Genomic DNA, 56363 nt, shown 5'->3' on the forward strand with positions numbered 1-56363 from the left:
GCTCGTGGTGGCGCCGCAGTGGCGGGAGAAGATCCAGCCGCTCGTCGTCTCGTGGGAGCAGGACAGCGGCTTCCCGGTCCGGGTCGAGTGGCAGGCGACGCTCGACTACACCGGTTGGCTGGCCGCGCCGGTGGGCCTGTTCACGTTGCGCAGCCTCGGCGTCGACCGGGTACGCGCGCACAACGCGGCGCTGGCCGCGTACGGCCAACGGGTCGTCGGGGACGCGCTCGGTGTGGCGCCGGAGCGGCTGCCGGAGCCCGGCGGACCGGCGGTCGCCATGCGGCTCGTGCCGCTGCCGCCCGGTGTCGCGACGACGCTGGACGCGGCCCGGGAGCTGCGGACCCGGATCGCCGACCGGCTCTCCGCCGAGGTGTCGATCGCCGGTTGGAACGGCCGCGGCTACCTGCGGTTGTGCGGCCAGGTCTACAACACCCCCGACGAGTACGACCGGCTGGCCGTCCGGCTGCCCACGCTGCTCGCCCAGCGCTGAGCCCGCGCGCCGCCGACCGGCGCAGCGGCCGATCAGCCGGCGACAACCGCGGAACCGTCGGGGACGGGGTGCAGCGGCAGCAACCGAACCCGACCGAGCCCGAGCAGGGCCAGCGGGTCGAGGTACTCCGCGTCGCGGCGCAGTCCCCAGTGCAGGCACGCCGCCTCCACACACCCGGGATGCCCGGCGAGCAGGTCACCGACGGGCGTGCCGGCCTCCACCGGGGCGCCGGCGGTGACCCGGGAGCGGACCGGCTCGTAGGTGGTGCGCAACCCGTCGGGATGGCCGACGGTGAGCACCGGCCGACCGGCGACCGTACCGGCGAACAGGACGATCCCGGCGCCGGCCGCCAGCACCGGCGCACCGGGCGCGGCCGCGAGGTCGACGCCCCGGTGCCCGGACAGCCAGGGCTGCGGCGGCGGGTCGAACCGCCGCACCACCCGGGGCGCACCCGGCAGCGGCCACCGGAACCGCTCACCGGGCGCAGCCCGACGTCCCGCCCCCGAGACACCCGCCATCGGGTCACCGGCTGCCGAGGCATCCCCCGAGGAACCGGGGAACGGCCCTGCCACGGACGAGTAGGCACCTGCCGCAGAACCGGCGAACGGCCCGGCCACGAACGAATGGGCACCGGTCCAGGACGACAGCGGCCCGGCCGAGGACGACAGCACCACCCGGGACGGCGCGGAGGCACCCGGCAGGCAAGCCGCGAAGAACAGCACCGACAGCACGGCCCGGCCGGCCGGAGAGATCGAGATACGCACGCCGGCCACCCTGCCGGCCCCGGGCACCGTCCCGCGAACCCCGCACGAGCGGCCTGTGGACGAGGCACCGACTGTGGACGGGCGCCGAAATCGGGGCCGATCTGCTACGGCCGGGACGCCTATGCTGGCCGGGTGACGAAGGACTGGTACGCCTGGCACAACGACTACGACCAGCCCGAGTCCGCGCTGGCCCGGCGACTCGCCGAGGTGCGGCAGCGTGTCTCCGACGCGCTCGACGCCGCACCCCCCGGCCCGCTGCGCGCGCTGAGTCTCTGCGCGGGTCAGGGCCGCGACCTGATTCCGGTGCTGGCCACCCACCCCCGGGGCGGCGACGTGACCGCCCGCCTGGTCGAGCTGGACGCCCGTAACACCGACCTGGCCCGCCGTGCCGCCGCCGACGCGGGGCTCACCGGCGTGGAGGTGGTGACCGGGGACGCCTCGCTGACCGACCGCTACGCCGATCTGGCCCCGGCGGATCTGGTGCTGGTCTGCGGCATCTTCGGCAACATCACCGACGACGACATCCGGGCCACGGTGCGGCACTGCGCCTCGCTCTGCGCCACCGGCGGCACGGTGCTGTGGACGCGGCACCGCCGCGAGCCGGACCTCGTGCCGGTCATCTGCGACTGGTTCGCCGAGGAGGGCTTCGAGCCGGTGGCGGTGAACAGCCCCGCCGACGGTGTGGGCGTCGGCGCTCACCGCTTCACCGGCACGCCCCGCCCGTTGGCGCCGGGGGTGCGGATGTTCACGTTCGTGGGCTACGACATGCTGGAGCGGACGGAGCAGTCATGACCACAGTGGACGACGTCAGCCGGCCCTCCCGGGTGGCCGGGCCGGACGAGGCGATCAGCACCGAGGAGCTCCAGCTCGCCGCGCGCAACCACGGCATCCCGCTGGAGGCGCTGCGGTACGACGTGACCCCGGCGGGCCTGCACTACCTGCTCATCCACTACGACATCCCGGACGTCGACCCGGCCGCGTACGCCCTGAGCGTGTCCGGCGCGGTCGAGCGTCCACTGCGGCTGGACCTGGCGGCGCTGCGCGACCGGCCCCGGGTGACCCAGCGCGTGACGTTGGAGTGCGCCGGCAACGGCCGGGCGCTGCTCCGTCCCCGTCCGGTCAGCCAGCCCTGGCTGGTGGAGGCGGTGGGCAACGCCGAGTGGACCGGTACGCCGCTGGCACCGCTGCTGCGTGAGGCCGGCCTGTCCGGCGACGCGGTGGACGTGGTGTTCACCGGCGCGGACCACGGGGTGGAGCGCGGCGTCGAGCAGGACTACCAGCGGGCGCTGCCGGTGGCCGACGCGCTGCGCGAGGAGGTGCTGCTGGCGTACGAGATGAACGGCGCTCCCCTGCTGCCGCAGCACGGCGCGCCGCTGCGCCTGATCGTGCCCGGCTGGTACGGCATGGCGCACGTGAAGTGGCTGCGCGACATCACGGTGACGACCGAGCCGTTCGACGGCTACCAGAACGCGGTGGCCTACCGGCTGCGGCGCGACGCCGACGACCCGGGCGTGCCGGTGACCCGGATCGAGCCGCGCGCGCTGGTGCGTCCGCCCGGTTTCCCGGATTTCATGTCCCGCACCCGGGTGCTGCGGCCGGGGCCGTGCACTCTGGACGGTCGGGCCTGGTCCGGCCACGCGCCGGTGACCTCGGTCGAGGTGACGACGGACGGCGGCGAGACGTGGACGCCGGCGGTGCTGGACGAGCCGTCCGGGGGCGAGTGGGCCTGGCGCCGGTGGTCGGTGAGCTGGACGGCGACGCCGGGGCGGTACGTGCTGGGTGCCCGGGCGACCGACGCGTCGGGGCGTACCCAGCCGGTCGAGCAGCCGTGGAACCGGGGCGGGTTCGCGAACAACCTGGTGCAGCGGGTCGAGGTGGTAGTGCCGGCGCAGTGATCCGGCGCCCGGTCAGCTCCCGAATCCGGAATCTGCGGGAAGCGAGATGTCGGGCTTTTCGAGCTCTTCCACATTGACGTCCTTGAACGTCATTACTCGAACATTCTTGACGAAACGGGCAGGGCGGTACATGTCCCACACCCAGGCGTCGTGCATCTCGACCTCGAAGTAGACCTCGCCGTCGGAGTTGCGCACGTGCAGGTCGACCTGGTTCGCCAGGTAGAACCGGCGCTCGGTCTCCACCACGTAGGAGAACTGGCGGACGATGTCGCGGTACTCCCGGTAGAGCTGCAGCTCCATCTCGGTCTCGTACTTCTCGAGATCTTCCGCGCTCATCGCACTCCGCCTTCCATGACCACATCTTCCCCCACTGACGCCGGAGGTCGCGGCTGCTCGCCCAACGCCACGCCGACGGTACCCCCTGACGCGCCGCAGTGCCCCATCGGCTCGTCCGGGCGCCCGGCGAACGCGCCGGGCCCGAGACCCGGCAGCCCGGCCGCGGGCTCGGGCGGCGCCACGCCGGCGCCGTCGCCCGCCGGGCGGCGGGCGCGGGGAGGCCGGCCGTCCCGTCCGGAGACGGCGGCCACGTTCACGTACGAGAAGCGGTGTTCCCGGCAGGGCCCGAGCGCACGCAGGGCGGCGCTGTGCTCGGCGGTGATGTAGCCCTTGTGCTCGGCGAAGCCGTAGCCGGGGAACCGCCCGTCCAGTTCCACCATCATCCGGTCCCGGGTGACCTTGGCGAGCACGCTCGCCGCCGCGACACACGCGGCCACCCGGTCACCCTTCCAGACCGCCAGGCCCGGCACGTCCAGCCCGTCGACGCCGAAGCCGTCGGTCAGCACGTACTCCGGGCGGGTGGTCAGCGAGGCGAGCGCCCGGCGCATCGCGGCGAGGTTGCACACGTGCAGCCCGCGGGCGTCGACCTCCTCGGCCGGGATGACCACCACGGCGTACGCCAGGGCCCGCGCCACCACCTCGTCGTAGACGCGCTCGCGGGCGGCGGCGGTGAGCAGCTTCGAATCGGCCAGCTCGTCGATCTCGCCGCGCCGGCCCTCGGGCAGGATCGCGGCGGCGGCCACGAGCGGCCCGGCGCAGGCGCCACGACCGGCCTCGTCGGCGCCCGCCACGTGCCGGAAACCGCGCCGCTGCAGGGCCCGCTCCAGCGCGTAGAGGCCGCCGTCGCGGCGGACCACGGTGCGCGGCGGGGTCAGCATGCGCCGCCTCCCGCCAGCACCGCGCCGAGCCGGCCGGGCAGGTCCGGCGGGTAGTAGCGCTCGGCCGAGGCGGCCAGCTCCGCCACCGGCCACCAGCGGTGCCCGTGCACGCTCGCCCGTTCGACGTCGTTGAAGCCGGCCGTGTCGACCTCCCAGCCCGTCACCCGGACCAGGTAGAACTGCTGCTCCTGGCGGTACCAGACACCGTCGAACGGGAACTCGACCGTGTCCGCCCAGACCGGCGCGCCCAGCTCGGCCGGGGCCAGCCGCAGGCCGGTCTCCTCGGCCAGTTCCCGGGCGGCGCCGTCAGCCGGGGACTCCCCCGGGTCCAGCCCGCCGCCGGGGGTGAACCAGTAGCGGTGACCCGGCCGGGCCGGATCACTGCCCTGGAACAGCAGCACCCGGTCGGACGCGTCGACCAGCAGCACCCGGGCCGCGCGACGAGGGGTGTAGACGGTCACCGCACCAGCCTGCCAGACGCCTGCGACGAACGACCACGCCCTCCCGCCGCCGGCCGGAGCCCGGCGTGCCGGCGCGTGGCGCGGGCCTGCTCAGGGATTGGGGATCCCGTCGAACTGCTCCGGAACGCTGAGCCAGGTCGCGCGGCTGACCGGCCAGAAGATGGTGAAGGCCCGGCCGACGACCTCGCCCTCGGGGATGGTCGCCACGTTGATGTCCTCGCCGGACTGCTGCCAGTGCTCCAGCGAGTCGCCGGACGCCTCCCGGTGGTCACCCATGACCCACAGGCGCCCCTTCGGCACCGTGATGTCGAAGTCCTGGTCGGCGGGCTTGTTGCCGGGGAAGATGAACGGCTCGTCGATCGGCTTGCCGTTGATGACCAGCCGCTCCTGGCCGCTGGTGCGGTCGCAGCAGACCACGTGATCGCCGCCGACGCCGATGACCCGCTTGATGAAGTCCTCGCCGTCGGGGTTGCCGCTCCACTCGGTGGGCGCCTTGAAGACGATCACCTCACCCCGGTGGGGGGAGCGGAAGTCGTAGACCAGCTTGTTGACAAGCACCCGATCGTCGATCTTGAGGGTGTTCTCCATGGACGGCGACGGGATGAAGAAGGTCTGCAGCACGAAGGCACGCACCAGCACCGCGACCAGGATCGCCACGCCCAGGAGGATGGGCAGCTCCTTCCAGAAGGAGCTGCGGGGCTTCTCGGTCTGCTCGTCGATCACGGGTGGAGCCTACGTCGCCGGGTACGGCGCGGTCGCCCCGAACCCGCCAGAACGGTGAGCGTCGCTGCGACCGGGAGGATCAGGACGACGCCGCCGACCGGGTCGGGATCCACCGGCACCGGCACCGCCGGCGCGGCGTCCGAGCGGGGCACGCCGGTGAACGTCTCCGGTACGGGCAGACCGGTCCACCGCTGCGACGGCCAGACGATCATGAAGGCGCGGCCGACCACGTTCTCGATCGGCACCGGCCCCTGACATCGGGCGTCCTGCGAGACCAGCCGGTGGTCACCCATCACGAAGATCTGCCCGGGCGGCACCACCACCTCGGTGAACTGCCGGGACCGGCACTCCTTGGGATTGGGCGGCAACTCGACCGGGGAGTCCTCGAAGAGGTACGCCTGCTCGTCCAGCGGCACCCCGTTGACCACCACCCGGCCGTCGTCGCAGCACCAGATCTTGTCGCCCGGCACCCCGATGACGCGCTTGATGAAGTCCTTCTCGCCGGGGCGGCTGACGCCCACCAGGTCGCCGAGCGTGCGGCCGACCCGCCCGGCGAAGTTGGCCGGCGGCGCGGGCGCCTCCTGGGCGACCCAGCGGTCGGTGCCCCGGAACACCACCACCTCGCCGCGAACCGGGTCGCGGACGTCGTAGACGACCTTGTTGACGAGCACCCGGTCGCCGACGAGCAGCGTGTTCTCCATCGACCCGGAGGGGATGAAGAACGCCTGGAGCAGGAACGTGCGGATCAGCACCGCGAGGCAGAACGCCACGATCAGCAGCAGCGGCAGCTCCTGCCAGAGCGGCATCTGCCGGCGGCCGCGGCGGGCCCGCCGACGCCAGGGATCGACGGTGCCGTCCTCGTCAACCATCTGCACCATGCCACTCTCCGGTCCGCGGAAACGACACTACCGCCCGGGAGTCCCCTCGGAGACCCCACGGGCGGTAGTGGACCGTTTCGCACCGTCCGGCTGCGCCCGTACCGACCAGGGTAGTGCGGTCCGGTCGATACGACATCCGCGCAGCTCGGGCGGCGTGGCGTACGGAATTCAGTTCGCCGGCTGCTTCTCCCGCAGCTCCTTGATCTTGGCCTTCTTGCCGCGCAGCTCGCGCAGGTAGTAGAGCTTGGCGCGACGCACGTCACCGCGGGTCACGACCTCGATCCGGTCGATGCCCGGGCCGTTGAGCGGGTAGGTCCGCTCCACGCCGACACCGAAGCTGACCTTGCGGACCGAGAAGGTCTCGCGCAGGCCGTCACCCTGGCGGCGGATGACGACGCCCTGGAAGATCTGGACCCGGGACCGGTTGCCCTCGACGACCCGCGCGTGCACCTTGACGGTGTCACCGGCACGGAAGTCGGGCAGGTCGGTACGCTTCGACTGGGCGTCAAGGGCGTCCAGGATGTTCATCGCTGCGTCCTCGTGAGGCTCACGGCGCATCGTCAGTCGATGCGCGGATGGGTGATTCTGACCCCCGGGTGGTGACCGGCGAGGCCGGCCCCGGTCGAGGGTCCTCGCAGCCGCCCACGGCGCGGACGGATGCGGCAACCCCTCTACTTTGCCACATGCCCCGGTGGCGAGGAAAATCCGCCCCGGTCCAGCGCCGCCCGGTCCCGCTTGTCGAGCGTCTCCGGGGGCAGTGCGGCGATCATGTCGGGACGCCGGGCCGCGGTCCGCAGCAACGACTCGTCCCGCCGCCAGCGGTCGATCCTGGCGTGGTCGCCGGAGCGCAGCACCTCGGGCACGTCCAGCTCGCGCCAGCTCGCCGGCTTCGTGTAGAGCGGGGCCTCCAGCAGCCCGTGCGCGTGCGACTCCTCGTCCAGCGACCCGGCGTTGCCGAGCACACCGGGCAGCAGCCGGGTGACCGCCTCCAGGATCACCAGCACGGCCACCTCGCCGCCGAACAGCACGTAGTCACCGAGGGAGACCTCGGTCACCGGCATCCGGGTCGCGGCGTGGTCCAGCACCCGCTGGTCGATGCCCTCGTACCGGCCGCAGGCGAACAGCAGGTGCGACTCGGCGGCCAGCTCGTGCGCGAGGGCCTGGGTGAACGGGACGCCCGCGGGCGACGGTACGAGCAGCCGGGGCAGTGTGTGCCCGTCCGGGCTCAGCTCGTCGGGCGCCAGCGCGTCCAACGCCTCACCCCACGGCTCCGGCCGCATGACCATGCCGGGACCGCCGCCGTAGGGCGTGTCGTCGACGGTGCGGTGCACGTCGTGGGTCCAGGTCCGCAGATCGTGTACGGCCAGCCGCAGCGTGCCGTTCGCCCGGGCCTTGCCGATGAGCGACAGGTCCAGCGGGGCGAAGTACTCGGGGAAGATCGACACGATGTCGACGCGCATGCGACGGCTCCAGCTAGAGGTCGAGCAGGCCGCCGGGCAGGTCGACGACGACGCGACCGCCGGCCAGATCCACCTCGGGCACGATCGCCTTGACGAACGGGACCAGCGCGGTACGCCCCTCGGGGCGCCGCAGCACCAGCATGTCGGACGCGGGCGCGTGGTCGATGCGGGCCACCTCGCCCACGTGCTCGCCGTCGCGGGTGACCACGGCGAGCCCGACCAGCTGGTGGTCGTGGAACTCCTCCGGGTCCTCCGGCGGGGCGACGTCGGCGCTGTCCACGCCGAGCAGCGTGTTGCGCAGCGCCTCGGCGACGTCGCGCTCCAGCACGCCCTCGAAGGCCACCAGCAGGCGGCCCTGGTGCCAGCGGGCCGCCTCGACGGTGAGTGTCGGCGGCACCCGCCAGGCGCCGGGCTCCGACGGGGTGACCCCCGGTTCGGTGGTCAACACCGAACCGGGGGCGAACCGTGCTTCGGGCTCGTCGGTACGCACCTCCACGGTGACCTCACCGCGGATGCCGTGCGGCTTACCGATCCGGCCGACGACGAGAAGCATCAGTACGAGTCGACGATGTCGACGCGTACCCCACGCCCGCCGATGGAGCCGATCACCTGGCGCAGCGCCTTGGCGGTCCGGCCGGACCGCCCGATCACCGTGCCGAGGTCCTCGGGGTGCACGCGGACTTCGAGGCGCTTGCCCCGACGGGAGTCGACCATGCGCACCCGGACGTCGTCCGGGTGGTCGACGATGCCCTTGACCAGGTGCTCCAGAGCGGGACGCAGCGGCATGTCAGGCCTGCTCGCCGGACTCGGCACCGGTCTGCTCCTCGGCCTTGGCCTCGGCCTTCGGCTCCTCCGCCTTGGCGGCGGCCTTCTTGGCCGGCTTGGCCGGGGTGTCCGCGACGCCGGCGGCGGCCTTCGCCTCGGCCTCGTACGCCGCCTTGCGGTCGGCCCGCTCGGGGGCGACCTTGAGCGGCGGCGGCGCGGGCAGGCCCTTGAACTTCTGCCAGTCACCGGTCAGCTCCAGCAGGCGCTGCACGGCCTCGCTCGGCTGGGCGCCGACCGAGAGCCAGTACTGGACCCGCTCCGACTTGACCTCGATCACCGAAGGGTCTTCCTTCGGCTGGTACACACCGACGAACTCGATCGCGCGACCGTCACGCTTGGTGCGCGAGTCGGCGACGACGATGCGGTACTGCGGGTTGCGGATCTTGCCCATCCGCAGGAGCCGGATCTTTACGGCCACAGTTGTTTCGCTCCTGTTGCGATCTCACCGGCCCGTACGGGCGGTGTGGCGGGTGAGCGCCGACCGGCACAGTGGGGTTTGGGCCGGAGACTGCTCGGTGAACTGGCGACGCGCCCGGGTTAGAGGGCGCCGGACGCGTGCCGGATACCAGCGAACCATTCTGCCAGATCCGGACCGGAACTCTCACACCGGACCCGGACACCACGCCCGGGCCGGGCCGGGCCGTGACTGAGGACACCGCTTCAGCGCACCGGCGGGCGGTCCCACCCCGGCGGAAGTTCGTCCGGTACGTCCCATTCCGCCGGTGGAGTGAAGTCGCACCATGTGCCGTCGAACGGGAACTCCCCCGCCTCCGCGATCCGGATCACCCGCTCGCCCTCGGCGCGTACCGCCTTCTCGTCGGTCACCCAGTAGTGCTCCGGGAACGCCAGCCGCTCGGCGAACTCGTCCTCGTCCTTCCACTCCCAGCTGCGGTCCGGGTACACCACCACGTCGAGGTCCTGGTCGACCATGTCGACGCCGGCCACCGCGCCGTCGTCCCAGCGGACGCCGGGCTCCTCCAGGTTGACGTACCAGTTCTGGAAGCGGCCGGCGGCGTCGCGGAACCACCAGACCGAGTGGGCCGCGCCCGTGGGCAGGAACTTCAGCACCGGCGGCCCGTTCCACAGCCCCTGCGCGAGCCGGTAGGACGACGTCACCCACTCGGCGAACGGCACGGCCCGCATGCCCAGGCCGGCCTCCGTCACCTCGTGCGCGACGGGCGCTGTCCGCGCCACCCAGAGCAGCAGGCCGCGCTCGTCGTCGGAGACCACGCGGGCCGACCGGACCCAGCCGATCCGGCCGTGCCGCACGTTCCGGTGCAGGATCAGCCGCCCCGGCGCGAACCGGCCGGCCGGATCGCCGGGCCGCATCTCAGTACGCGCGGGCGAGGATCGCCACCAGGTCGGGCTCGTCCTCCGAGTCCGGCACCGAGCCGTCGGCGCGTACCAGGCAGCGGACCGTCACGCCCTGGCCGTTCGCCTCGGCCTCGCCCTCGACACCGACCGCCGACCACGGCACCCGCGCCCAGCCGGTGGCGGACGCCTCGATCGCCTCGGCCAGCGTCGACACCTCGACGGTGCGGGACCGGCGGAACTCCAGCGCCTGGTCGTGCAGCGCCCGCTGGTCGGCCTCCAGCGCGGCCAGGACCGCGCCGACCACGTCGGCGACGGGCGTCGGGGCCTTCGAGCCGTCCGTACGCCGGACCACGACCGCGTTGCCGGCGGCCAGGTCACGCGGGCCGACCTCGACGCGGACCGGGTAGCCGCGCAGCTCGGCGTCGACGGCGCGGCGGCCGAACGCGGTGTCGGTCCGGTCGTCCAGCGCCACCCGGACCCCGGAGTCGCGCAGCGCGTCGCACAGCTTGGCCGCCGCCTGGCTCACGCCCTCGCCGTCCTTGACGACCATCACGTACGCCTGGACCGGCGCCAGCTTCGGCGGCACCCGCAGCCCGTTGTCGTCGCCGTGGCACATGATCAGGCCGCCGAGCATCCGGGTGGAGGTGCCCCAGGACGTGGTCCACGCGTGCTCCCGGCCGCCCTCGGCCGAGGAGTAGCTGATGTCGAACGCCTTGGCGAAGTTCTGGCCCAGCTCGTGGCTGGTGCCCAGCTGCAGCGCCTTGCCGTCGCCCATCATGCCCTCGCACGTGTACGTGGCGGTGGCGCCGGCGAAGCGCTCCCGGGCGGTCTTCAGGCCGACCACCACCGGGATGCCGAGCACGTTGACCATCAGGTCCTCGTACGCCTCGTGCAGGATCCGCCGCGCGTAGGCGCGGGCGTCCTCACGGGTCGCGTGCGCGGTGTGCCCCTCCTGCCAGAGGAACTCGCTGGTGCGCAGGAAGATCCGCGGGCGCAGCTCCCACCGGACCACGTTCGCCCACTGGTTGAGCAGCAGCGGCAGGTCACGGTACGAGTCGATCCACTTGGCCATGAACTCGCCGATGACCGTCTCGCTCGTGGGGCGCACCACCACCGGCTCGGCGAGCTGCTTGCCGCCACCGTGCGTGACGACCGCCAGCTCCGGCGAGAAGCCCTCGACGTGCTCGGCCTCCCGCTTGAGGTAGCTCTCCGGGATGAACAGCGGGAAGTACGCGTTCTCCGCGCCGGCCGCCTTGATCCGGGCGTCCATCTCGGCCTGCATCCGCTCCCAGATGGCGTAGCCGGCCGGTCGGATCACCATGGTCCCCCGGACCGGGCCGTTGTCGGCCAGCTTCGCCTTGGCGATCAGGTCCTGGTACCAGCGGGGAAAGTCCTCCGCACGGGGAGTGAGCACGCGTGCCATGACCGCACATCCTATGCGTCCCGTGACGGGTCGGCGCAGCCGGGCGCGCCCGCACTACCATCTGCCGTCATGCTTCCCCCCGACCTCGACCCGGCACCGGCGCTGGCCCCGCTCGCCGCCCGGTGGGTGGCCTGGGTGGCCGCCCACCGGCAGCCGGTCAACCCGCTCAAGGACACCACCGGCCGGCACGGCGGGCGGCACCAGCCCGACGACGTGTGGTTCCTCGCGGGCACGCAGGGCGGAAGGGTCAGCCGGCGCTGCGTGGTGCCGGCGGGTCGCCCCCTGTTCTTCCCGGCGATCTGCTGCTGGACGTTCGGCCGCCGGGACGACCCGGTCCCGCCGATGCCCCACGCCGAGGGGCACGCCGAACTGGACGGGGTCGCGGTGCCGGTGCGGGCGGCGGGCTCCCCCGCCTCGTTCCCCGTCCGGGGGTTCTTCAACAACGTCGTCACCGCGTGGCCGTGGCCGGTGCACGTCTCCTGCTGGGGCCTGTGGGGTCTGGTGCCGCCGCCCGCGCCGGGAACGCACCGCCTGACCTTCGCCGGCCACGACGGCGGACGGCTCCGGGTCGAGGCGGAGTACGAACTCGAGGTGCGCTGAACCGCGACCGTAGACTTCGATCACCATGCCTAAGCCGAGAAACGCCACTCCGGTGCGCGACACGATCGTCGACGCCGCCCGTTCGCTGACCGTCACGACCGGCTGGGCCGGGGTCCGGATGGGTGCGGTCGCGAGCGCGGCGGGGGTGAGCCGGCAGACGGTCTACAACGAGTTCGGCACCAAGGCGGGCCTGGGCGAGGCGCTGGCCCGGTACGAGGTGGACCGGTTCGTCGGCCAGGTCCGGTCCGCGCTCGACGAGCACGACGCCGACGTCCGCGCGGCCGCGTACGCGGCGATCCACCGCACCCTCGCCTCGGCCGCCGAGAACCCGCTGGTGCGGGCGGTCCTGACGAGCACACCGGGCGGCTCGGAGGAGCTGTTGCCCTATCTGACCACCCGGTCCGAGTTGGTGCTCGCCGAGGCCGCGCGGGCGCTGCTGGAGTGGACCGGCGAACGCCTGCCCGGCGCCGATCCGGCAGCCCTGGCGTTCGCGGCGGACAGCGTCGTACGCCTGGTGGTGAGCCACATCGTGTTGCCCGGTGGCCCTGTCGACGAGACCGCCGACCGGCTGGCCGACCTGGCGGTGCGCCTGTTCCTGACGGCGGCGACGGCCCGCTAGACCGATGACCCGCCCGGCTGGCCGCCCGCGATGACGACGGCCGGCCGGCGAGCGACCCGGTCCGTCAGCGGACGACCCGGCCGCGCAGCACGATCCGGCTGGGCGTCCGGACCACGCGCAGGTCGCGGCGCGGGTCCTCGGGGTAGACCACCAGGTCGGCGAGGCCGCCCTCGACCAGGCCGGGGAAGCCGAGCCACTCCCGGGCCCGCCAGGAGGCGGCGGCGAGCACGTCCGGCGCGGACATCCCGGCCTGCTCGTGCAGCAGCAGCATCTCCTCGGCCGCCAGGCCGTGGTCGATACCGCCACCCGCGTCGGTGCCGACGTAGATCGGCACGCCCGCCTCGTGCGCGGCGCGCACCACCTCGGGGAAGCGGTCGCGCAGGGCGAGCATGTGGTCGGCGTACCCGGGGAACTTGGGCCGGGCCTGCTCCGCGATGTGGCCGAACGTCCGGATGTTGATCATGGTGGGGACCAACGCGGTGCCCTGCCGGGCCATCAGGTCGATCAGGTCGAGGCTCAGCCCGGTGCCGTGCTCCACCGAGTCCACCCCGGCCCGCACCATGATCTCCACCGCCGACTCGGAGAACGTGTGCACCGCCGCGCGTACCCCGGCGGCGTGCGCGGCGGCGACCGCCGCGGTCATCGTGTCGGCGTCCCAGGCCGGCGCCAGGTCGCCCACTCCCCTGTCGATCCAGTCGCCGACCAGCTTGACCCAGCCGTTGCCGGCCGCGGCCTGCGCGGCCACCGTCGCGGCGACCTCCGCCGCGCCGACCTCCACACCGATGTCGCGCAGGTAGCGCTTCGGCGGCGCGACGTGCCGGCCCGCGCGGGCCAGTCGCGGCAGGTCCGGCTCGTCCTCCAGTTCGGGGTACGGGTACGGCGAGCCGGCGTCGCGGATCGCCAGCACGCCCGCGTCCCGGTCGATCCGGGCCAGGTCCCGTGCCTGGTCGAGAGAGGTGATCGGGCTGCCGCCGCGGGCGATGCCGATGTGGCAGTGGGCGTCGGTCAGGCCGGGCAGCACGAAGCCGCCGTCGGCCACCGTCTCGGCGCCGGGCACCGGTTCGAAGGTGACCCGGTCGCCGACCAGCCAGACGTCCCGGACCTCGTCGTCGGGAAGGAACACACCGCGCACGTGCAGAGCCATGTGCACAGTCCTACCCGATCAGCCCTCCTCGCCGGCGAGCAGGTCGTTGCGGCGCGCGGTCAGCGCCGGCAGATCGATCGAGACCTTCCACGGCCGCTCGGTGACGAACACGTCGTCTGTCTGACCGACCTGCTTGTACTCGAGGTTGGCGCCGAGCGCGTACTCGGTCAGCGTGATCTTCTCCTTGATGGGGTCGAGCACCCAGTAGGAGCGGACGCCCGCGTACGCGTAGACCCTGGCCTTGTCGTACATGTCGCGGAAGGTGGAGGTCGGCGAGATGACCTCGACGGCGAGCACCGCGTCCTCGACCGGCAGCGGGCTGCGGTTGGCGTTACCCCGCACGACCGCGACGACGTCCGGCCGGGGCTCGTTCCGGTGGTCGACCCGCATCGACAGGTCGATGCCGACCTGGTACTCCTTCGGGCAGTTCACGCGAAGCGCGAGTAGTAACTCGACACACATGTCCTGGTGCAGCAGAGTGGGCGACGGCACGATCAACCTTCCGTTGATCAGTTCGTACGGAAGGTCCTTGGGCAGCTCGCCCAGGTCGTCGACCGTCCACTCGTGCCGCTCCGGCAGGATCGGGGCCGCGGTCATTGACATCTCCTTCCAGGGGGCGACATCACCCTAAGAGACAGCGATGTCGCCCACCGTCACCGACACGCTAGCGGGAGCCCTTGTCGCCACCCTTGCCCAGCTTGTTGAAGTCGATCTTCGGGAGCTTGAAGCCCGGCGGCAGGCCCTGCCCACCGGCCAGGTCGCCCGGGTCCAGGCCCGGCGGGAGCTGCGGCATGCCGCCCGGGAAGCCGCCCGGCATCCCGGCGCCGGTACGCGGCCGGCCGCCGCCCTTCGTACCCTTGCGCTTGTTCTTCGGCGACTTGGTCGCCTTGCGCCGCCCGCCGCCGGGCAGGCCCATCATGCCGCCCATCTGCTTCATCATCTTCTGCGCGTCGGCGAAGCGGTTGAGCAGCTGGTTGACGTCCATGACGGTGACGCCGGAGCCGTTCGCGATGCGGGCCCGGCGGGAGCCGTTGATGATCTTCGGGTTGGTGCGCTCGGCCGGGGTCATCGACCTGATGATCGCGGTGACCCGGTCGAAGTGCTTGTCGTCCAGCTCGGCGAGCTGGTCCTTCATCTGCCCCATGCCCGGCATCATGGCCAGCACGTTGGCGATCGGACCCATCCGCCGGACCGCGATGAGCTGATCGAGGAAGTCCTCCAGCGTGAAGGTCTCCCCGCCCATCAGCTTGGCGGTCATCTTCTCCTTCTGATCGGAGTCGAAGGCCGCCTCGGCCTGCTCGATCAGAGTGAGGACGTCGCCCATGCCGAGGATCCGGCTGGCCATCCGGTCCGGGTGGAAGACGTCGAAGTCCTCCAGCTTCTCGCCGGTGGAGGCGAACAGGATCGGCTGGCCGGTCACCTCGCGGACGGAGAGCGCGGCACCACCGCGGGCGTCACCGTCGAGCTTGGACAGCACCACGCCGGTGATGCCCACGCCGTCGCGGAACGCCTCGGCGGTGCGCACCGCGTCCTGGCCGACCATGGCGTCGATGACGAAGATGACCTCGTCGGGCTGGACCGCGTCGCGGATGTTCGCGGCCTGCTGCATCATCTCGGTGTCGATACCGAGCCGGCCGGCGGTGTCGACGATGACGATGTCCCGGGCGGCGCGGCGGGCGTGCTCGATCGAGTCGCGGGCCACCTGCACCGGGTCGCCGACGCCGTTGCCGGGCGCCGGGGCGTACACCTCGACCCCGGCCCGGCCACCGAGCACCTGGAGCTGCCCGACGGCGTTGGGACGCTGGAGGTCGGCGGCGACGAGCAGCGGCTGGTGGCCCTGGCTCTTGAGCCAGCGGGCCAGCTTGCCGGCGAGCGTCGTCTTGCCGGAACCCTGGAGACCGGCCAGCATGATCACGGTCGGCGGCTGCTTGGCGAACTGGAGCCGCCGCCCCTCGCCACCGAGGATGTTGATCAGCTCCTCGTTGACGATCTTGACGATCTGCTGCGCCGGGTTGAGCGCCTGGGAGACTTCGGCGCCGCGCGCCCGCTCCTTGACGTTCGCGATGAAGCCCTTGACCACCGGCAGGGCGACGTCGGCCTCCAGCAACGCCATCCGGATCTCGCGCGCGGTGGCGTCGATGTCGGCGTCGGTGAGCCGGCCCTTGCCGCGGAGCTTGGTGAAGATCCCGGACAGGCGGTCACTCAAGGTGTCAAACACGCGAACATCCCGTTTGTCGTTTTCGGCGGGCACATGCTGCCGGGCCGGTGGTCCAGCCCACCGTTAGGGTAGCCCGCCGCCCACCCGCCCGCTCCGGCCCGGCGGCCCGTTCCGCTACACGGCGGCGAGGACGGCGGCCTCGATCCGGGCCCGTTCCTCGTCCGAGGGCCAGCCACCGACCAGGTAGAACGCGTCCACCACGTCGCCGCCGAGCGTCGAGATCCGGGCGGCCCGCACCTGGGCGCCCGCCTCGTCCAGCGCGCAGGTGATCCGGTACAGCAGTCCGGCCGCGTCGGCGGCCCGCAGCTCCAGCAGGACCGCGTCGGTGGCCGCCTCCCGGTGCCACACCACGCGCGGCGCGGCGCCCTGGCTGCGCGCCGCCAGGGCTCGGCCGCGCAGCCGCTGGATGACCGAGACGTCACCGCCGACCGCGCGGCGCAGGTCGGCGCTGAGCGCGATCGGGTCCGGGGCCAGCCCGTAACGCGGCTGCACCCGGCACTGCACCAGGGCCCGGCCGTCGACGGTGGCGGCGTCCGCGGAGATCACCTCCAGGCGGTGCAGCGCCAGGCACCCGGCCACCGTCGCGAGCAGCCCGCGCCGGTCGGCGGCGGCCACCGCCACCCGGTCCTCCCCCAGGTGTACGACAGGCAGCGGCCCGGCCACGAGCGCCGGGTCGGGGGCCGGTGGGGCGGGCACCACGCCGGTGTCCAGCGTGGTCCGTACCCGGCTCACCAGTTCGGCGATCAGCCGGCCCTTCCAGCCGGACCAGGCGGCCGGGCCGGTGGCGGCGGCGTCGGCGCGGACCAGGGCGTGCAGGAGTTCCAGCGTGCCGGTGTCGCCGACGCGCTCGGCGACCCCGGCGACGGTCTTCGGGTCGGACAGGTCACGCCGGGTGGCCACGTCGGGCAGCAGCAGGTGCAGCCGGACCAGCGTGCCGATGAGCGCCGCCTCCTCCGGCGGCAGCCCGATCCGGGTGGCCACCGCCTCGGCCAGCGGCGCGCCGACGGCCGAGTGGTCCCCGTCCAGCCCTTTGCCGATGTCGTGCAGGAACGCGCCGAGCAGCAGCAGGTCGGGGCGTTCCACGTCGCGGGTGTGCCGGCTCGCCTCGTACGCGGTCTGCACCAGGTGCCGGTCGAGCGTGAACCGGTGCACCGGGTTGTGCTGGGGCAGGCTGCGCATCCGGGTCCACTCGGGCAGCCAGCGGTCGATCAGCCCGTACCTGTCGCAGGTCTCCCAGGCGGGCACCAGGCCGGGACCGGCGCCGAGCAGGGTGATCAGCGCGTCGCGGGCCGCCGGTGGCCAGGGCGCGGGCAGCGGCGGGCAGTACGCGGCCAGCCACTCGCAGGTGGCACGCGCGATCGGCAGCCGGGTGGTGGCGGCAGCGGCGGCCACACGCAGCGACAGGCTGGGGTCGGGGCGGGCCCCGATGGCGGTGCGGGCGAGCACGAGTTCGCCGTCCTGCTCCACCACGTCCCGGGCGACCGGGCGGCGCAGCGGACGGCCGGGCGCGGCGCGGTGCCGGCCGGAGCGGAGCCGGTCGGCGGCCCGCCAGGCGTCGTCGAGGGCGTGGCTGACGGTGCGGGCGTCGCCGGCGACCAGCCGCAGCAGCGCGTCGCCGTCCTCGGCTCCGAGCAGGCGTGCCACGCCGTCGCGTTCCTGGGCGACCAGGCGGTCGACGCGGCGGCCCACCTGCTGGTGCAGCGCGTCGCGGGTGTCCAGCAGCCGCCGGTGCGCCGCGTGTACGGCGGGGCGGAGCGCGTCGGTGACCCCGGCGGTGGCGATGGCGTGCAGGATGCCCACGTCGCGCAGCCCGCCGGCCGCCTCCTTGAGGTCGCCCTCGAGCAGGAACGCCAGTTCGCCGTGCGCCTCCCAGCGGGTCGCGGTGATCTCGCGCAGGCCGGGGAGCTGGCGGATCGCGGTCCGCCGCCAGTGGTCGGTGGCGGTACGGGCGAGCTGGTCGGTGAGCGCCGGGTCGCCCGCCACGTGCCGGGCGTCGAGCAGGCCGAGGGCGACCTTGACGTCGTCGTGGGCCACCGACAGCGCCTCGGCGACGGTGCGGACCGAGTGGTCGAGCCGCAGCCCGGCGTCCCAGATCGGATACCAGAGCGACGCGGCCAGTTCGTCGATGCCGGGTACCCCGGCGTGCAGCAGCACCAGGTCGAGGTCGCCGTAGGGGGCGCACTGGCGGCGGCCCAGCCCGCCCACCGCGACGAGCGCGACGCCGTGGCGGTCCGGGAAGGCCCGGCGCAGCCAGGCGTCGAGCGCGTCGGCCCGGGCGGACCGGGCGGCCGCGCCGACGCCCCCGGGTACGCCGGCGACCTCGTTGACCACGGGCGCGCCGTCCCCGGTGGGGGCGGCGGCCGTGGTCAACGAGGTCACGTCGGCGGGTCCGGCGATCAGAGGGCGTCGAGCCCGCGCTCGCCGGTGCGTACCCGGACGACCTCCTCGACGCCGGTCACCCAGACCTTGCCGTCGCCGATCTTGCCGGTCCGGGCGGCGCCGACGATCGCGTCCACGATCTTGTCGACGTCCATCTCGTCGGTGAGCACCTCGACCCGGATCTTGGGCAGGAACTCGACCGTGTACTCGGCACCCCGGTAGACCTCGGTGTGCCCCTTCTGCCGGCCGTAGCCCTGGACCTCGCTGACGGTCAGCCCGGCCACGCCGAGCGCGTGCAGGGCCTCCTTCACCGCGTCCAGCTGGTACGGCTTGATGACCGCGGTCACCAGCTTCATGTCCAACCCCTCCATCCCAGGAACGTTAACCGGCGACCTTCTCGCTGACCGGCGCGGACTCGTCGGGCTCGACGGCGGGCTCCGCCCCCGGCTTGCCGGCGCCGATCCCGGCCATCGCGAACGCGCCACCGCTGCTGCCCGTGGTGGGCGACAGGTCGTAGCCGCTCTCCGCGTGCTCGGTGATGTCGATGCCGTCGACCTCGGCCTCGGCGGAGACCCGGAGACCGATCGTCTTGTCGATCACGAAGCCCAGGGCGAAGGCGACCACGAAGGAGTAGACGCTGACGATCAGCGCGCTGATCGCCTGCTTGCCGAGCAGCGTGGCGTCGCCGCCGACGAACAGGCCGTCGGTCTCCACCAGCGAGCTGACCGAGGCGGTGCCGAACAGGCCGATCCAGAGGCAGCCGATCCAGCCGCCGACGAAGTGCACGCCGACCACGTCGAGGGAGTCGTCGTAGCCGAGCCGGTACTTCAGACCGACCGCGACGGCGCAGACCGCACCGGCCACCACACCCAGCAGCACCGCTGCGGCCGGGGTGATGAACGCACAGGCCGGGGTGATCGCGACCAGACCGGCGATGGCGCCGGACGAGGCGCCGACCAGGGTCGGCTTGCCGTCGCGCACCCACTCCACCACGATCCAGCCGAGCAGCGCCGCGGCGGTGGCGACCTGGGTGTTGATGAACGCCAGCGCGGTGACCCCGTCGGCGGTCAGCTCGGAGCCGGCGTTGAAGCCGAACCAGCCGAACCACAGCAGCGCGGCGCCGAGGGCGACCATCGGGACGTTGTGCGGCTTCATGCTCTCGCGCGGCCAGCCGACCCGCTTGCCGAGCACGAGCACCAGCGCGAGCGCCGCCGCACCGGCGTTGATGTGCACAGCGGTACCACCGGCGAAGTCCAGCGCGCCGATGTCGCCGCCGATCAGCCCGCCGCCCCAGACCATGTGGGCGACCGGGAAGTAGACCAGGGTGGCCCAGCCGAACGCGAACAGCAGCCAGCCGGCGAACTTCACCCGGTCGGACAGCGCGCCGCTGATCAGCGCCACGGTGATGATCGCGAACATCATCTGGAAGGCGATGAAGACGTAGATCGGGATACCCGTCTCGCCCCACAGGTCGTTCTCGCCGACGAAGGTCTTGGTGCCCAGGTACTGGCCCAGGTCACCCCAGAACTTGCCGCCCTCGCCGAAGGCGACGGTGAAGCCGTAGAAAAGCCACAGGATGCTGACGAGCCCGATGGACGAGAAGCTCATCATCATCATGTTCAGAACGCCCTTGGACCGGTTCAGCCCGCCGTAGAACAGCGCGAGACCGGGGGTCATGAGCAGCACGAGGGCAGTCGAGACAAGCAACCAGGCAGTGTTCCCGGTGTCGATCTCCACGCTGCCTCCTCTCGTTGTCGTATTCCTCCCTCCGACTGAGACCTGGCAGCATCGCCCGTCAGCCGGTTGCGCGGAAGCTTTGTCGCCGGCTGTTTCCTTCAGCGACACCGCGCGATTTCCGACGCGTGACGGGTTGTTTCCGGCGTGTGAAGAACGCCGATCTTGGTCAGCGGAGCGCAGCCTCCAGCTGGTGCCGCTCGTAGTCGAGCAGCCGCAGGTCACGCATAGGGCGACGCAGGTGGCCCTTGTGGACGATCCGGACGAACGCCGGTTCACCGGCGGCGGCCATCCGCCGGATGCCCTCGACGTGGTCGACGATGCGCTTGCGGATGGTCCGGATGAGCCGGTGCCGGTCGCGCGGGATCAGCCCGTAGGCGTCGGCGAACAGGCGCAGCCGGCGCGGCCGGTCGGGGTGCTTCCAGCCGAGCGTGATCGAGTCGCGGTCGGAGAAGATCGGCACCCAGGTCCAGGCCGCGTACGCCACGTCGTAGATGCGGGCGCCGGGCGAGGCGAGGTCGAAGTCGATCAGCCCGAGCGTGCCGTCCGGGCGCCAGATCACGTTGTGCGGCGCGGCGTCGTGGTGGCAGATGACCTCGGTGTCCGGCGGGGGCGGCCCGAAGGAGCGCCAGACCGCGCCGGGCGGCGGGGTGAAGCCGTACTGCGCGTCGTGGAACATCCGCAGCATGGTGGCCACCGTGACCAGGGCCTCGTCGGTGACCCAGTGCGGGGCCAGCGGGTACTCCCCGCACTCCCCCTCCAGGTACGACAGAACCTCCCGGTTGCGCTCGTCCATGCCGAGTGCCCGGGGCGCGCCGGTGAATCCGACGTACTCCAGGTGGCGCAGCAGCGCGTGCACGGAGGGCGTCCACGGGCCGGCGTTGCGCCGGACCGTGTCTCCCACACGGACCACGGTGCTCACGTTCCCGCCGTGCAGCGGGATCTCCTGCGAAGTCACGTACGGTCTCCCGAGGCGTGGCGACGGGTGGCTGGGGTCGCGCCACCCCGCGTAGGCGCGATCGTCAGTCGTCACGGGAGAGGCTACGCGTCCCGGGCGAGCGGCTCGGTGCCGAGCAACGCGTCGACGAACTGTGCCGGGTCGAACGGGGCCAGGTCGTCCTTGCCCTCGCCGAGGCCGACGAGCTTGACCGGGATGCCGAGCTTGCGCTGCACGGCGATCACGATGCCGCCCTTGGCCGTCCCGTCGAGCTTGGTCAGCACCACGCCGGTGACGTTCACCGCCTCGGTGAAGACCCGCGCCTGCTCCAGCCCGTTCTGGCCGGTGGTGGCGTCGAGGATCAGCAGCGTCTCGTCGATCGGGCCGTGCTTCTCCACCACCCGCTTGACCTTGCCCAGCTCGTCCATCAGGCCGATCTTGTTCTGCAGCCGGCCGGCGGTGTCGATGAGCACCGTGTCGACGCCGGTGTCGATGCCGCGCTTGACCGCGTCGAACGCGACGCTGGCCGGATCGGCGGCCTCGGGCCCGCGGACCGTCTCGGCGCCCACCCGGCCGCCCCAGGTCTCCAGCTGGTCGGCGGCGGCGGCCCGGAACGTGTCGGCCGCGCCGAGGAGCACGCTGCGGCCGTCCGCGACGAGCACCCGGGCGATCTTGCCGCAGGTGGTGGTCTTGCCGGCGCCGTTGACGCCGACCACGAGCACGACCGCCGGGACGCCCTCCTTCGGCGCGGTGCGCAGCGAGCGGTCCAGGCTCGGGTCGAGCGCGTTCACCAGCTCGGCGGCGAGCAGCGCGCGCAGCTCCTCCCCGGTCCGGGTGCCGAGCACCCGGGTCCGCTCGCGCAGCCGGTCGACGATCTCCCGGGTGGCGTCGATGCCGACGTCGGCGGTGATCAGGCTGTCCTCGATCTCCTCCCAGGTGTCCTCGTCCAGCCGGTCGCGGCTGAGCAGGCCGAGCAGGCCCTTGCCGAAGACGTTCTGCGAGCGGGACAGCCGGGAGCGCAGCCGGACCAGCCGGCCGGCGGTCGGCTCCGGGACCTCGACCTGCGGCACCTCGACCGGAGGGGCCGGCGGCGCCTCGACCACCACACCGGTGGTGAGTTCCGCCTCCGGGGCCTCGACCGGCGGACCGGCCAGGTCCTCCTCCGTCCGGGTGTCGACCTCCGTGCGCGGCAGCGGCGGCTGCGGGCGCCGGCGCAGCCGGGGCACCACGAGGCTCAGGCCGCCGATGATCAGCACGCCGAGCAGGGCGAGAGCGACGAGGAGGTATTCCGTCATGCCCGAAATCCTGTCAGATGCCGGCGACGGCGTCCCACTCACCGCCTCGGCACGCGAACAACCTGCGGGTACGCTCACACCGGAAGGCGTACCGCAACCGCCGGCCGGGTAGGGATCAGCCGTAACGATCTTGTCGGAGGTGTGTCGTGCCCGGTTCCCGCCTGCTCATCGGCCCGCTGCTGCGGCGGGTCGTCGACACGCGGGCGACCGTCTGGGTGGAGACCAGTTCACCCGCCGTGGTCACCGTCCGCACGGCCGACGGCGCCACCGGCAGCGCGCCCACCTTCTCCGCGTACGACCACCACTACGCGATCGTCGTGGTGAGCGGGCTCACCCCGGACAGCGCCACCACGTACGAGGTGCTGATCGACGACGAGGTGGCGTGGCCGCTGCCGGACTCGTCGTTCCCGCCCAGCGTGATCCGGACCCGCGCGCTCGACGACGCCGACCAGCCGGTGCGCCTGTTGTTCGGCTCGTGCCGGGAGACCACCCAGCACTCCACCGCGCGGAAGCTGCCGCCCGACGCGCTCGACGCGTACGCCCGGCGGGTGATGGCCGCGCCCGAGCAGGCCGTGCTGCCCGACCTGCTGGTGCTGCTCGGCGACCAGGTGTACGCGGACGAGACCTCGCCGACCGTGCGGCGGCTGCTGAAGCGTCGCCGCAAGCGGCCGAAGGACGCCCCGGCGACGCAGGTGGTCAGCTTCGACGAGTACACCAAGCTCTACCTGGAGTCGTGGCGCGACCCGGAGATCCGCTGGCTGCTCTCCACGGTGCCGAGCGTGATGATCTTCGACGACCACGAGGTGATCGACGACTGGAACACCTCGCAGTCGTGGCGCGCGGACATGCGCGAGCAGCCGTGGTGGGCCGAACGGATCCGCAGCGGTCTCGCCTCCTACTGGGTCTACCAGCACCTGGGCAACCTGAGCCCGGACGAGATCGCCGCCGACCCGGTGTACGCGAAGGTGGTCGCCGCCGAGGACGCCACGGGTGTGCTGCACGAGTTCGGCGAGCGGGTCGACAAGGAGGCCGACCTGGCGCACGACACCGAGCGCTGGCGGGCCGTGCAGTACCAGTGGAGCTACGCGCTGGACCTGGGCCGCACCCGCCTGGTCATGCTGGACAACCGGTCCAGCCGGGTGCTCCTGCCCGGCAGCCGGGCGATGCTGCCGCCGGGCGAGTGGTCGTGGTTCCTCGACCAGGCCCACGGCACCTACGACCACCTGGTGGTGGGCAGCTCGCTGCCGTGGCTGCTGCCGCCGGGCATCCACCACGTCGAGGCGTGGAACGAACGCCTGGCCGACTCGAGCCGCCCCTGGGTGGCCCGGCTATCCGAGCAGATCCGCCGGGCCCTGGACCTGGAGCACTGGGCGGCGTTCCGGCGCTCGTTCGAGGCGCTGGGCGAACTGTTCGCGCGGCTGGGCAGCGGCACCGCGCCGCGCACCGGGGCGCGGGTGGGCGCCGGGCCGGCGTACGCGCGACCGGCGTCGATCAGCGTGCTCTCCGGTGACGTGCACCACTCCTACGTGGCGCGGGCCCGGTTCGCCGACCGCGACGTCCGCACGCCGGTGCACCAGCTCACCTGTTCGCCGATCCACAACCAGGTACCCGCCGGCATGCGCCCGCTGATGACGCTGGGCTGGAGTCCGGGGCCGGCCGGGGCGACCCGGGCGCTGGCGCGCTCGGCCGGGGTCCGCCGCCCGGCGGTGCGGTGGCGGAAGCTGGCCGGGCCCTACTTCGGCAACGCGGTGGCCACGCTCACGCACCAGGGTCGCCGGGCCGCCGTGGTGATCGAGGGCACGACCAGCGAGGGCGAGCTGCGACCGGTGGCGCAACAGCAACTGAGCGGCGACGACTGAGTACCCTCTGGGCGTGGACGAGACGCTGCGCGCCGTGGAGCACGAGTTGACCGCGTTGCTGCGCCGCGGACGGGCGCTCTCCTGGGAGATCGCCCGGGAGGTCCACCCGAACCTGGAACCGAACGCGTACGGCCTGCTGCTCTGGCTGCGCCGCTCCGGGTCGATCCGGCTCACCGACCTGGCCGCGAAGCTGGGCATCGGCAAGGGCACGCTCAGCCGCCAGATCGGCGGGCTGGAGGCGCTGGGCCTGGTCCGCCGCGATCCGGACCCGACGGACCGGCGTGCGGCCCAGCTCAGCCTGACCGAGGAGGGCACCCGGCGGTTCGACGCCGCCCGGGCCGCCCGACTCGGACAAATCCGACGTTCGCTTGAAAGCTGGCCGACCGAGGACGTGGCGGACTTCGCCCGCCTGATGCACCGCTTCAACGAGTCGCTCTGAGCCTTCCGGCGGGGAACAATCCGTACCCGGCACCGGTTGTTGCTCAAGGCAACGACTTCTGAGGTTGCCCGAGGCAACCTTTCCCCCGTTCCGGAGGCAACCCACGATGACTCAGGCGACTGCGCCCGCACGGGCGACCGGCGTCGACATGTCCCACCGGCAGATCCTGGAGGCACTCTCCGGCCTGCTGCTGGGCATGTTCGTCGCCATCCTCTCCTCCACGGTCGTCTCCAACGCGCTGCCGCGGATCATCACGGACCTGCGCGGCGGCCAGTCGGCGTACACCTGGGTGGTCACCTCAACGCTGCTGGCGACCACCGCGACCACGCCCATCTGGGGCAAGCTGTCCGACCTGTTCAGCAAGAAGCTGCTGGTCCAGATCTCCCTGGTGGTCTTCGTGCTGGGCTCGGTGCTCGCCGGGCAGGCACAGACCACCGGTGAGCTGATCGCCTGCCGGGTGGTGCAGGGCGTCGGCGCGGGCGGCCTCACCGCCCTGGCCCAGGTGATCATGGCGACGATGATCGCCCCGCGCGAGCGCGGCCGGTACAGCGGCTACCTCGGCGCGGTCATGGCCGTCGGCACCATCGGCGGCCCGCTGATCGGCGGCGTGATCGTGGACACCTCCTGGCTCGGCTGGCGCTGGTGCTTCTACGTCGGCGTGCCGTTCGCCGTGCTCGCCCTGATCGTGCTCCAGCGGACGCTGCGCCTGCCGGTGGTCAAGCGCGAGGTGAAGATCGACTGGTGGGGTGCCACCCTCATCACCGCCGCCGTCTCGCTGCTGCTCGTCTGGATCACGCTGGCCGGTGACAGGTACGACTGGATCTCCTGGCAGAGCGGTGTGATGGTGGCCGGCGCGGCGGTGCTCGGCGTGCTCGCCACCCGGGTCGAGAAGCACGCCACGGACCCGATGATCCCGCCGCACCTGTTCCGCAACCGCACCATCACCCTCGCCGTGATCGCCAGCATCGCGGTCGGCGTCGGCATGTTCGGCGCCTCGGTCTTCCTCGGGCAGTACTTCCAGATCAGCCGCGGCGCCAGCCCGACCATGTCCGGCCTGATGACGCTGCCGATGATCGGCGGTCTGCTGGTCTCCTCGACGGTGGTCGGCCGGATCATCACCAGCACCGGCCGCTGGAAGAGCTGGCTGGTCATCGGCTCGGTGCTGCTCACCGCCGGCTTCGCGCTGATGGGCACCATGCGCGCCGACACCCCGTACTGGCACCTCGCCGTGTTCATGGCGCTGATCGGTCTCGGCGTCGGCATGAGCATGCAGAACCTGGTGCTCGCCGTGCAGAACACGGTCCGCCCGGACGAGCTCGGCGCGGCCAGCTCGGTGGTGGCGTTCTTCCGCAGCCTCGGCGGCGCGATCGGCGTCAGCGCGCTCGGCGCGGTGCTCGGGCACCGGGTCACCGGCTACATGGCCGACGGCCTGAGCCGCCTCGGCGTCCCGGCCTCCGGGTCGGGTGGGGGCGGTCTGCCGGACGTGCACACGCTGCCCGGCCCGATCCGGACCGTGGTCGAGGCCGCGTACGGGCACGCCGCCGGTGACATCTTCCTGGCCGCCGCCCCGTTCGGGCTGCTCGCCCTCGTCGCGGTGATCCTCATCCGGGAGGTGCCGCTGCGCCGCTCCAACGCCGAGCCGATCCCCGCCGGGCAGGAGACGGCCGAGGCCGTCGCGGCCGGAACGCGGCACTGACGATGGACGCCGCGGAACGTGAGCGGTACGGCCCGCGGACCCGTCCGCTGCCCTACGAACGGGGTACGGACGGGCCACGGGTGGTGCTGGTCGGCGTGGACGGCAGCCGCACCTCGATGCGCGCCGCCGCGTACGCCGCCGGACTGGCCCGGCGGCAGGGCGCGACGCTGGTGGCGGTCTTCGTCAGCTCGCCCGCGTCGTACAGCGCGATGCTCTCCGGCGTGGTGGCCGGGGCGGTCCAGCAGACCCACGACGAGCTGGCCGACGAGCTGCGCGCGGAGTGCCGGCGCGGGGCCGAGGAACTGGACCTGCCAGTGACGTTCCTGTGCCGGCGCGGCGACGCCTACACCGAGCTGTGCCGGGCCGCCGACGAGCACCGCGCCGACATGGTGGTGGTCGGTTCCTCCGAGCAGGCCGGGCACAAGCTGGTCGGCTCGGTCGCCACCCGGCTGGTCCGCACCGGTCGCTGGCCCGTCGTCGTGGTCCCCTGAGAGGTAAGGAGGGGCCCCCTGTTAACGCCTCGCGTTGTACAAGGGGCCCCTCTTAACATCTGCGCCCATGACCTGGAGAGCACCCGAGATCGACCGCCGCCACGAGCCTTTCGTCGCCGACGAGCGCACGATGCTGCAGGGCTGGCTCGACCTGCACCGCGACACCCTGGTGCACAAGTGCGCCGGGCTGACCGCCGAGCAACTGCGCACGCCCAGCGTGGAGCCGTCCGGGCTGACCCTGCTCGGCCTGGTCCGGCACATGGCCGACGTGGAGCGCTGGTGGTTCCGCATCCGCGCCGCCGGTCAGGACGTGCCCACGCTGTACGACTACAGCACCGACCCGGACGCGGACCACAACGACATCGCCGACGCCGACCCGGCCGAGGCGTTCGCCACCCTGCGGGCCGAGATCGAGGCAGCCGACCGGGCCGTCGCCGAGCTGCCGCTGGAGCACACCTTCGCGCACCGTCGGGGCGACACCGTCAACGAGATCAGCCTGCGCTGGGTGTACGTGCACATGATCGAGGAGTACGCCCGGCACAACGGCCACGCCGACCTGATCCGGGAGCGCATCGACGGCGTCACCGGCTGCTGACCGGCTCAGTACGCCAGCGCCGCCCGCAGGTACCGCAGGTCGGCCGGGCCGCTCCAACGGTGCGCGGACAGACCCGCCACCCGGGCCCCGGCCACCGCGCGGTCCTCGTCGTCGACGAACAGCACCCGCCCCGGTGGCGTCTCCAGCGCCTCGCAGGCGGCCTGGAAGTACTCCTTCGCCGGCTTGTGCACCCCGACGACCGAGGAGTTGACGATCACGTCCAGCTCGCCGGTCAGGTCCAGCGCCGCCAGGTCGGCGTCGAGCAGGTCGGTGGCGTTCGTGCCGAGCCCGACCCGGATGCCGGCGGCCCGCACCTCGCGGACGAACGCCAGCACCTCCGGGTCGACCTCGCCGCGGTAGCTCTGCCACTCCTGGACCGCCGCACGGGCCCGATCCACGCCGACCACGGGGGTCAGCGCGTCGGCCACGCTCATCATCCACTGGGCGTGGCTGACCTGGCCGGTCAGCACCGGCTGGAGCAGTCCCCAGGACATCGCGATCTCACCGAGGACACCCTCGGTCAGCCCGTACTCCCGCTCGACGCCGGCGGCCACCGCCGGGTCCCAGCGGCGCAGTACGCCGTCGAAGTCCACCAGGAGCGCCGTGGCGCGTTCCCGACTCACTCGCTCGTCACCTGTTCCTCGTCGTCGGCCCGGTTGAGCCGCTGGCTGATCACCTGGGTCACACCGGCGCGCATGGTCACTCCGTAGAGCGCGTCGGCGATCTCCATGGTCCGCTTCTGGTGCGTGATCACGATGAGCTGGCTCTTCTCCCGCAACTGCGCCAGCAGCGTGATCAGGCGGCCCAGGTTCACGTCGTCGAGCGCCGCCTCCACCTCGTCCATGATGTAGAACGGGCTGGGCCGGGCGCGGAAGATCGCCACGAGCATCGCCACCGCGGTCAGCGACCGCTCCCCGCCGGAGAGCAGCGAGAGCCGCTTGATCTTCTTGCCCGGAGGGCGGGCCTCGACCTCGACACCGGTGGTGAGCAGGTCCTCCGGGTCGGTGAGCACCAGCCGGCCCTCGCCGCCGGGGAACAGCACCGTGAAGACCTGCTCGAACTCCCGGGCGGTGTCCTCGAACGCGCTGGCGAAGACCTCCAGGATCCGGTCGTCCACGTCCTTGACCACGGTGAGCAGGTCGCGCCGGGTGGCCTTGAGGTCCTCCAGCTGCTCGGAGAGGAACTTGAACCGCTCCTCCAGCGCCGCGAACTCCTCCAGCGCGAGCGGATTCACCTTGCCCAGCAGGGCCAGTTCCCGCTCCGCCTTGGCGGCCCGCTTCTCCTGCACCGGGCGCTCGTAGCGGACCGGCTCCGGCACCGGCCGGCCGTCCTTCTCCGCGAGCGCCACGTCCGCGTCGGTGGGCGGCACCAGCCGGTCCGGGCCGTACTCGGCGACGAGCGTGGCCACGTCCAGCCCGAAGTCCTCGGCGGCCTTCGCCTCCAGCTGCTCGATGCGCATCCGCTGCTCGGCGCGGGCCACCTCGTCGCGGTGCACCTGGCTGGTGAGCCGCTCCAGCTCGGCGGCGAGGCGCTTGGCCGCGCCGCGTACCTCGGACAGCTCGGCCTCGCGGGCGGCGCGTTCGCGGGCGACGGCGTCGCGGTGCTCCTCGGCCCGGGCGATGGAGACGGTGAGCCGGGTGAGCGCCTCGCGGGCGCCGCCGACCACGGCCCGGGCGATCTGGGCGCCGCGGGTGCGGGCCGCGCGCCGGGCCGCGGCGCGCTCCCGCGCCGCACGTTCGGCGGTGGCCTGCCGGGCCAGCGAGTCGGCCCGTCCGGCGATCGAGGCCACCCGTTCCTCGGCGGTACGCACCGCGAGCCGGACCTCCATCTCGTTCTGCCGTGCCTGCGGCACCATGGCGGCGAGCTGGTCCCGCTCCTCGGTGGACGGTTCGGCGTCGATCGGGGTGGCCTCGGCCAGCCGCAGCCGTTCCTCCAGCTCGGCCAGTGCCGCCAGATCCCGTTCCCGGGCCGCCTCGGCGCGGGCGCGGGACTCGCCGAGCCGGTCGGTCTCCGCCTTGGCCGAGCGGGCGGCGGCGCCCAGTTCGGCCAGGCGCCGCGCGGCGGCGTTGCGGTGGCTCTCCGCCTCCCGCTTGGCGGCGGCCGCGTGCTGCACGGCCTCCTTGGCGGCGGCCACCTCGGCGCGCGCCTCGGCGAGCTGTTCGCGCAGCTCGGCGGCGGTGCGTTCGGCGGTGGCCCGGTTGGTCCGCGCCTCCTCGACGGCGGCCTGCACCTCGATGAAGCTGGGCGCCTTGGCCGACCCGCCCGCCGCCGCGTACGCACCGACCACGTCGCCGTCGGGGGTGACCGCGCGCAGCTCCGGGTTCGCGGCCACGAGCGCGGACGCGGCGGCCAGGTCGTCGACGAGCGCCACGTCGCGCAGCGCCCGGTGCACGGCCGGGCGGATCGCGGGCGAGCACTCCACCAGGTCCGGGGCCCAGCGGGCGCCCTCGGGCAGCTTCGGGCGCAGCGCGTCGGCGGAGCCGTCCATGCCCGGCCCGGCGGGGCTGCCGACGAGCAGCCCGGCCCGGCCGGCGTCGGAGATCTTGAGCAGCCGCATCGCCTCGACCGCTTCGTCCACGCCGCTGACCGCCACCGCGTCGGCCAGGCCGCCCAGCGCGGCGGCGAGCGCCGCCTCGTCACCGGGCGCGACGGTGAGCAGCCCGGCGAGGCTGCCGAGCAGGCCGGGCACCTGGTCGGCGCGGGCCAGCAGTTCCCCGGCGCCGTCCTTGCGGCGCAGGCCCATGGCGAGCGCCTCCTCGCGGGCCTTCCAGGTGGCGGCGTCCTTCTCGGCGGCGCGCTCCCCGTCGGCCAGGCTGCGCACCGCGGCCTGGGCCCGCTCGTGGACGGCCACCGCCTCGTCGTGCCGGGCGTCCAGGTCGGCGTTGTCCCGGTCCGCCTCGGTCGACTGTTCGGCTACCGCGTCCAGATCGGCCTGCGCCTTCTCGGCCCGGCTCATCGCGTCGGTGTGCGCGGCGGCGAGCCGTTCGATCTCCTCGCCGGCGCTCGTGGTCCGCGCCCGGGCGGAGTTGACCTGTCCGGTGAGGCGGGCCAGCCCTTCCCGCCGGTCGGCGATGGCCTTGGCCGCGGCGACCAGTTCCCGTTCGGCGGCGGCGAGCTGGCGTTCCAGTTCCTGGCGGTGCTCGACCGCCTCGGCCAGCCGGATCTGGTCGTCGGTGAGCGCGGCCCGCAGCTCCTCCTCCTGCTCGCGGATCCGCCGCGACTCCGCCTCCAACTGCTCCGGGTCGCGTCCGGGGCGCTCGTCGTCACCGGCGGCGCTGAGGTGACGCAGCCGTTCCCGGGCCAGTTGCTCGATCGAGCGGAACCGCTCCTGGAGGGCGGAGAGGCGGTACCAGGTGTCCTGCGCCGCCGCGAGCAGCGGGGCGTCCTCGGCCAGCGCCGCCTCCAACTCGCCGAGGCGGCCCTGCACCTCGCCGTGCTCGGCCTCGACCAGCTCGCGCCGCTCGCGCAGCGCGGTCTCGTCGGCGATCTCCCGGTCCAGCGTGGTCCGCAGCGTGTGCAGGTCGTCGGCGAGCAGCCGCAGCCGGGCGTCGCGCAGGTTGGCCTGGATCCCGGCGGCGCGGCGGGCCACCTCGGCCTGCCGGCCCAGCGGCTTGAGCTGGCGGCGCAGCTCCGCCGTGAGGTCGGTCAGGCGGTTGAGGTTGGTCTGCATCGCGTCGAGCTTCCGCAGCGCCTTCTCCTTGCGCTTGCGGTGCTTGAGGACGCCCGCCGCCTCCTCGATGAACGCGCGCCGGTCCTCGGGCTTGGCGTGCAGCATGCCGTCGAGCCGGCCCTGCCCGACGATGATGTGCATCTCCCGGCCGATGCCGGAGTCGGACAGCAGCTCCTGGATGTCGAGCAGGCGGCAGGAGTCGCCGTTGATCTCGTACTCGCTCTCGCCGGAGCGGAACATCCGGCGGGTGATGGAGACCTCGGTGTACTCGATCGGCAGCGCGCCGTCGGTGTTGTCGATGGTGAGGGTGACCTCGGCCCGGCCCAGCGGGGCCCGCCCGGCGGTGCCGGCGAAGATGACGTCCTCCATCTTGCCGCCGCGCAGCGCCTTGGCGCCCTGCTCGCCGAGCACCCAGGCGATGGCGTCGACGACGTTGGACTTGCCGGAGCCGTTCGGGCCCACCACGCAGGTGATCCCGGGCTCCAGCTTCAACGTCGTGGCGGAGGCGAAGGATTTGAATCCCTTCACCGTCAGGCTCTTGAGATGCACCTTCTCGATCCTCGTCCGGTGGCCGCCGTACCGTCGCCGGCTGCGCGGACCTGGTGAACCCGCAGACTAACCCGGGACCGGGACGCCGTCGCCACGCGACCCACCCGAGGGCCCGGCTGTCCGCTTTCCGCCCGGCGGTCGTGGACGGAACGGAAATGCATGATCACAATTACCGGGCGCAATTCCGGGCGGTTCCGCAAGATCGAGAATTGCGGCGCCGCCGACGAAAAGGGGTACGCACATGGCTGCGCGCCGGCACTTGAGTGTCGGCGCGCTTTTCGGTGTGGTGCGATTCAGTTTTCCGGGAACTGGAGATCAGGTCAGCGCGGGCTCGGCCAGACGGAGGAGGTCATCCGCCTCCGCCGCTGCCGCCGCAAGCCGATCGTTGTCGGCACGCAGACGCGTGATCTCGAACTCCAGTGCCTGAACCCTGGCACGCAGTCGGGTGACCTCGTCGAGCAGGCGCCGGTCGGGCGCTGCACTTACGTGGCCGTAGAGGGCCTTCGCCATGCTGACTCCTTGATGTGCGCTGCCGGAAAGGCCGGCCAACGCGCGCCCATGATGTTCGCGGCTGCCATTCCCACTGCATCGGGGCATGGCTGGGCGCGACTGGCGACACCTACATATTGAGCCGAAACCCCCTCCTTCGTCAAGTTGACCAAGGCCGTAGATCATCTCCACGTCGGCCGGTCCACTCGCCGGGGGGCTGCCAGAAGGCGCGGACACGCTCTGTCCGGACGCCTTTACTGTACGCCGGAAATGTGTGAACGACTCATCCTCGCCGCCGGCTTCGCCTTAACTCTTTCTTAGCCACGTTGCCGCAGCTCCGAGCGCACCCGTAGCGTCACCCGGGCCCGCAACCGACCCGTGGAGGGGACAGGCGTGTACCGCTGGAACGACCCGATCGAACCGGAGGGCGCCCGCCGGCGTCCCGAGCCGCCGACCGACGAGGGTCCGGCGTGGCTCAGCGACCGGCCCGAACCGCGGTCGTCGTACCTGTTCGGGGACGCCGCGCAGCAGCCGCCCGCCGGCTCCTACCCGCCGCCCCGCGACCGGTGGAACGGCGAGGAGCAGCCCACCACCGCGTGGCACGGCCAGGAGCCCGCATGGCAGGGCCAGGAGCCCGCGTGGCAGGGCCAGGAACAGTCCGGCGCGTGGCAGGGCCACGAGCAGCCCGCGGCCTGGCCGGGCCGGGAACAGCCCGCCTGGCAGGGCCACGACCAGCCGGCCGGCGGCTGGGAGCAGCCCGCCGCGACCTGGCAGCCGGCGACCGACGCCCCGGCCGACGACCGGCGGCGCCCGAAGCGGCGCCTGTCCCGGCCGTTGGTGATCGGCGGGGCCGCCGCCGCGGCGACGCTCGTGGTGAGCCTCGGCGTGGGCGCCGTCCTGCTGCCCGGCGACGACCAGGGCACGAAGCGCACCTCCGCCGACGCGCCGGTGGCCGCCGCGCCGCAGGCGCCCGACGGGACCGAGGAGGGGCCCGCCGACGCGCTCGCCCCCGAGTCGGCCAGCCCGTCCGCCGTACCGACCACCGCCGCGCCGAGCCCGACGAAGAAGACCACCCCGAAGCCGAGCCGCAGCACCGCCCCGTCGCGGCAGCAGGAGCGCAGCAGCGCACCGAGCGGCGGCGGGTCGAGCGGATCGAGCGGCGGCTCCACGAGCACCAAGGCCACCGCGACGACCGGGCTCAGTGCCGAACTCCAGAAAGTCGTCACGATCGTCAACCAGGAGCGGGCGAAGGCCGGCTGCAAGGCGCTGACCGTGAACGCCAAGCTGAACCTGGCCGCCCAGCGGCACAGCCAGGACCAGGCCGACCACAAGAAGATGGACCACACGGGCAGCGACGGCAGCCAGCCCTGGGACCGGGTCAAGGCGGCCGGCTACAGCTACCGCATGGTGGGCGAGAACGTGGCCTGGAACTACCAGACCCCGGCGGCGGTCATGGAGGGTTGGATGAACTCCGAGGGCCACCGCAAGAACATCCTCAACTGCTCGTACACCCAGATCGGGGTGGGCGTGGCGCGCAGCAACGGGCCGTACTGGACGCAGGTCTTCGCCACCCCGGCCTGACCGCGCGTCGTGACCGGCCCGGCGCTCGTTGACCCATCGGGGGCGGCGCCGGGCCGCCCGCGTCCGGGGAGCTGTCGATGCGGATCCGGCCGGGGTGGGCCGTGCCGCGCTCCCGGCCGGCCCACGTCCGCCGACGTGGCCCGCGCCGGGGCGTGGCGCTCGCGCTGATCGCGCTGCTGATCGCTCCGGTGCCGGCGTGCCGCCGGCCGCTCACCCCGCCCGGTGCGCCCACGCCCTGGCCGGCTGCGCAGGCCGGCAGCTGGCGGTGGCAGTGGCAGCTCACCGCCCCGGTGGACGTCGCTGTCGACGCCGACGTCTTCCTCCTCGACCCGGTGGCGGCCACCTCGGCCGAGACCGCGGCGCTGCGCGAGCGGGGCCGCCGGCTGGTCTGCCACGTCCGGGTCGGGACGTACGCCGCCGGCGACCCGGACGCCACCCGCTTCCCCGCCGCCGTACGCGGCGCGGCGGTGCCGGGGCGACCGGGAAGCCGATTCCTCGATGTACGGCGCTGGGACGCGCTCTCGCCGGTGCTGGCCGACCGGTTCCGGCTGTGCCGGGGCAAGGGCTTCGGCGCGGTGGCGCTGGCCGACGCGGACGGCTACCGGTACCGCTCCGGTTTCCCGCTGGACTTCGACGACCAGTTGCTGTTCAACCGCCGGCTGACCGGGCTGGCCCGCAAGCTCGACCTCTCCCCCGGTCTGGTCGACGACGTGGCGCAGGTGGCCGCGCTGGCGCCCGACTTCGACTTCGCGGTCAACCAGGAGTGCGTACGCCGCCGCGAGTGCGCGAAGCTGCTGCCGTTCGTCGACGCCGGCAAGCCGGTCTTCCACGTCGAGTACACGGGCGAGCCGGCGGACTTCTGCGTCACCTCGGTCGGCTACGGCTTCGCCTCGATCCGCAAGGACCGGCAGCTGGACTCGTGGCGGGAGCCGTGCGCGTTGCCGTGACACCGCGGCGCCCCCGCCCGTCGGCAAGCGGGGGCGCCGGGGTACGGGCTCAGCCGGTGGGCGCGCCGGTGGCCGGGGTGGTGGCCTCCCCGCCGCGCGGCGACGGCACCCCCGCGTGTTCCGCGCTCAGCGGGGTGGCCAGGTCCTCCAGCGACCTGCCCTCGGCCTTGACGCCGAGCGTCAGCTCCACCAGCCCACCGATGATCATGACGGTGGCGCCGATGACGAACGCCAGCACCGTCTGACCGACCTCGCCGCTGCCGACCAGCTTGGCGAAGAGGAGCGGGCCGGTGATGCCACCGGCGGCGGTGCCGATCGCGTAGAAGAACGCGATCGCCATGGCCCGGGTCTCCATCGGGAAGATCTCGCTGACCGTCAGGTACGCGGCGCTCGCGCCCGCCGAGGCGAAGAACAGCACCGCGCACCAGCAGGCGGTCATGGTCACCGCGCTCAGCACGCCGGAGTGGAACAGCCAGGCGGTGCCGAGCAGCAGCACGCCCGAGCCGATGTACGACCCGGCGATCATCGGCACCCGGCCCACGGTGTCGAACAGCCGGCCCAGCAGCAGCGGGCCGAGCAGGTTGCCGACCGCGATCACCGCGAAGTAGTAGCCGCTGTTGCCGGGCGGGACGTCGAAGAACGTCTCCAGGATCTGGGCGAACCCGAACGTGATCGCGTTGTAGAGGAACGCCTGGCCGATGAAGAGCGCGAAGCCCAGCGTGGCCCGTTTCGGGTAGCGGCGGAACAGCGTCCGGGCGATCTCCAGGAAGTTCGTGCTCTTCCGCTGCCGGATCTCGATGTAGTTGTCCGCCTCGGCGAGGTCCTTGCCGGTCTCCCGTCTCACCTCGGCCTCGACCGAGTCCACGAGGCGGTTGGCCTCGTCGGCGTGGCCGTGGATGAACAGCCACCGTGGGCTCTCCGGTACGTGCCGGCGGACCAGCAGGATCACCACGCCGAGCACCGCGCCCAGGCCGAACGCCACCCGCCAGCCGAGGTTCGTCGGGAGGCCGTTGAGCAGCGGTACGGTCAGCAGCGCGCCGAGCGCCGCGCCGAGCCAGAAGGTGCCGTTGATGATGATGTCGATGCGACCGCGGTGGCGGGCCGGGATCAGCTCGTCGATCGCCGAGTTGATGGCGGCGTACTCACCGCCGATGCCCATGCCGGTGAGGAACCGGAACAGGAAGAACCACCAGGTGTCGAACGACAGCGCGGTGAGCGCGGTGGCGACCAGGTACAGCCCGAGCGTCAGCAGGAACAGCTTCTTGCGGCCGAACCGGTCGGTGAGCCACCCGAACAGGAGCGCTCCGGTGCAGGCGCCCGCCACGTAGAGCGCGGCGGCCAGGCCGGTGACCTGGCTCTGGGTGATGTCCAGGCCGCTGCCGGGCTCGGCGAGCGTGCCGGAGAGGTTGCCGACGATCGTCACCTCGAGCCCGTCGAGGATCCAGACGGTGCCCAGACCGATGACGATCATCCAGTGCCAGCGGGACCACGGCAGCCGGTCGAGGCGGGCCGGGACGTTGGTCCGTACGGTGCCGGTTGCGGCGTCGGTGCTCACGACGCCCTCCGGGGGGATGCGGAGGCCGGGGCACGACGGGCCGCCGGCGATAGCTCTTCGTCCATGGCCGCCCACATGCCCCGGCGCCCGGTGGGTTAATCCCAGCTACCCGGGTCGACACTCCACGACGGCGCCGACACTCCAGGTGACGCCATGACTGAAGAGGTGCACGGAGAAGCGATATACCTGAGAGTCATAGTTATGACTCTCAGGTATATCGCTCAATAGTGGATGCCGTCTCCGCCCCCGGCACAGGCTGGACCGAGTGTCAAGGCACGACGGCCAGCTCCGGTGCCGGGGCGGGCGGCGGCTCGACGGCCGGAACAGGCCGGCGGCGGCGCATGAAGCGCGGCGCCCACCAGTTCGCGTCGCCCAGCAGCGTCATCACCGAGGGCAGCACGACCGCCCGGATGATCGTGGCGTCCAGCAGGATCGCCGCCGCCAGGCCGATGCCGAGCTGCTTGAAATCGATCATGCTGAGCGTGGCGAAGATGGAGAACACCGCCACCATCACCACCGCCGCGCTGGTCACCACACCGGCCGAGGAGGTGATGCCGTGCGCCACCGCCTCCCGGTTGGGCATACCCCGGTCGACCGCCTCGCGGATCCGGCTGACCACGAAGACGTGGTAGTCCATGGACAGTCCGAAGAGGACCACGAACAGGAACAGCGGCAGCCAGGTGACGATCGCGTCCATCGAGGTGAAGCCGAGCAGCCCTTCCGCCCAGGTGCTCTGGAAGACCAGCACCAGCAGCCCGTACGCGGCGCCGGCGGAGAGCAGGTTGAGCATGATCGAGGTCAGCGCCACCACCACCGACCGGAACGTCCACGCCATCACCAGGAACGTCAGCGCCAGCACGAACGCCGCGACGATCGGCAGCTTCGCCCAGATGTGGGCGGCGTAGTCCTCGCTGGCGGCCACGCCGCCGCCGACCGCGAACTCCACGCCCGGGATCCTGCCGAGCGTGGCCGGGACCAGGTCCTGGCGCAGCTCGTGCAGCGACCGGGACGCCTCGTCCGAGCGGCTGGCGTGCGGCGTGGCCACCTCGAGCACCGACACCCGCCGGTCCGCCGACACCTGGATCTCCGGGCCGTCCCCCTCGGCCGGCGCGAAGAGTGGGTCGGCGGCGGTGCGGCCGGCCAGGTCGGTGAGCGCGGCCCGCACCCGGTCGGCCTGCTCGGCGGGCGCCCGCACGGCGACGGTGTGGCTGGTGCCGTTGCTCGGGAAGGCCGCGGTGAGCCGGTCGTACGCCTGCATGGCCGGCGTGGTGCGCGGCACGTCCTCCGCGCCGGGGAACTTCAGCTTCATGCCGAGCGCGGGTGCGGCCAGCGCGAGCAGCAGCGCGACCGAGATCAGCAGCGTGGCCACCGGCGCGCGCAGCGCCGGCTTGAGCACCGCCGGCCAGAACCGGGGCCGGGCCGGCTGCCCGTCCCGCCCGGTGCGCGGCGCGGTGAGGCGCCACAGCAGCGGCACCCGCGGCCGGTCCACCCAGCGGCCGAGCTTCGCCAGCAGTGCCGGCAGCACGGTCAGGGAGCCGATCACGGCGACCGCGACCACCAGGATCGAGCCGACCGCCAGCGAGGAGAAGATCGCGTCCTGGGCGAGCAGCAGACCGCCCATCGAGATGATCACGGCGGTGCCGGAGACGACCACGGCGTGCCCGGAGGTCTCCGCGGCGATCTCCACCGCGTCCAGGCCGGAGCGGCCCTTCGCCCGTTCCTCCCGCTCCCGCCGCACGTAGAACAGCGAGTAGTCCACCCCGACCGCCATGCCGATCAGCAGGATGACGCTCGCCGTGGTGTCGGTGGCCGGCACCAGGTGCGAGGCGAGTGTGGAGAGACCCATCGCGGCGGCCACCGAGGAGAGCGCCAGCAGCACCGGCACCCCGGCGGCGATCAGCGCGCCGAACGCGATGATCAGGATCGCCAGCGTCACCGGGAGGCTGAGCAGCTCGGCGCGCTTGAAGTCCTTGCCGAGCGTGTCGTCGAGCGCCTTGTCGATCGACGGACCGCCGACCTGCTCCACCCGCAGCTGCGGGTGCGCGTCCTGCACCTTCGCGGTGGTGTCCCGCAGCGGCTGCACCCGGTCCCCGGCGGTGCCCGGGTCGCCGGACATGGTGATCGGTACCAGCAGCGCGGTGCCGTCGCGCGACGGCATCGGCGTACCGATCGAGGCCACGCCGTCGACCTGCCGCAGCCGGTCCGCCGCGTCCTGCGCCGCGGCCTTCGCGGCGGCCTGGTCGAGCGCACCCGAGCGGGCGGTGATCAGCACGTTCTCGGTCGCCGGCCGGTCGAACCCGCCACTGTCGACGATCAGCTGTGCCCGTCCGAACTCGCCGATCGCCTGATCCTCGTCGGTGGCCTCGTTCAGCCCGGCGGCGCTGCCGCCCACGAAACACACCGCCACGAAGACCACCCACAACGCGATCGCGCGCCACGGATGCTCCGCACTCCACCGTGCCAGCCGCACGGTCACCGGTCGCCTGCCCATGTCCCGGGTTCCACCCTCCTGATGCCGGCCCTGTGCCGACCCCAGATGACGCTAGGCAGCAGGCGGGGCCCCGACATCGGGGAACGGCCCCCGCTCGTCCCCGATCCGCCGGGCGAGGTCCGCGCGGCCGGAACCGGCCGCGCGGACCGGGCGGAAAAGGGCATCTCCGGGTACGCTCCGGCGCGTCTCCGGGGACCGTCGGGCGATGCACACCGGCGCAACCCCGAATCGGCTCGGGGTCATCCCCGGAGGGTGCCCCGGGGCCGCGGCTGGCATCGCGGGCAACTGTAGGAGGACCGGTTCATGAACGCCTCCCGCCGGATCGGCGCGCCGCAGCGCGGGCAGGGCTCACCCTCCCGGCCGTACGCGTTCAGCGACCGGTCGAAGTAGCCGCTCTCGCCGTTGACGTTCACGTACAGCTCGTCGAAGCTGGTGCCGCCCTGCTTGATCGCCTCGGCGAGCACGTCCCGCACATGCCCGAGCAGCCGCAGCGCGGCCGGGCGGGTCAGCGCGTCGGCCGGGCGGGTGCCGTGCAGCTTCGCCCGCCACAGTGCCTCGTCGGCGTAGATGTTGCCCACCCCGGAGATCAGCGTCTGGTCGAGCAGCGCGCGTTTGATCTCCGTACGTTTGCGCCGCAGCGCCGCCACGAACGCCTCGTCGGAGAACTCCGGGTCCATCGGGTCGCGGGCGATGTGGGCGATCTCGGCGGGCAGCTCCGCCCCGCCTTCGGAGACGGACAGCCCGCCGAACGTGCGCTGGTCGACGAAGCGCAGCTCCGGCCCGTCGTCGGCGAACCGGAACCGGACCCGCAGGTGCAGTTCGTCGGCCGCGCCGACCGGCTGCAGCAGCAGCTGGCCGGACATGCCGAGGTGGCCGATCACCGCGTCGCCGCTGTCCAGCGGCAGCCAGAGGTACTTGCCCCGGCGCCGCACGCCGGTGACCGTCCGGCCGGCGAGCACGTCGGCGAAGTGCGCGCCACCGGGCGCGTGCCGGCGTACCGCCCGCGGGTGCCGCACCTCGACGGCGGCGATCCGCCGGCCGATCACCCACTGGGCGAGTCCCAGCCGGACGGTCTCGACCTCGGGCAGCTCAGGCACGGCCGGCGCCCGCCTCGACGTCGGTCGTGTCGTCGCGGGCCTGCGACTCGTGCCGGGCCTGCGCCTCCGCGTCCGCCTCGGCCTGCGCCTCCGCCTCGGCCTGCTCGGTGAGCGTCCGCCAGGCCGACTCGGCCGCGCGCTGCTCGGCCTCCTTCTTGCTGCGTCCCTCCGCGCCGCCGTAGCGGTTGCCGGCCACCACCACCCAGGCGGTGAACGTCTTGAGGTGGTCCGGCCCGGTGCCCTCGATCCGGTACTCGGGCACGCCCAGTCCGAGCGCGGCGGTCAGCTCCTGGAGGCTGGTCTTCCAGTCCAGCGCCGCGCCCCGGCCCGCCGACTCGGCCATCAGCGGGTCGAACAGCCGGTGGATGACGATGGCCGCGGTGTCCAGGCCGTACTGGAGGTAGATCGCGCCCAGCAGCGCCTCCAGCGTGTCGGCCAGGATGCTCGCCTTGTCCCGTCCGCCGGTCGCCTCCTCGCCCTTGCCGAGCAGCAGGTACGCGCCCAGCCCGTCCGGGCCCAGACCACGCGCCACGTCGGCGAGCGCCCGCATGTTGACGACGCTGGCGCGCAGCTTCGCCAGCTGCCCCTCGGGCAGGTCGGGATGGTTGTGGAACAGCGCTGTGGTGATCACCACGCCGAGCACCGAGTCGCCCAGGAACTCCAGCCGCTCGTTCGTGGGCAGGCCGCCGTTCTCGTACGCGTACGAACGGTGGGTCAGCGCGCGTTCCAGCAGGTCCGGGTCGAGCGACACCCCGAAGGCCGCCTCCAGGTGGCCGACGGGAGCACGCCGCCGCTTGTCGTTGGTCATGGTGCTACCTCGGTGTCGTGTCGGTCAGGTGCGAGATCGTGCGGGATGTCGGCGAGCAGGGAACGGACCGTCCCGGCGGCGTCACGGCGCCACAGGTGGGCGGCGAGCGCGATACCGGAGGCGACGTCCTCGGAGCCGGCCGCGCCGTGGCACACGACCACGGTGCCGCCGACCCCGAGCAGAGCCGCGGCGCGCGGGGCGCCGCCGCGTGCGGGTGGGCCGCCGGCCATGGCGTACGCGCCCTCGATGGCCTTGAGCAGGACGTTTCCGGTGAAGCCGTCGGTCACCACGACGTCGGCGCGGGCGCCGAGCGAGATGTCGTACCCCTCGACCAGGCCGACGTAGCGGCCGTCGCAGGGCAGCGGCGCGGCGGCGAGCGCGGGCGCGGCGACGCGGCGCAACCGGTCGCCCTTGCCCGTCTCGAGGCCGACGGAGAGCAGTCCGACGCGGGGTGCGGTGACGGCGTGGGCCACCGACGCGTAGGCGGCGCCGAGGAGGGCGTGCCGGGCCAGCGTGGCCGGGCCGGGTTCGAGCGTGCCGCCCACGTCGAGCAGCACCACCGGCCCCTCGACGGCGGGCAGCGTGGCGGCGAGCGCGGGACGGCGTATCCCGGTCCAGCGGCCGAGGCCGAGCGCAGCGGCGGTGACTGTGGCGCCGGTCGAACCGGCGGAGACGACCGCGTCGGCGAGTCCGTCGCGGACGGCCTGCACGGCGGTGCGTACCGTGCTCTCGCCGCGGGCGGCGGTGGGATGGTCGGCCATGCCGACGACGGTCCGCACCGGGCGGACCGTGACCCGGGCGCGCTGGGCCGGGTCGAGCGCACCGATCAGCGCGTCGGCCACCTCGATCGGGCCGACGAGCATCAGGTGCAGGGCGGGATCCGTGCGTACCGCTCGCAGAGCGCCGTCAACCACGACGGCGGGAGCATCGTCCCCGCCGAGGAGGTCGACGGCGATCCGCGCGGTGCCCGGCTCCGACGGTCCGCCGACCATGAGCCGGTCGGCGGTGGCGGGAGCCGGGGCACCGGGCGAGAGCCTTGGTGCGCGCGTCACCCGACCGGTGGTCGGGGACGTCACTCGGCGGCCGGATCAGACGTCGAGGACCTGACGGCCGTTGTAGGTGCCGCAGACGGAGCAGGCGGCGTGCGGCAGCTTGGCCGACTTGCACTGCGGGCAGGCCACGGTCGCCACCGCCGAGGCCTTCCAGTTCGCCCGGCGGGCGCGGGTGTTGCTGCGCGACATCTTGCGCTTGGGGACGGCCACGGTTCTTACTCCTCTGTACGGGTCAGTTGCGTCAGGCTCGCCCAACGCGGGTCGACCTGCTGATGGCTGTGGTCGGCCGGCAGATCGTCCCAGTGCACCCCACACTCGGGGCACAGGCCTGGGCAGTCCTCCCGGCAGAGCGGGTTCGTCGGCAGCGCCAGCACCACCGCGTCCCGCAACGCCGGTTCCAGGTCGATCAGATCGCCCTGCATCCGGCCCACCTCGTCCTCCTCGGTCGTGTCGTCCGTGGTGCTGTTCTCGTACGCGTACAGCTCCTGGATCGTCACGGCCAACGAGTCGTCGATCTCGCGCAGGCAGCGGCCGCACTCGCCCTTGACGGGACCGGTGACGGTCCCGGAGACGAGTACGCCCTCGGACACCGACTCCAACCTCAGGTCGAGGTCGAGGTCCGCGCCCTCCGGCACGCCGATCAACTCCACGCCGAGGTCCGCCGGTGCCGGCACGACCCGCTTGTGCGTACGCAACGCGCCAGGTCGGCGCGGCAGTTCCCTCGTGTCGAGGACCAGCGGCGACCTGGGGTTGAGTGTGCTCGGCGAGTGTTTGGGCATAGTCAGACTCCGGCCGTTGAGAGGCCGACAAAGAAGGTTACCTGCCAGGTGGGCGGACCGTCGAACCGGGGGTTCGCCTCCGGCGCGACGGCAGCCGGCTGTCGGCGACCGGCCCGCGCGCCGCTCAGAAGGGTAGCGGGCGGTCCGCCTCGTCCCCGGCGAAGGTGCCGATCTCCCGCAGCGCGTGCATCTTGTCCCGGCCGCGCTCTATCGAGGCCAGCGCCCGGGTGAGGAACTGCTCGAAGTTCGCCAGTGCGGTGTCGACATAGTCGTCCACCTCCTCGCGGAGGCGCTGCGCCTCGGCCCGCGCCTCGGCGATGATCCGGGCGCCCTCGTGCTCGGCCGAGACGGTGATCTCGTTGACCGAGACGAGCCGGGCGTGTTCCGCCTCACCCTCGCTGATGATCCGGTCGGCCTCGCGCTTGCCGGCCTCCATGATCTTGTCCCGCTCCTCCAGCAGCGCCGCGGCCCGGCGCAGGTCGGCGGGAAGCTCCGCGCGCAGCTCGTCGAGCGCGGCGATCATCTCGCCGCGGTCGACCATGCAGTTGTTGCGCGACATCGGGACGGAGCGGGCCTGCTCCACCATGGCGATCATTTCGTCGATGCGATCGAGCGGGTCCACCGGTACCTCACTCCTGTCTTCGTCGGCCGCTCTCCATCATGCGGCCTCGCGCCCGGTCCCGGCGCTGCAGACATCATGTCGCGCCCGAGCCACAAGCACCCCACCCGCCCCACCCGGCGCGTCGCCCACCCCCGGCGGAGGGTCAGGGGCGGAGGCGGGCAGAGAGCTGCTCGCGGACCAGGTCGGGGACGTGGGCGGAGATGTCGCCGCCCCACTTCGCCACGTCCTTGATCAGGCTGGACGAGATGAACGAGTAGAGCGGGTTGGTCGGCATGAACAGCGTCTCCACGCCGGCCAGGCCGATGTTCATCTGGGCCATCTGCAGCTCGTAGTCGAAGTCGCTCACCGCACGCAGGCCCTTGATCAGCACACTCGCCTGCTGCGCGCGGCAGAAGTCGACGAGCAGGCCGCGGAACGACTCCACCCGGACGTTGTCGTACGAGGCGGTGACCTCGTGGAGCATGTCGATCCGCTCCTCGACCGTGAACAGGCCCTGCTTCGACTGGTTGACCAGCACTCCGACGATCACCTCGTCGAACAGCCGGCTGGCCCGGCCGATGATGTCGAGGTGTCCGTTGGTGACCGGGTCGAACGAGCCTGGGCACACCGCACGTCTCATGATCGGCGACCGTACCAAAGAGTGGTCTCGCCGTAACGTCTGCTGCGCTCCGGAGTGACACCTTCCACCCACGTGACCGGTCCGGTACGGCTGGACCGCTCGACGACCACCAGGGCGTCCGGGGCGAGCCACCCGCCGTCGACCAGCGCCGCCAGCATCGCGGTGATCTCGGCGTCCGGCACCGCGTACGGCGGATCGGCGAAAACCACGTCGTACGGCCCGCCGTCGGGGCCGGCCGCCAGCACGCCGGCGACCTTGCCGGTGACCAGGCGGGCGGCCGGCGCGGCCCGCAGCGCGGCGATGTTCTCCCGGATCACCCGGGCGGCCCGCGCGTCGGACTCGACGAGCAGCACGTGGGCCGCGCCCCGCGACAGCGCCTCCAGACCGACCGCGCCGGAACCCGCGTACAGGTCGGCGAAACGGGCCCCGTCCAGGTCGACATGGGAGTCCACGGCGCTGAACAGCGCCTCGCGGACCCGGTCGGAGGTGGGCCGGGTGCCGGCACCCGGTGGCGCGGCGATCCGCCGGCCGCCGAGCGTGCCGGCCACGATCCGGGTCACCGTCGCTCCCTGCGCATGCCCCGACGCTACGCGACGCCGCGAGGCGGGCACGACGTACCCGGCGCGACGATCGGTGACTCGACGTACATCAATGATCTCGAATACATAACGGACCCTTTACGACCCTTCGATCACGGTGACGCCCGCACTGTCGATCTCGCTAGGGTCTGGCCCGATTGCCGAGCGGACGCGTGGCTCCGGTCCCACCGCCCGGTCTCTCCCATCCTCCCCTCGTCAGGAGTAGGCGTGAACCGTCTCCACCTCCGGCGTGCCGCCGTCCTCACCGCCGGCGCGCTGCTCGGCCTCGCGGGCGTCGGCACCGTCGCCGGCCCGGCCGCCGCCCACCACCCCGAACCGTCCGGCAGCTACTGCGCCGCCGAGAACGGCACCGTCACCGTGACCTGGTCGGTGATCAGCAGCGAGACCGACATCTCCGGCCGCATCACCACTGTCGAATCCACGGTGCCCGGCCCGATCAGCGGCGGGCTGGCGGTCGGCGCGGAACTCAAGCCGGCCGGCCAGGGCCCGCTGACCGGCACCCAGACCCACACGTTCGCCGGCCCGATCCCGGAGCTGAAGCTGACCGTGGCCGCGCACTGGGAGCGGGGCCGCAAGTCGCACGACGGCCAGCGCACGGTGGTGGCCCGTCCGGGTCGCGACTGCGCGACGCAGAGCCCGTCACCGTCGCCCAGTACGCCGTCGAGCCCCACCCCCACGCCGAGCACGCCCGCCTCGCCGACCCCGACGCCGTCGGCGTCCGTCCCGCCGAGCCCGTCCACCCCGCCGACGCCGTCCGCCCCGCCGGCCGAGCCCGCCGAACCGGTCTTCAAGCTGGACCAGGACTGCGACTCGATGACCTTCATCGTGGAGAACCCGGCCGACGGCATCGCCTTCACCGCCACGTTCACCACCGAGAAGGGCGAGAGCAGGAAGCTCGTCTCCGAACCGGGCAAGTCCGGCTCGGTCGAGTTCGCGGCGTACCGGGGCCTCACGGTCACCGTGAAGTACGACGTGGTCGAGGAGTCCGAGACCATTCCGTACACCGCGCCGCGGGACTGCTCCGGGCAGGGCGGCGGCCTGCCGGTCACCGGCCCGGCCGTGGGCGCCGTCGCCGGTGGCGCGGTGCTGCTGCTGGCCGCCGGCTTGGTGCTGTTCGTGGTGGCCCGTCGCCGTCGGATCCGCTTCACCGCCTGATCCGCCGATCTCGCTGATCCGCACCGAGGGCGCGTCGACCACCCGGTCGGCGCGCCCTCGCCGTGGGTACGGCGGTCAGACCGCGTCGAGCACCGACGTGATCGCGACCGGGTCGACCTCGGCCTGGTTGGTCAGCAGGACGAGCCGCTCGTCGGAGCCGGGCAGCCAGGCGGCGAACGCCTTGTAGCCACCGTTGTCCCCGGAATGGTGCAGCGCCCGCCGGCCGGCCAGCGGGCCGACGAAGAACCCGTAGCCGTACGCCTCGTCGGGCCGCCCGGTCGGCGCGTGCGGTGCGGTCATCGCCGCCACCGAGGCCGGGGCGAGCAGCCGGCCCCGGCGCGGTACGTCGAGCCAGGTGAGCAGGTCCGCCCCGGTGCACCAGACGTCACCCGCGCCCATGCTGACGGTCTCCAGATCCCACGACGGCACCGGCCGGCCGCTCTCGTGTCCGGTCGCCACGTCCGGCCGCCCGTCGCCGGCACCGGCGAAGCTGCCCGTCATGCCCAGCGGCGCGAAGACCTCCTCGGCGAGGAACTCGGCGTACGGCCGGTCGGCCACCCGTTCGACGGTCCGGGCCAGCAGCACGTAGCCGGGGCTGCTGTAGTGCCACCCGGTTCCGGGCCGGAACAGCGGCGGCAGCGCCGCGAACCGGTCGAGCAGGTCGTCCGGCTCGGCCGGCCCGTGCAGGTCGATCGCCGGGTAGTCCTCCCAGTGGCCCAGGCCGGACGTATGGGTGAGCAGATGGTGCAGCGTGATGCCGGACCATTCCGGCGGTGGCGTGCCGGGCAGCCGGCGCACGACCGGGTCGGACAGGCTCACCGCTCCCCGCTCGGCGAGCAGCAGCACCGCCACCGCGGCCATCTGCTTGCTGATCGAGGCGATCTGGAATCGCGTCGCCGGGGTGCAGCGCCGGCCGGACGCCTCGTCGGCGACTCCGGCGACCCGGTCCACCAGAAGCTCGTCACCTCGGGCCAGAAGCAGCACACCGCGTTCGGGTGATGGTGTCGACATCTGCGCGAGCCTAGGCACACGACGTGCGTGCCGCAGCCCCGCGACCGCGCCGGCCCGCCGTCAGCCCTTCTCCAGATATTCGGCGCGTTCCTCGTCGACGAGCGCGGCCACCGACGCCGCCAGCGCCGGGTGCCGGGCCAGATCCGGGTCGTCCTCGACCAGTTCGATCGCCTCGGCCCGCGCGTCGCGGATCAGCTCGGCGTCGCGCAGCAACGACAGCAGCCGCAGGTGCGAGCGCCGGCCGGACTGGGTCGCGCCGAGCACGTCACCCTCGCGACGCTGCTCCAGGTCGAGTTCGGCGAGCTTGAACCCGTCGGTGGTGGAGGCGACCGCGTCCAGCCGCTCCCGCGCCGACGAACCCTCGGCCGCCTCGGTCACCAGCAGGCAGAGACCGGCTGCCGAACCCCGGCCGACCCGGCCGCGCAACTGGTGCAGCTGGGAGACGCCGAACCGGTCGGCGTCCAGCACGATCATCACCGTCGCGTTCGGCACGTTCACGCCGACCTCGACCACAGTGGTCGCGACGAGCACGTCCAGCTCGCCGTCGGCGAACGCGCGCATCACCGCGTCCTTCTCGTCGGCCGGCAGCCGCCCGTGCAGCACCCCGATCCGCAGCCCGTGCAGCGGCCCCTCGGCCAGCAGCGGCGCCACCTCGGTCACCGCCAGCGGCGGGCGGCGGCCGTTGTCGTCCTCCCGAGGCGCCTCCTCGTCCGACACCGGCCCTTCACCGATGCGCGGGCACACCACGTACGCCTGGTGGCCCTTGGCGACCTCCTCGCGCAGCCGGCGCCACGCCCGGTCGAGGAACGCCGGCTTCTCGGCGGCCGGGACCACGTGCGAGGCGATCGGCGAGCGGCCCTGCGGTAGCTGGGACAGCGTGGACGTCTCCAGATCGCCGTAGACGGTCATCGCCACGGTGCGCGGGATCGGGGTGGCCGTCATGACCAGCACGTGCGGCGGCTGCTCGGCCTTGGCGCGCAGCGCGTCGCGCTGCTCCACGCCGAAGCGGTGCTGCTCGTCCACCACCACCAGGCCGAGGTCGTGGAAGTCGACGCCCTCGTAGAGCAGGGCGTGCGTGCCGAGCACGATGCCGGCGCGGCCCTCGGCCACCTCGGCCAGTGCCCGGCGCCGGGCCGCCGCGCCGAGCGAGCCGGTGATCAGCTCCACCCGCGTGGCGTCGTCGGCGGCACCCAGCTCACCGGCCCGGCCGAGCGGGCCGAGCAGGTCGAGGATGCCCCGGTGGTGCTGGGCGGCGAGCACCTCGGTCGGGGCCAGCAGCGCGGCCTGCCCACCGGCGTCGACCACCTGGAGCATGGCGCGCAGCGCGACCACCGTCTTGCCGGAGCCCACCTCGCCCTGGAGCAGCCGGTGCATCGGGTGCGCCCGGGCCAGGTCGGCGGCGATCTCCCGCCCGACGACCTGCTGGCCGGAGGTCAGCTCGTACGGCAGCCGGGCGTCGAACGCGTCGAGCAGCCCGCCCGCCTTCGCCGGCCGGGCCCGCCCCGGCGACGCCGCCGCCCAGTGCTTGCGCTGCACCAGCGTGAGCTGCACGGCGAACGCCTCGTCCCACTTCAGCCGGCGGCGGGCCCGGTAGAGCGCCTCTTTGCTGGTCGGACGGTGGATCTCGCGCAGCGCGGTGCCGATGTCGGCCAGGTTGCGGGTGGCCCGCACGGTGGCCGGCAACGGGTCCTCGGGCGGGGTGAACGTGTCGAGCACGACGCGCACGCAGCGGGCGATCACCCAGGTCGGCACCGCCGCCGCGGCCGGGTAGACCGGGATCAGCGCCCCGGCGAACTCCTCGACCTCCTCGTTCGCCGCCGCCTCGCCCTCGCCGCCCTCGCCGAGCAGGACGTACTCGGGGCCGTTGAGCTGGCGCTTCCCACGGAACTCGGTCACCTTGCCGGCGAACAACCCCCACCGGCCCGGCCGCAGCTCCCGCTCCCGCCACGCCTGGTTGCCGAAGAACGTGCAGGTGAGCACGCCGCCGGAGCCGTCGCCGACGGTCACCTCCAGCAGGTTGCCGCGCCGCTGACGCATCGGGCGGACCGCGGTGCGCTGCACCTGGGCCAGCACGGTGACCTGCTCCCCCACGTCGAGCGAACGGATGTCGGTGTGCTCGCCGCGTTCGTCGTACCGGCGCGGGAAGTGGTAGATCAGGTCGCCCGCGGTGTGCAGGTCGAGGTGCCCGGCCAGCGCCTTCGCGGTGCGATCGCCGACCAGCTTCTTCAGCGGCGTGTCCACGGTGGCCGCTTCACTCGTCATTCGACCCCCACCAGGAGCGGATAGTGCGGCTGCCCGCCCTCGTACGCCTGCACCTCGACGAACGGCCAGGCCCCCTCGACATGCGCGCGGACCCGGTCGGCCAGCCCGGCCGGCGCGTCAGCGCCGCAGAGCAGCGTGACCAGTTCGCCGCCACCGCCGAGCATCCGGTCCACCACGGCGGTGCAGGTGTCGACCAGATCCTGCCCGATCAGGTGCACCTCGCCCTCGACCAGGGCCAGCACGTCACCCGGGCGGGCCGGCCCGGCGACCGTCAGTGCCTCCCGGGCGGCATGGCAGACCTCCGCGTACCGGCAGGCGCCGGCCGCCTCGGCCATCGCGATCACGTCGTCCTCGAAGCGCCGCTTCGGATCGCGGACGGCCAGCGCCGCGAGCGCCTGCACCGGCGAGCGGGTGGGCACCACGCTCACCTTCACGCCGAGGCCGTGCGCCTCCCGGGCCGCCGCGCTCGCCACCGACTGGGTGTTCGGGTCGTTCGGCAGCACCACCACCCGGGCGGCGCCGGTGGCCCGGATCGCGTCGAGCAGCTCACCCGTGGACGGGTTGGCGGGCACCACCACGGCACCCTCGGCGGCGAACAGCTCCGCGATGCCCGCGCCGGTGGCCACCACCACGGCGGCCCGCCCCTCGGGCAGCGGCACCTGCGGCGCCGGGGCGGCCTGGTCGGCGAAGCGGGTCACGCTGATCCGGTGCGGACGGCCGGCGACCACGCCCGCCTCGACCGCCGCCCCGATGTCGTTGACGTGCACGTGCACGTTCCAGGTGCCGGCGCCGTCGCCGACGATCGCCAGGGAGTCGCCGAGCGCGTCCAGTTCGGCACGCAGCCGCGCCACCGCCTCGTCGCCTGCCTCGAGCAGATACTGCACCTCGTAGGCGTACGCGTCGGAACCGCTCTCCCGCACCGCCGTGGCCGGCGCGCGGCGGGCGGGCGGCGCGGGCACCGGCTGCCCCGGGCTCTCCCCCGTGATCACCTCGACCAGCGCGTCCAGCAGCAGGCACAGGCCGCGCCCGCCGGCGTCGACCACGCCCGCGCGGGCCAGCTCCGGCAACTGCTCGGGGGTACGCGCCAGCGCGTGCGCCGCCGCCTCGGCCGCGGCCCGGGCCACGGCGCGCAGGTCGTCGCTGTCCGCCCGGCGGGCCGCGTGCGCCGCGGCGGCCACCACGCTGAGCAGCGTGCCCTCGACCGGCCGGGCCACCGCGGCGTACGCGGCGGTGGTGGCGTCGGCCAGCGCGTCGGCGAGCTGCCGCCCGCGCACCGCGGGCACGGCGGCGAGCGTGTCGGCGAGACCGCGCAGGATCTGCGAGAGGATCACGCCGGAGTTGCCGCGCGCCCCGAGCAGCGCGCCCCGGGCCATCAGCCGCAGCGCGTGCCCGTGCGGGGTGTGCCCGTCGTCGGGGAGCGTGCCGAGGTCCATGGCCAGCGCCTGCTGAGCCGAGGTGAGCGTGAGCACCAGGTTGGTGCCGGTGTCGCCGTCGGGCACCGGATAGACGTTGAGGTCGTCGATCTCGCCCTGGTGGGTGCGGAGGGCTGCGAGCCCGCTCGCGCACCAGCGGCGTACCGCTGCGGCGTCGAGGGTCTCCAGCACGTCGGGAAGCCTACTGGCGCACACCGACACGCGCCGGGGTCGGCCGCCGCGTGTCCGCCCCGGCCGACGGCCCGGGCGGGACGCCGGTACGCTGGGTGGGCTCGCGAAAGGGCCGGTTGGGCGTACCGACTGTCATCGGGTAACCTGACCAGGTTGCCTGGGCAGCGCCTGGCGGCGACCTCATGAACGTTTCAATCCCAGGAGTATCCCGTGGCTAGCGTGTGCGACGTCTGTGGCAAGGGGCCGGGCTTCGGCCACAACGTGTCCCACTCGCACCGGCGGACCAACCGCCGCTGGAACCCGAACATCCAGTCGGTGCGCACCCCGGCCGGTGGCGGCAACACCAAGAAGTTGAAGGTCTGCACCTCGTGCATCAAGGCCGGCAAGGTCACCCGCGCCTGACGCGGTAGCGCCACCGGAACATCGTCGGTCGCCGGCGGATCCCTTCGGGGTCCGCCGGCTTCTGTCGTGTCCCGGCGGCCCGTCGCCCGGTATCCACCGACCCGCGCCGCACCCCTGACCGACCGTACGGCGACCCACTGGTACGAGCCGGTTAGGGTGCTGCTGCGCCGGCCGTCCGGTTTCCGGCGCGAGCCGTGGGGAGGGTGACCGGTGGACCTCGATCTGGGTCGCGAGCAACTGGTGGTCGTGGGCGCGTCGTTCGGCTCACTGAGCTGGTTCGACCAGCACCTGCCGGCCGGCACCGTGGTGCTCGTCGAGGAGCCGGACGTGATCGCCCGCCGCGGCCTGGCCCGGTTCGCCGAGCGGCTGCCGATGATCTGGCGCCTCGTCGCCGCCGAGTACCAGACCGGCTTCGACCCCGACGACCTGCTCGCCCGCGAGCCCGCCCTGGCCGACGCCCGGCTGGTCCTGCCCGGCCTGGAGTACGCGGTCGGGGCCGCCGCCCGGCTCGCCGAACGGCTCGGGCTGCCCGGCGCCGGCGCGGAGGCCGCGGACGTCTTCTCCGACAAGCACCGGATGCGGCTGCTCGCCGACCGGATCGGGCTGGCCAACCCCGCCTACGAGCTGGTCGACGACCCGGCGCGGGCGGTGGAGTTCGCGCAGGCGCACGGCGGCCGGTGCGTGCTCAAGCCCACCCGCCGCTCCGGCAGCCTGGGTGTGCAGCTGATCACCGACCCGGCCGAGGTGCCGGCCCGCTGGGCGGCCAGTGCCGCCCCGCCCGACCCGGACGAGGCCACCGAGCGCGGCCTGCCCACCGGTGTGCTGGTCGAGGAACTGCTCGTCGGCTCCGAGCACAGCGTGGAACTGCTCGTGGCCGAGGGCGACGTGGTCTTCGCCAACGTCACCGACAAGCGGATCGCCGGCGGGCGCTACCCGGTCGAGACCGGCCACACCGTGCCGTCCGCGCTGCCCGCCGACGCGCGTGACGCGCTGCGCGCCGCCGCGGTACGCCTCGCCGAGGCGTCCGGCTTCCGCAGCGGCGTGCTGCACAGCGAGTGGATCCTCGCCGACGGGGTGCCGACGCTGGTGGAGTGCGCGGCCCGGATGCCGGGCGACATGATCCCGGCGCTCATCTCGATCGCCTACGAGCGGGAGTTCATCGAGGCGTACCTGCGGATCCTGCGCGGTGAACGCCCGGCGCTGCCGGCGCGGGCGACCGGCGCGGCGGCGGTCGAGTTCCTGATCGCGCCGCCCGGCCGGGTCACCGCCGTGGACGGCAGGCGCGACGCGCTGCGCGCGCCGGGCGTGCTCGACGTGCAGGTGGAGACGAAGGTCGGTCAGACAGTGCCGGAGCTGCTCTCCTCGGCGCACCGCAGCGGGCACCTGATGGCCTGGGGCGCGACCCCGGACGAGGCGGCGGACGCCGCGCGTCGCGCCGCCGGGGCGATCCGCATCTCGGTGGGCTAGAGGGTACGGCCGAACGACAGGCAGCCCGGGGCGTCCTTGTAGAAGCCGAAGTTCGGGATCAGCTCGTAGCCCGCCGAGGTGTACATGGCGATCGCCTCGGGTTGCTTGTCGCCGCACTCCAGCACGATCCGCTTGCGGCCGTGGTCGCGGGCGGACCGCTCGACCGCGCCGAGCACCGCGCGGGCCACGCCCCGGCCCCGGGCCGCCGGGTCGGTGTACATCCGCTTCAGCTCGGCCGTGTCGCCGTCCTCGCCGTGGCTGCGCCAGCCGCCGCAGCCGACCGGCCGCCCGTCCAGGTAGGCGACGAGGAACACGCCCTCCGGCGGGGTGAACTCGGCCGCGTCGACGGGGGTCTCGTCGCCGCTGCCGCCGTACCGGGCGCCGAGGTCGGCCAGCGCCGCCCGGATCAGCGCCTGCGACTCGGGCGCGTCGAAGCGCCGCTCCCGGATCTCGATCTCGCTCACCGTGCCAGGTTACGACCGCCGCGGGCCCGGCCCCGGCCCGGCGGCCCGCGGTCGGACGCAGATCACTCCGCCGTGCCGCGGCTGTGCCGGCTATTCCGCTCTGCGGCGGCTGTGCCGGCTATTCCGCTCTGCGGAAGTGGTCCCAGCCGCGCGGGCCGCTGTAGGCGGCGCCGTCGACGGTGACCCCGGCGCCGGCCGCCACCCGCCCGACCGGCCGCCACCCGTCGGGCAGCGCGGCGTCCGCCGGGAACGTCGCCGCCAGCGCGTGGTCCTCGCCGCCGGCCAGGATCCAGGTGTACGGGTCGACGCCGAGCGCCTGCGCCGCGTCCCGCATCTGCCGGGGCACCTCGAACGCCTCGCGGCTCAGGTCGATCGCCACGCCGCTGGCGGTCGCCACGTGCCCGAGGTCGGCCAGCAGCCCGTCCGACACGTCGATCATGGCGGTGGCCCCGGCGGCGGCTGCGGCCGGTCCGGCGGCGTACGGCACCTCGGGGCGGCGGAACGCCTCGACCAGCAGGCGGGGCGTGCGGAAGCCCCGGGAGAGCACGGTGTAGCCCGCCGCCGACCAGCCGGTACGCCCGGCCAGCGCCACCACGTCGCCGGACCGGGCGCCGGAGCGGACCACCGGGGCGCGGCCGGCCAGGTCGCCGAGCGCCGTCACCGCGATGGTGAGCGTCGGGCTGCCGGACATGTCCCCGCCGACCACGCTCGCGCCGACGAGCGCCGCCTCCGCGCCCAGCCCGTCGGCCAGTTCCTCGGCCCAGGCCGGGTCCAGCTCGGCCGGCATGCAGAGCGCGACGAGCAGCGCGGTCGGGGTGGCGCCCATGGCGGCGATGTCGGCGAGGTTGGCCGCCGCCGCCCGGTGTCCCACGTCCCGCGCCGACGACCAGTCCCGGCGGAAGTGCCGCCCCTCCACCAGCACGTCGGTCGAGGCGACCACCCGCCGGTCCGGCGCCGCCACCACCGCGCCGTCGTCGCCGGGGCCGAGCAGGCAGCTCTGTCCCTGTGCCAGCCGGGCGGTCACCCGGTCGATCAGGCCGAACTCGCCGACATCAGTGACAGTCATTCCGTCCCCTCGCTCCGCTGCGTCGTTCCGCACGTCCCACCCCTGTCCGTACCGGCGTGTGCTCGCTCACCGCGTCCGACCGGCAACCGATAGGGATCACGGCCGCTCAGTACGGTAGTTTCACCCTTCGGGTCGCCCGGAGGCGACGGACGGAGGTCGAGTCGTGGTACAGGCGTACATCCTCATCCAGACCGAGGTCGGCCGGGCGCGTGACGTGGCCGGTCTGATCGCGGACCTGGCCGGCGTGGTACGGGTCGACGCCGTCACCGGGCCGTACGACGTGGTAGTGCTCACCGAGGCGAACACCGTCGACGAGCTCGGCAAACTCATCGTCAGCAAGGTGCAGATGGTGCCCGGCATCACCCGCACCCTCACGTGTTCGGTGGTGCGGCTGTAAGTGGACGAGAAGGACACCTCCCCCCGCCGGGACGGCGCCACCCGCCGTGCCGCACTCTGGGCGACGCTCGTCGCGCTGCCGGTGACCCTGGCGGTCGCCGGGTTCACGTTCGCCAAGCTGGCCCCGGAGTCGCCGGACGCCGCGCCGAGCGCGTCGGCGAGCCCTCGGGCGCAGTCCAGCGCGCCGGTGGAGATGCCCGCCCCGGCGCTGGCCGAGCGCCCGACCGTCGTCTGCCGGGCACTGATGTCGCAGCTCCCGGACAGCGTGCGTGACCTGGCGCAGCGACCGGTGACCGCGGGCCCGGAGCAGAACGCCGCGTACGGCGACCCGGCGCTGACGGTGGCCTGCGGTGGCAGCCCGGCGCAGTTCCCGCCCACCGACGAGGTGTGGACGGTCAACCAGGTCTGCTGGCACGCGGCGCAGGAGGCCGACGCCACGGTGCTGACCACGGTCGATCGGGAGACGCCGATCCGGGTCCGGGTGCCGAAGTCGTACGAGACGCCGCTGCAGTGGGTGACCTCGATCTCCGAGACGATCGTCAGCTCGGTCCCCTCGGCGAAGCAGGCCCCCTCGGGCTGCTCCGCCTGACGCCCGGCCGGACATCCGGCCGGGCGCCGAGCAACGGTCAGCGGCCGGCGCGGCGGTGCAGGGCGGTACGGATCAGCCGGTTGACCAGCTTCGGATACTCCAGCCCACTGGCCGACCACATCCGCGGGAACATCGACGTCGGGGTGAAGCCCGGCATCGTGTTGATCTCGTTGAGGTAGACGTCCATCTGCGGGGTCACGAAGAAGTCGACACGGGCCAGGCCGGAGCAGTCGAGCGCGGTGAACGCCCGGGTGGCGTAGTCGCGCACCTGCCGGGCCACCGGCTCGGGCAGGTCGGCCGGTACGTCGTACTCGCAGACCTCGTCGGCGAAGATGTACTTGGCCTCGAAGTCGTACCAGTCGCGGTCGCCGATCATCCGCACCTCGGCGAGCACGGAGGCCTCCGGCGCGCCGCCCGCCTCGCCCTCCAGCACACCGCACTCGATCTCGCGGCCGACCACGGCCCCCTCGACGAGCACCTTGCTGTCGATCTCCCGCGCGGTGACGAGCGCGGCGTCCAGGTCCGCCCAGTCGTCGACCTTGGTGATGCCGAACGAGGAACCGGCCCGGGACGGCTTGACGAAGACGGGCAGCCCGAGGCGCTCCTTGTCCTCCTCGCTCAGTGACATCCCGGCGCGCAGCACCGCGTACGGGCCGACCGGGATGCCCTCGGCGGCGCAGAGCTTCTTGGTGAACTCCTTGTCCATCGCCGCAGCGGAGGCGAAGACGTTCGCCCCGACGTAGGGGATGTCGGCCATCTCCAGCATCCCCTGGATGGTGCCGTCCTCGCCGTACGCGCCGTGCAGCACCGGGAAGACCACGTCCACGTCGGCCAGCGCCACCGGACCCTGGGCCGGGTCGAGGACCATCAGGCCGCCGACGGCGGGGTCGGCGCGCAGCACCAGTTCGGCGCCGGAACCGGCGGTGATCTCGGGCAGTTTGCGGTCGGCGATGGCGAGCCCGCTCGGGTCGCCGCTGGCGAGCACCCACTGGCCCTGCCGGGTGATGCCGACCGGCACCACCTCGAACTCGTCCGGATCGAGCGCGGCCAGCACGCTGCCGGCGCTGACGCAGGAGATGCCGTGCTCGGGGCTGCGGCCGCCGAAGACGATCGCCACACGGGTCTTGCCTGGGGTGGTCATGGTCACCTCATCGTTCGCGACTGCGGCTGGCCGTGCTCGCCGGTGGCGCTCACCCGACTGACCTTACTGTGCGTTGCCGCAAGCGGTGGTCGTTACCCGGGGAGACACGGAGTCGCGTGGCAAACGGTCAGGAAGACCTATACAGGGAGTAACGGAACAGCCGGCCTCAGAGGACCGGGTGCCGGGGCCGGCGGCCGACCGCGATGACCTTCACGCGTTGCCGGCCGGCCCGCACCATGCCCAGCGCCATGAACGCGCCGGCGATCCGGTCGGCGGCCTCGCGGCTGCTCGCGCCGACCACCTGGCGGCGGCGTTCCGGGCTGGTCCGTTCGTCACGCCGGGTGCCGTCCGGTGGACGCACGTCGGTCAGGACCACCAGGAACCTGGTCACCGCGGAACCCCTCCCCGTCTCGTGGACCGGCAGGGGCACGCGGCGGTCGGATCGTGGGGGAGTGAAGAATCCGACCACCGCGCGCCCCATCCCCTCCGGTCGCT

The 56363-nt window shown here is 73.2% G+C and carries 58 protein-coding genes (1 of these 58 only partly in view); 17 read left to right on the plus strand and 41 right to left on the minus strand.

Going from position 1 to position 56363, the window contains the following annotated elements; translation table 11 throughout:
* Positions 1–490: the 3' portion of an aminotransferase class V-fold PLP-dependent enzyme gene (locus O7607_RS05590; protein ID WP_269701475.1), read on the plus strand. The gene continues 692 nt to the left of window position 1, outside the view; the window shows 490 of its 1182 coding nt (coding positions 693–1182); its start codon lies off the left edge, out of view; the stop codon is at positions 488–490.
* 32 nt (positions 491–522) lie between these two features.
* On the opposite strand, the gene O7607_RS05595 is transcribed toward O7607_RS05590, so the two are convergent.
* The gene (locus tag O7607_RS05595; RefSeq protein WP_442929519.1) at positions 523–1107 is read right to left on the minus strand and encodes a murein hydrolase activator EnvC family protein; all 585 of its coding nucleotides are present in this window, start codon (positions 1105–1107) and stop codon (positions 523–525) included.
* 279 nt (positions 1108–1386) lie between these two features.
* Here O7607_RS05595 and O7607_RS05600 point away from each other — a divergent pair, with 279 nt between their 5' ends.
* Positions 1387–2046: a methyltransferase domain-containing protein gene (locus tag O7607_RS05600; RefSeq protein WP_269701479.1), complete on the plus strand. Its 660-nt coding sequence runs from the start codon at positions 1387–1389 to the stop codon at positions 2044–2046.
* Positions 2043–3149: a sulfite oxidase gene (locus O7607_RS05605; RefSeq protein WP_269701481.1), complete on the plus strand. Its 1107-nt coding sequence runs from the start codon at positions 2043–2045 to the stop codon at positions 3147–3149. The genes O7607_RS05600 and O7607_RS05605 overlap by 4 nt, the downstream gene beginning before the upstream one ends.
* Before the next feature lie 12 nt (positions 3150–3161).
* Here O7607_RS05605 and O7607_RS05610 read toward each other — a convergent pair whose 3' ends face one another.
* The 12 genes from O7607_RS05610 to proS all read right to left on the minus strand — a co-directional run bounded on the left by O7607_RS05610 (position 3162) and on the right by proS (position 11447).
* Positions 3162–3485: a DUF2469 domain-containing protein gene (locus O7607_RS05610; RefSeq protein WP_011905215.1), complete on the minus strand. Its 324-nt coding sequence runs from the start codon at positions 3483–3485 to the stop codon at positions 3162–3164.
* Positions 3482–4363 carry a ribonuclease HII gene (locus O7607_RS05615; protein WP_269701482.1) on the minus strand — a complete coding sequence of 294 codons (882 nt, stop codon included), beginning with the start codon at positions 4361–4363 and terminating at the stop codon, positions 3482–3484. The genes O7607_RS05610 and O7607_RS05615 overlap by 4 nt, the downstream gene beginning before the upstream one ends.
* Positions 4357–4824, minus strand: coding sequence for an NUDIX hydrolase (locus tag O7607_RS05620; RefSeq protein WP_269701483.1), 468 nt, complete (start codon positions 4822–4824; stop codon positions 4357–4359). The genes O7607_RS05615 and O7607_RS05620 overlap by 7 nt, the downstream gene beginning before the upstream one ends.
* A gap of 90 nt (positions 4825–4914) precedes the next feature.
* A complete protein-coding gene (lepB, locus tag O7607_RS05625; protein ID WP_269701485.1) occupies positions 4915–5547 on the minus strand; it encodes a signal peptidase I in 633 nt (210 codons plus the stop codon).
* Positions 5544–6425, minus strand: coding sequence for a signal peptidase I (gene lepB, locus O7607_RS05630; protein WP_269701487.1), 882 nt, complete (start codon positions 6423–6425; stop codon positions 5544–5546). The genes lepB (O7607_RS05625) and lepB (O7607_RS05630) overlap by 4 nt, the downstream gene beginning before the upstream one ends.
* A 168-nt stretch (positions 6426–6593) precedes the next feature.
* A complete protein-coding gene (gene rplS / locus O7607_RS05635; protein ID WP_013284591.1) occupies positions 6594–6953 on the minus strand; it encodes a 50S ribosomal protein L19 in 360 nt (119 codons plus the stop codon).
* Positions 6954–7096: 143 nt separating this feature from the next.
* Positions 7097–7885: a tRNA (guanosine(37)-N1)-methyltransferase TrmD gene (gene trmD / locus O7607_RS05640; RefSeq protein ID WP_269701489.1), complete on the minus strand. Its 789-nt coding sequence runs from the start codon at positions 7883–7885 to the stop codon at positions 7097–7099.
* 13 nt (positions 7886–7898) lie between these two features.
* Complete coding sequence (gene rimM, locus O7607_RS05645; RefSeq protein WP_030500802.1) at positions 7899–8438, minus strand: ribosome maturation factor RimM; 540 nt, start codon at positions 8436–8438, stop codon at positions 7899–7901.
* The gene (locus tag O7607_RS05650) at positions 8438–8698 is read right to left on the minus strand and encodes an RNA-binding protein (protein ID WP_026268109.1); all 261 of its coding nucleotides are present in this window, start codon (positions 8696–8698) and stop codon (positions 8438–8440) included. The genes rimM and O7607_RS05650 overlap by 1 nt, the downstream gene beginning before the upstream one ends.
* The gene (gene rpsP / locus O7607_RS05655) at positions 8673–9128 is read right to left on the minus strand and encodes a 30S ribosomal protein S16 (RefSeq protein ID WP_269701490.1); all 456 of its coding nucleotides are present in this window, start codon (positions 9126–9128) and stop codon (positions 8673–8675) included. Before rpsP ends, O7607_RS05650 begins: the two co-directional genes overlap by 26 nt.
* 242 nt (positions 9129–9370) lie before the next feature.
* Complete coding sequence (locus tag O7607_RS05660) at positions 9371–10039, minus strand: DUF402 domain-containing protein (protein ID WP_269701491.1); 669 nt, start codon at positions 10037–10039, stop codon at positions 9371–9373.
* 1 nt (position 10040) lies between these two features.
* Positions 10041–11447 (minus strand): proline--tRNA ligase, encoded by a 1407-nt coding sequence (gene proS, locus O7607_RS05665; RefSeq protein WP_269701492.1) that lies wholly within the window; start codon positions 11445–11447, stop codon positions 10041–10043.
* Between the two features lie 69 nt (positions 11448–11516).
* Here proS and O7607_RS05670 point away from each other — a divergent pair, with 69 nt between their 5' ends.
* Complete coding sequence (locus O7607_RS05670; protein WP_269701493.1) at positions 11517–12047, plus strand: hypothetical protein; 531 nt, start codon at positions 11517–11519, stop codon at positions 12045–12047.
* Between the two features lie 25 nt (positions 12048–12072).
* Positions 12073–12666 (plus strand): TetR/AcrR family transcriptional regulator, encoded by a 594-nt coding sequence (locus tag O7607_RS05675; RefSeq protein WP_269701495.1) that lies wholly within the window; start codon positions 12073–12075, stop codon positions 12664–12666.
* Positions 12667–12730: 64 nt separating this feature from the next.
* Here O7607_RS05675 and O7607_RS05680 read toward each other — a convergent pair whose 3' ends face one another.
* The 8 genes from O7607_RS05680 to ftsY all read right to left on the minus strand — a co-directional run bounded on the left by O7607_RS05680 (position 12731) and on the right by ftsY (position 22373).
* Positions 12731–13810 (minus strand): amidohydrolase family protein, encoded by a 1080-nt coding sequence (locus tag O7607_RS05680; protein WP_269701497.1) that lies wholly within the window; start codon positions 13808–13810, stop codon positions 12731–12733.
* An 18-nt stretch (positions 13811–13828) separates the two neighbouring features.
* Positions 13829–14407, minus strand: coding sequence for a Uma2 family endonuclease (locus tag O7607_RS05685; protein WP_269701498.1), 579 nt, complete (start codon positions 14405–14407; stop codon positions 13829–13831).
* Positions 14408–14474: 67 nt separating this feature from the next.
* The gene (ffh, locus tag O7607_RS05690) at positions 14475–16028 is read right to left on the minus strand and encodes a signal recognition particle protein (RefSeq protein ID WP_269701500.1); all 1554 of its coding nucleotides are present in this window, start codon (positions 16026–16028) and stop codon (positions 14475–14477) included.
* A 114-nt stretch (positions 16029–16142) separates the two neighbouring features.
* Positions 16143–18407, minus strand: a complete 2265-nt coding sequence (locus tag O7607_RS05695) for a [protein-PII] uridylyltransferase (protein WP_269701502.1) — start codon at positions 18405–18407, stop codon at positions 16143–16145.
* 17 nt (positions 18408–18424) lie between these two features.
* Entirely contained in the window at positions 18425–18763 is a 339-nt protein-coding gene (locus O7607_RS05700) for a P-II family nitrogen regulator (RefSeq protein WP_013284578.1), read from the minus strand.
* A gap of 25 nt (positions 18764–18788) precedes the next feature.
* Positions 18789–20144, minus strand: a complete 1356-nt coding sequence (locus O7607_RS05705) for an ammonium transporter (protein ID WP_269701504.1) — start codon at positions 20142–20144, stop codon at positions 18789–18791.
* Positions 20145–20310: 166 nt separating this feature from the next.
* On the minus strand, positions 20311–21174 hold the full coding sequence (locus O7607_RS05710; RefSeq protein WP_269701506.1) for a phosphotransferase: 864 nt from the start codon (positions 21172–21174) through the stop codon (positions 20311–20313).
* Between the two features lie 8 nt (positions 21175–21182).
* A complete protein-coding gene (ftsY, locus tag O7607_RS05715; RefSeq protein ID WP_269701508.1) occupies positions 21183–22373 on the minus strand; it encodes a signal recognition particle-docking protein FtsY in 1191 nt (396 codons plus the stop codon).
* Positions 22374–22519: 146 nt separating this feature from the next.
* Between ftsY and O7607_RS05720 the strand changes: the two genes are divergently transcribed.
* The 5 genes from O7607_RS05720 (at position 22520) to O7607_RS05740 (ending at position 27453) form a co-directional block, all read left to right on the plus strand.
* A complete protein-coding gene (locus O7607_RS05720; protein ID WP_269701510.1) occupies positions 22520–24232 on the plus strand; it encodes an alkaline phosphatase D family protein in 1713 nt (570 codons plus the stop codon).
* 13 nt (positions 24233–24245) lie between these two features.
* Complete coding sequence (locus O7607_RS05725) at positions 24246–24671, plus strand: MarR family winged helix-turn-helix transcriptional regulator (RefSeq protein WP_269701512.1); 426 nt, start codon at positions 24246–24248, stop codon at positions 24669–24671.
* Positions 24672–24777: 106 nt separating this feature from the next.
* Positions 24778–26367: an MDR family MFS transporter gene (locus tag O7607_RS05730; RefSeq protein ID WP_269701514.1), complete on the plus strand. Its 1590-nt coding sequence runs from the start codon at positions 24778–24780 to the stop codon at positions 26365–26367.
* A 2-nt stretch (positions 26368–26369) separates the two neighbouring features.
* Positions 26370–26858, plus strand: coding sequence for a universal stress protein (locus tag O7607_RS05735; protein WP_269701516.1), 489 nt, complete (start codon positions 26370–26372; stop codon positions 26856–26858).
* Between the two features lie 67 nt (positions 26859–26925).
* On the plus strand, positions 26926–27453 hold the full coding sequence (locus O7607_RS05740; RefSeq protein WP_269701518.1) for a DinB family protein: 528 nt from the start codon (positions 26926–26928) through the stop codon (positions 27451–27453).
* Between the two features lie 5 nt (positions 27454–27458).
* Here O7607_RS05740 and O7607_RS05745 read toward each other — a convergent pair whose 3' ends face one another.
* The 3 genes from O7607_RS05745 to O7607_RS05755 all read right to left on the minus strand — a co-directional run bounded on the left by O7607_RS05745 (position 27459) and on the right by O7607_RS05755 (position 32182).
* Positions 27459–28076, minus strand: coding sequence for an HAD-IA family hydrolase (locus O7607_RS05745; RefSeq protein WP_269701520.1), 618 nt, complete (start codon positions 28074–28076; stop codon positions 27459–27461).
* Complete coding sequence (smc, locus tag O7607_RS05750; RefSeq protein ID WP_269701522.1) at positions 28073–31672, minus strand: chromosome segregation protein SMC; 3600 nt, start codon at positions 31670–31672, stop codon at positions 28073–28075. Before smc ends, O7607_RS05745 begins: the two co-directional genes overlap by 4 nt.
* A gap of 315 nt (positions 31673–31987) precedes the next feature.
* Positions 31988–32182, minus strand: coding sequence for a hypothetical protein (locus O7607_RS05755; RefSeq protein ID WP_013284566.1), 195 nt, complete (start codon positions 32180–32182; stop codon positions 31988–31990).
* A gap of 372 nt (positions 32183–32554) precedes the next feature.
* Between O7607_RS05755 and O7607_RS05760 the strand changes: the two genes are divergently transcribed.
* Positions 32555–33742: a CAP domain-containing protein gene (locus O7607_RS05760; protein WP_269701524.1), complete on the plus strand. Its 1188-nt coding sequence runs from the start codon at positions 32555–32557 to the stop codon at positions 33740–33742.
* Positions 33743–33819: 77 nt separating this feature from the next.
* Positions 33820–34689 carry an endo alpha-1,4 polygalactosaminidase gene (locus O7607_RS05765; RefSeq protein WP_269701526.1) on the plus strand — a complete coding sequence of 290 codons (870 nt, stop codon included), beginning with the start codon at positions 33820–33822 and terminating at the stop codon, positions 34687–34689.
* Positions 34690–34738: 49 nt separating this feature from the next.
* Here O7607_RS05765 and O7607_RS05770 read toward each other — a convergent pair whose 3' ends face one another.
* From O7607_RS05770 to rsmD, 10 genes are all read right to left on the minus strand, one after another.
* Positions 34739–36244, minus strand: a complete 1506-nt coding sequence (locus O7607_RS05770) for an MFS transporter (RefSeq protein ID WP_269701527.1) — start codon at positions 36242–36244, stop codon at positions 34739–34741.
* A gap of 268 nt (positions 36245–36512) precedes the next feature.
* Complete coding sequence (locus tag O7607_RS05775; RefSeq protein ID WP_269701528.1) at positions 36513–38735, minus strand: MMPL family transporter; 2223 nt, start codon at positions 38733–38735, stop codon at positions 36513–36515.
* A gap of 239 nt (positions 38736–38974) precedes the next feature.
* A complete protein-coding gene (mutM, locus tag O7607_RS05780) occupies positions 38975–39832 on the minus strand; it encodes a bifunctional DNA-formamidopyrimidine glycosylase/DNA-(apurinic or apyrimidinic site) lyase (RefSeq protein WP_269701529.1) in 858 nt (285 codons plus the stop codon).
* A complete protein-coding gene (gene rnc, locus O7607_RS05785) occupies positions 39825–40640 on the minus strand; it encodes a ribonuclease III (protein ID WP_269701530.1) in 816 nt (271 codons plus the stop codon). The genes mutM and rnc overlap by 8 nt, the downstream gene beginning before the upstream one ends.
* Positions 40637–41632 carry a phosphate acyltransferase PlsX gene (locus O7607_RS05790; RefSeq protein WP_269706901.1) on the minus strand — a complete coding sequence of 332 codons (996 nt, stop codon included), beginning with the start codon at positions 41630–41632 and terminating at the stop codon, positions 40637–40639. The genes rnc and O7607_RS05790 overlap by 4 nt, the downstream gene beginning before the upstream one ends.
* A 96-nt stretch (positions 41633–41728) precedes the next feature.
* Positions 41729–41902 carry a 50S ribosomal protein L32 gene (gene rpmF / locus O7607_RS05795; protein WP_269701532.1) on the minus strand — a complete coding sequence of 58 codons (174 nt, stop codon included), beginning with the start codon at positions 41900–41902 and terminating at the stop codon, positions 41729–41731.
* Positions 41903–41907: 5 nt separating this feature from the next.
* A complete protein-coding gene (locus O7607_RS05800) occupies positions 41908–42471 on the minus strand; it encodes a YceD family protein (protein ID WP_135243737.1) in 564 nt (187 codons plus the stop codon).
* Positions 42472–42595: 124 nt separating this feature from the next.
* Positions 42596–43093 (minus strand): hypothetical protein, encoded by a 498-nt coding sequence (locus O7607_RS05805; protein ID WP_269701534.1) that lies wholly within the window; start codon positions 43091–43093, stop codon positions 42596–42598.
* 142 nt (positions 43094–43235) lie between these two features.
* Positions 43236–43712: a pantetheine-phosphate adenylyltransferase gene (gene coaD / locus O7607_RS05810; RefSeq protein WP_269701535.1), complete on the minus strand. Its 477-nt coding sequence runs from the start codon at positions 43710–43712 to the stop codon at positions 43236–43238.
* Positions 43709–44272, minus strand: a complete 564-nt coding sequence (rsmD, locus tag O7607_RS05815; RefSeq protein WP_269701536.1) for a 16S rRNA (guanine(966)-N(2))-methyltransferase RsmD — start codon at positions 44270–44272, stop codon at positions 43709–43711. Before rsmD ends, coaD begins: the two co-directional genes overlap by 4 nt.
* Positions 44273–44518: 246 nt before the next feature.
* Here rsmD and O7607_RS05820 point away from each other — a divergent pair, with 246 nt between their 5' ends.
* Complete coding sequence (locus tag O7607_RS05820; protein ID WP_269701537.1) at positions 44519–45466, plus strand: cell wall anchor protein; 948 nt, start codon at positions 44519–44521, stop codon at positions 45464–45466.
* A 75-nt stretch (positions 45467–45541) separates the two neighbouring features.
* Here O7607_RS05820 and O7607_RS05825 read toward each other — a convergent pair whose 3' ends face one another.
* From O7607_RS05825 to O7607_RS05835, 3 genes are read right to left on the minus strand one after another with little or no spacing between them, the layout of a single operon-like run.
* A complete protein-coding gene (locus O7607_RS05825; RefSeq protein WP_269701538.1) occupies positions 45542–46477 on the minus strand; it encodes a serine hydrolase domain-containing protein in 936 nt (311 codons plus the stop codon).
* A 60-nt stretch (positions 46478–46537) separates the two neighbouring features.
* Positions 46538–48739: an ATP-dependent DNA helicase RecG gene (gene recG / locus O7607_RS05830; protein WP_269701539.1), complete on the minus strand. Its 2202-nt coding sequence runs from the start codon at positions 48737–48739 to the stop codon at positions 46538–46540.
* The gene (locus O7607_RS05835) at positions 48736–50343 is read right to left on the minus strand and encodes a DAK2 domain-containing protein (RefSeq protein WP_269701541.1); all 1608 of its coding nucleotides are present in this window, start codon (positions 50341–50343) and stop codon (positions 48736–48738) included. Before O7607_RS05835 ends, recG begins: the two co-directional genes overlap by 4 nt.
* Before the next feature lie 210 nt (positions 50344–50553).
* Here O7607_RS05835 and rpmB point away from each other — a divergent pair, with 210 nt between their 5' ends.
* Positions 50554–50745 carry a 50S ribosomal protein L28 gene (gene rpmB, locus O7607_RS05840; protein ID WP_011905179.1) on the plus strand — a complete coding sequence of 64 codons (192 nt, stop codon included), beginning with the start codon at positions 50554–50556 and terminating at the stop codon, positions 50743–50745.
* 210 nt (positions 50746–50955) lie between these two features.
* A complete protein-coding gene (locus O7607_RS05845; protein ID WP_269701543.1) occupies positions 50956–52212 on the plus strand; it encodes an ATP-grasp domain-containing protein in 1257 nt (418 codons plus the stop codon).
* On the opposite strand, the gene O7607_RS05850 is transcribed toward O7607_RS05845, so the two are convergent.
* Together O7607_RS05850 and O7607_RS05855 are read right to left on the minus strand one after the other, a co-directional pair.
* Positions 52209–52676: a GNAT family N-acetyltransferase gene (locus tag O7607_RS05850; protein WP_269701545.1), complete on the minus strand. Its 468-nt coding sequence runs from the start codon at positions 52674–52676 to the stop codon at positions 52209–52211. The genes O7607_RS05845 and O7607_RS05850 overlap by 4 nt on opposite strands.
* 118 nt (positions 52677–52794) lie before the next feature.
* Positions 52795–53742 (minus strand): thiamine-phosphate kinase, encoded by a 948-nt coding sequence (locus O7607_RS05855; RefSeq protein WP_269701546.1) that lies wholly within the window; start codon positions 53740–53742, stop codon positions 52795–52797.
* A 163-nt stretch (positions 53743–53905) separates the two neighbouring features.
* Here O7607_RS05855 and O7607_RS05860 point away from each other — a divergent pair, with 163 nt between their 5' ends.
* Positions 53906–54139 (plus strand): Lrp/AsnC ligand binding domain-containing protein, encoded by a 234-nt coding sequence (locus O7607_RS05860; RefSeq protein ID WP_013284547.1) that lies wholly within the window; start codon positions 53906–53908, stop codon positions 54137–54139.
* Positions 54140–54727 (plus strand): DUF3515 domain-containing protein, encoded by a 588-nt coding sequence (locus tag O7607_RS05865; protein ID WP_269701548.1) that lies wholly within the window; start codon positions 54140–54142, stop codon positions 54725–54727.
* A 37-nt stretch (positions 54728–54764) separates the two neighbouring features.
* Here O7607_RS05865 and O7607_RS05870 read toward each other — a convergent pair whose 3' ends face one another.
* Both O7607_RS05870 and O7607_RS05875 read right to left on the minus strand, forming a co-directional pair.
* Positions 54765–55868: a D-alanine--D-alanine ligase family protein gene (locus O7607_RS05870; protein WP_091420221.1), complete on the minus strand. Its 1104-nt coding sequence runs from the start codon at positions 55866–55868 to the stop codon at positions 54765–54767.
* Between the two features lie 166 nt (positions 55869–56034).
* Complete coding sequence (locus O7607_RS05875; protein WP_269701551.1) at positions 56035–56259, minus strand: hypothetical protein; 225 nt, start codon at positions 56257–56259, stop codon at positions 56035–56037.
* Positions 56260–56363 lie beyond the last annotated feature (104 nt).

The organism is Micromonospora sp. WMMA1949 (assembly GCF_027460145.1).
In the GTDB taxonomy this organism is placed as follows: Bacteria; Actinomycetota; Actinomycetes; order Mycobacteriales; family Micromonosporaceae; genus Micromonospora.

Excerpts from the sequence above, each read along its gene's own strand:
- O7607_RS05605 (WP_269701481.1), top strand. The coding sequence starts at position 2,043 with ATGACCACAGTGGACGACGTCAGCCGGCCCTCCCGGGTGGCCGGGCCG.
- O7607_RS05610 (WP_011905215.1), bottom strand. The coding sequence starts at position 3,485 with ATGAGCGCGGAAGATCTCGAGAAGTACGAGACCGAGATGGAGCTGCAG.
- O7607_RS05615 (WP_269701482.1), bottom strand. The coding sequence starts at position 4,363 with ATGCTGACCCCGCCGCGCACCGTGGTCCGCCGCGACGGCGGCCTCTAC.
- lepB (WP_269701487.1), bottom strand. The coding sequence starts at position 6,425 with ATGGTGCAGATGGTTGACGAGGACGGCACCGTCGATCCCTGGCGTCGG.
- rplS (WP_013284591.1), bottom strand. The coding sequence starts at position 6,953 with ATGAACATCCTGGACGCCCTTGACGCCCAGTCGAAGCGTACCGACCTG.
- trmD (WP_269701489.1), bottom strand. The coding sequence starts at position 7,885 with ATGCGCGTCGACATCGTGTCGATCTTCCCCGAGTACTTCGCCCCGCTG.
- rimM (WP_030500802.1), bottom strand. The coding sequence starts at position 8,438 with ATGCTTCTCGTCGTCGGCCGGATCGGTAAGCCGCACGGCATCCGCGGT.
- O7607_RS05660 (WP_269701491.1), bottom strand. The coding sequence starts at position 10,039 with ATGCGGCCCGGCGATCCGGCCGGCCGGTTCGCGCCGGGGCGGCTGATC.
- proS (WP_269701492.1), bottom strand. The coding sequence starts at position 11,447 with ATGGCACGCGTGCTCACTCCCCGTGCGGAGGACTTTCCCCGCTGGTAC.
- O7607_RS05670 (WP_269701493.1), top strand. The coding sequence starts at position 11,517 with ATGCTTCCCCCCGACCTCGACCCGGCACCGGCGCTGGCCCCGCTCGCC.
- O7607_RS05675 (WP_269701495.1), top strand. The coding sequence starts at position 12,073 with ATGCCTAAGCCGAGAAACGCCACTCCGGTGCGCGACACGATCGTCGAC.
- O7607_RS05680 (WP_269701497.1), bottom strand. The coding sequence starts at position 13,810 with ATGGCTCTGCACGTGCGCGGTGTGTTCCTTCCCGACGACGAGGTCCGG.
- O7607_RS05685 (WP_269701498.1), bottom strand. The coding sequence starts at position 14,407 with ATGACCGCGGCCCCGATCCTGCCGGAGCGGCACGAGTGGACGGTCGAC.
- O7607_RS05700 (WP_013284578.1), bottom strand. The coding sequence starts at position 18,763 with ATGAAGCTGGTGACCGCGGTCATCAAGCCGTACCAGCTGGACGCGGTG.
- ftsY (WP_269701508.1), bottom strand. The coding sequence starts at position 22,373 with ATGACGGAATACCTCCTCGTCGCTCTCGCCCTGCTCGGCGTGCTGATC.
- O7607_RS05730 (WP_269701514.1), top strand. The coding sequence starts at position 24,778 with ATGACTCAGGCGACTGCGCCCGCACGGGCGACCGGCGTCGACATGTCC.
- O7607_RS05735 (WP_269701516.1), top strand. The coding sequence starts at position 26,370 with ATGGACGCCGCGGAACGTGAGCGGTACGGCCCGCGGACCCGTCCGCTG.
- O7607_RS05740 (WP_269701518.1), top strand. The coding sequence starts at position 26,926 with ATGACCTGGAGAGCACCCGAGATCGACCGCCGCCACGAGCCTTTCGTC.
- O7607_RS05755 (WP_013284566.1), bottom strand. The coding sequence starts at position 32,182 with ATGGCGAAGGCCCTCTACGGCCACGTAAGTGCAGCGCCCGACCGGCGC.
- O7607_RS05765 (WP_269701526.1), top strand. The coding sequence starts at position 33,820 with ATGCGGATCCGGCCGGGGTGGGCCGTGCCGCGCTCCCGGCCGGCCCAC.
- O7607_RS05775 (WP_269701528.1), bottom strand. The coding sequence starts at position 38,735 with ATGGGCAGGCGACCGGTGACCGTGCGGCTGGCACGGTGGAGTGCGGAG.
- rnc (WP_269701530.1), bottom strand. The coding sequence starts at position 40,640 with ATGACCAACGACAAGCGGCGGCGTGCTCCCGTCGGCCACCTGGAGGCG.
- O7607_RS05790 (WP_269706901.1), bottom strand. The coding sequence starts at position 41,632 with ATGGTCGGCGGACCGTCGGAGCCGGGCACCGCGCGGATCGCCGTCGAC.
- O7607_RS05800 (WP_135243737.1), bottom strand. The coding sequence starts at position 42,471 with ATGCCCAAACACTCGCCGAGCACACTCAACCCCAGGTCGCCGCTGGTC.
- coaD (WP_269701535.1), bottom strand. The coding sequence starts at position 43,712 with ATGAGACGTGCGGTGTGCCCAGGCTCGTTCGACCCGGTCACCAACGGA.
- O7607_RS05825 (WP_269701538.1), bottom strand. The coding sequence starts at position 46,477 with ATGTCGACACCATCACCCGAACGCGGTGTGCTGCTTCTGGCCCGAGGT.
- recG (WP_269701539.1), bottom strand. The coding sequence starts at position 48,739 with ATGACGAGTGAAGCGGCCACCGTGGACACGCCGCTGAAGAAGCTGGTC.
- O7607_RS05855 (WP_269701546.1), bottom strand. The coding sequence starts at position 53,742 with ATGACTGTCACTGATGTCGGCGAGTTCGGCCTGATCGACCGGGTGACC.
- O7607_RS05870 (WP_091420221.1), bottom strand. The coding sequence starts at position 55,868 with ATGACCACCCCAGGCAAGACCCGTGTGGCGATCGTCTTCGGCGGCCGC.